This is a genomic window from Zooshikella ganghwensis (assembly GCF_018263875.1).
Lineage (GTDB): Bacteria > Pseudomonadota > Gammaproteobacteria > Pseudomonadales > Zooshikellaceae > Zooshikella > Zooshikella ganghwensis.
The window spans coordinates 288,358-346,028 of record NZ_JAEVHG010000003.1 but is presented as its reverse complement, the minus strand read 5'-3'; the positions used below and the strand labels follow the sequence as shown (position 1 = coordinate 346,028).

At 43.9% G+C, this 57,671-nt stretch carries 57 protein-coding genes (2 of these 57 only partly in view); 46 read left to right on the top strand and 11 right to left on the bottom strand.

All coding sequences use genetic code 11. The annotated features are described in order from the left end of the window. The 10 genes from opgC to KHS79_RS07500 all read left to right on the top strand — a co-directional run. Positions 1 to 740 carry the 3' portion of an OpgC domain-containing protein gene (opgC, locus tag KHS79_RS07545; RefSeq protein WP_212717994.1) on the top strand. Its footprint begins 403 nt before the window's first position, so only the last 740 of its 1,143 coding nucleotides appear in the window; its start codon lies beyond the left edge, outside the window; the stop codon is at positions 738 to 740. A gap of 1,400 nt (positions 741 to 2,140) precedes the next feature. Continuing rightward, positions 2,141 to 2,716 carry a cytochrome b gene (locus KHS79_RS07540; protein ID WP_212717992.1) on the top strand — a complete coding sequence of 192 codons (576 nt, stop codon included), beginning with the start codon at positions 2,141 to 2,143 and terminating at the stop codon, positions 2,714 to 2,716. 53 nt (positions 2,717 to 2,769) lie between these two features. Beyond that, positions 2,770 to 3,243: a hypothetical protein gene (locus KHS79_RS07535; RefSeq protein WP_212717990.1), complete on the top strand. Its 474-nt coding sequence runs from the start codon at positions 2,770 to 2,772 to the stop codon at positions 3,241 to 3,243. Between the two features lie 405 nt (positions 3,244 to 3,648). Further along, complete coding sequence (locus tag KHS79_RS07530) at positions 3,649 to 4,611, top strand: AraC family transcriptional regulator (RefSeq protein WP_212717988.1); 963 nt, start codon at positions 3,649 to 3,651, stop codon at positions 4,609 to 4,611. Positions 4,612 to 4,646: 35 nt separating this feature from the next. Then, positions 4,647 to 5,387, top strand: a complete 741-nt coding sequence (locus KHS79_RS07525; RefSeq protein ID WP_212717984.1) for a glucose 1-dehydrogenase — start codon at positions 4,647 to 4,649, stop codon at positions 5,385 to 5,387. A gap of 1,504 nt (positions 5,388 to 6,891) precedes the next feature. Then, positions 6,892 to 7,578, top strand: coding sequence for a TetR/AcrR family transcriptional regulator (locus tag KHS79_RS07520; RefSeq protein ID WP_094787532.1), 687 nt, complete (start codon positions 6,892 to 6,894; stop codon positions 7,576 to 7,578). Between the two features lie 8 nt (positions 7,579 to 7,586). Beyond that, positions 7,587 to 8,069 carry a L,D-transpeptidase gene (locus tag KHS79_RS07515; protein WP_212717982.1) on the top strand — a complete coding sequence of 161 codons (483 nt, stop codon included), beginning with the start codon at positions 7,587 to 7,589 and terminating at the stop codon, positions 8,067 to 8,069. A 17-nt stretch (positions 8,070 to 8,086) separates the two neighbouring features. After that, positions 8,087 to 9,109 carry a beta-N-acetylhexosaminidase gene (nagZ, locus tag KHS79_RS07510; RefSeq protein ID WP_094787531.1) on the top strand — a complete coding sequence of 341 codons (1,023 nt, stop codon included), beginning with the start codon at positions 8,087 to 8,089 and terminating at the stop codon, positions 9,107 to 9,109. Then, positions 9,102 to 10,262 carry a mechanosensitive ion channel family protein gene (locus tag KHS79_RS07505; protein WP_212717980.1) on the top strand — a complete coding sequence of 387 codons (1,161 nt, stop codon included), beginning with the start codon at positions 9,102 to 9,104 and terminating at the stop codon, positions 10,260 to 10,262. The genes nagZ and KHS79_RS07505 overlap by 8 nt, the downstream gene beginning before the upstream one ends. Before the next feature lie 3 nt (positions 10,263 to 10,265). Next, the gene (locus KHS79_RS07500; protein WP_094787529.1) at positions 10,266 to 11,003 is read left to right on the top strand and encodes an S-methyl-5'-thioinosine phosphorylase; all 738 of its coding nucleotides are present in this window, start codon (positions 10,266 to 10,268) and stop codon (positions 11,001 to 11,003) included. A 41-nt stretch (positions 11,004 to 11,044) separates the two neighbouring features. Here the strand turns inward: KHS79_RS07500 and KHS79_RS07495 are convergent, their stop codons facing one another. Both KHS79_RS07495 and mfd read right to left on the bottom strand, forming a co-directional pair. Further along, positions 11,045 to 11,794 (bottom strand): CsiV family protein, encoded by a 750-nt coding sequence (locus KHS79_RS07495; RefSeq protein WP_212717978.1) that lies wholly within the window; start codon positions 11,792 to 11,794, stop codon positions 11,045 to 11,047. A 177-nt stretch (positions 11,795 to 11,971) separates the two neighbouring features. Continuing rightward, positions 11,972 to 15,424: a transcription-repair coupling factor gene (gene mfd, locus KHS79_RS07490; RefSeq protein WP_212717976.1), complete on the bottom strand. Its 3,453-nt coding sequence runs from the start codon at positions 15,422 to 15,424 to the stop codon at positions 11,972 to 11,974. Positions 15,425 to 15,643: 219 nt separating this feature from the next. On the opposite strand from mfd, the gene KHS79_RS07485 reads away from it, so the two are divergent. Continuing rightward, positions 15,644 to 17,095: a glyceraldehyde-3-phosphate dehydrogenase gene (locus KHS79_RS07485; RefSeq protein WP_212717974.1), complete on the top strand. Its 1,452-nt coding sequence runs from the start codon at positions 15,644 to 15,646 to the stop codon at positions 17,093 to 17,095. Positions 17,096 to 17,103: 8 nt separating this feature from the next. Here KHS79_RS07485 and KHS79_RS07480 read toward each other — a convergent pair whose 3' ends face one another. Beyond that, complete coding sequence (locus KHS79_RS07480; RefSeq protein ID WP_157365420.1) at positions 17,104 to 17,268, bottom strand: hypothetical protein; 165 nt, start codon at positions 17,266 to 17,268, stop codon at positions 17,104 to 17,106. Positions 17,269 to 17,469: 201 nt separating this feature from the next. Between KHS79_RS07480 and KHS79_RS07475 the strand changes: the two genes are divergently transcribed. The 9 genes from KHS79_RS07475 to sthA all read left to right on the top strand — a co-directional run bounded on the left by KHS79_RS07475 (position 17,470) and on the right by sthA (position 26,361). After that, complete coding sequence (locus KHS79_RS07475; protein WP_212717971.1) at positions 17,470 to 18,813, top strand: Na(+)-translocating NADH-quinone reductase subunit A; 1,344 nt, start codon at positions 17,470 to 17,472, stop codon at positions 18,811 to 18,813. A gap of 2 nt (positions 18,814 to 18,815) precedes the next feature. Then, positions 18,816 to 20,024, top strand: coding sequence for an NADH:ubiquinone reductase (Na(+)-transporting) subunit B (locus KHS79_RS07470; RefSeq protein ID WP_212717969.1), 1,209 nt, complete (start codon positions 18,816 to 18,818; stop codon positions 20,022 to 20,024). Beyond that, complete coding sequence (locus KHS79_RS07465) at positions 20,014 to 20,787, top strand: Na(+)-translocating NADH-quinone reductase subunit C (RefSeq protein WP_027708001.1); 774 nt, start codon at positions 20,014 to 20,016, stop codon at positions 20,785 to 20,787. The genes KHS79_RS07470 and KHS79_RS07465 overlap by 11 nt, the downstream gene beginning before the upstream one ends. Position 20,788: 1 nt before the next feature. Beyond that, the gene (locus tag KHS79_RS07460; protein WP_027708002.1) at positions 20,789 to 21,451 is read left to right on the top strand and encodes an NADH:ubiquinone reductase (Na(+)-transporting) subunit D; all 663 of its coding nucleotides are present in this window, start codon (positions 20,789 to 20,791) and stop codon (positions 21,449 to 21,451) included. Between the two features lie 2 nt (positions 21,452 to 21,453). Then, positions 21,454 to 22,065, top strand: coding sequence for an NADH:ubiquinone reductase (Na(+)-transporting) subunit E (gene nqrE / locus KHS79_RS07455; protein ID WP_027708003.1), 612 nt, complete (start codon positions 21,454 to 21,456; stop codon positions 22,063 to 22,065). Between the two features lie 43 nt (positions 22,066 to 22,108). Continuing rightward, complete coding sequence (gene nqrF, locus KHS79_RS07450; protein ID WP_027708004.1) at positions 22,109 to 23,341, top strand: NADH:ubiquinone reductase (Na(+)-transporting) subunit F; 1,233 nt, start codon at positions 22,109 to 22,111, stop codon at positions 23,339 to 23,341. A gap of 90 nt (positions 23,342 to 23,431) precedes the next feature. Beyond that, positions 23,432 to 24,559, top strand: coding sequence for an FAD:protein FMN transferase (locus tag KHS79_RS07445; RefSeq protein ID WP_212717967.1), 1,128 nt, complete (start codon positions 23,432 to 23,434; stop codon positions 24,557 to 24,559). Between the two features lie 3 nt (positions 24,560 to 24,562). After that, a complete protein-coding gene (nqrM, locus tag KHS79_RS07440; protein ID WP_212717965.1) occupies positions 24,563 to 24,808 on the top strand; it encodes a (Na+)-NQR maturation NqrM in 246 nt (81 codons plus the stop codon). Positions 24,809 to 24,966: 158 nt separating this feature from the next. Then, on the top strand, positions 24,967 to 26,361 hold the full coding sequence (gene sthA / locus KHS79_RS07435; protein WP_212718123.1) for a Si-specific NAD(P)(+) transhydrogenase: 1,395 nt from the start codon (positions 24,967 to 24,969) through the stop codon (positions 26,359 to 26,361). 47 nt (positions 26,362 to 26,408) lie between these two features. Here sthA and KHS79_RS07430 read toward each other — a convergent pair whose 3' ends face one another. Genes KHS79_RS07430 through KHS79_RS07420 form a run of 3 tightly spaced genes read right to left on the bottom strand, consistent with a single transcriptional unit; the run spans position 26,409 to position 27,997 of the window. Then, on the bottom strand, positions 26,409 to 27,122 hold the full coding sequence (locus KHS79_RS07430) for a glycerophosphodiester phosphodiesterase (protein ID WP_212717963.1): 714 nt from the start codon (positions 27,120 to 27,122) through the stop codon (positions 26,409 to 26,411). A 12-nt stretch (positions 27,123 to 27,134) separates the two neighbouring features. Continuing rightward, on the bottom strand, positions 27,135 to 27,407 hold the full coding sequence (locus tag KHS79_RS07425; RefSeq protein ID WP_038290906.1) for a hypothetical protein: 273 nt from the start codon (positions 27,405 to 27,407) through the stop codon (positions 27,135 to 27,137). Positions 27,408 to 27,418: 11 nt separating this feature from the next. Beyond that, entirely contained in the window at positions 27,419 to 27,997 is a 579-nt protein-coding gene (locus tag KHS79_RS07420; RefSeq protein ID WP_038290916.1) for a PilZ domain-containing protein, read from the bottom strand. Positions 27,998 to 28,088: 91 nt separating this feature from the next. On the opposite strand from KHS79_RS07420, the gene KHS79_RS07415 reads away from it, so the two are divergent. Together KHS79_RS07415 and lolD are read left to right on the top strand one after the other, a co-directional pair. Next, the gene (locus KHS79_RS07415; protein ID WP_212717961.1) at positions 28,089 to 29,333 is read left to right on the top strand and encodes a lipoprotein-releasing ABC transporter permease subunit; all 1,245 of its coding nucleotides are present in this window, start codon (positions 28,089 to 28,091) and stop codon (positions 29,331 to 29,333) included. Beyond that, positions 29,326 to 30,012, top strand: a complete 687-nt coding sequence (gene lolD / locus KHS79_RS07410; protein ID WP_212717959.1) for a lipoprotein-releasing ABC transporter ATP-binding protein LolD — start codon at positions 29,326 to 29,328, stop codon at positions 30,010 to 30,012. The genes KHS79_RS07415 and lolD overlap by 8 nt, the downstream gene beginning before the upstream one ends. A 75-nt stretch (positions 30,013 to 30,087) precedes the next feature. Here the strand turns inward: lolD and KHS79_RS07405 are convergent, their stop codons facing one another. Then, positions 30,088 to 30,396, bottom strand: coding sequence for a hypothetical protein (locus tag KHS79_RS07405; protein WP_027708013.1), 309 nt, complete (start codon positions 30,394 to 30,396; stop codon positions 30,088 to 30,090). A 36-nt stretch (positions 30,397 to 30,432) separates the two neighbouring features. Further along, complete coding sequence (locus KHS79_RS07400; protein ID WP_212717957.1) at positions 30,433 to 30,963, bottom strand: DUF2062 domain-containing protein; 531 nt, start codon at positions 30,961 to 30,963, stop codon at positions 30,433 to 30,435. A 71-nt stretch (positions 30,964 to 31,034) separates the two neighbouring features. Here KHS79_RS07400 and KHS79_RS07395 point away from each other — a divergent pair, with 71 nt between their 5' ends. From KHS79_RS07395 to murB, 8 genes are all read left to right on the top strand, one after another. Further along, entirely contained in the window at positions 31,035 to 33,344 is a 2,310-nt protein-coding gene (locus tag KHS79_RS07395; RefSeq protein WP_212717955.1) for a DNA internalization-related competence protein ComEC/Rec2, read from the top strand. Positions 33,345 to 33,405: 61 nt separating this feature from the next. Then, complete coding sequence (locus KHS79_RS07390; protein ID WP_094787518.1) at positions 33,406 to 34,044, top strand: MotA/TolQ/ExbB proton channel family protein; 639 nt, start codon at positions 33,406 to 33,408, stop codon at positions 34,042 to 34,044. Beyond that, positions 34,041 to 34,469, top strand: a complete 429-nt coding sequence (locus KHS79_RS07385) for an ExbD/TolR family protein (protein WP_027708017.1) — start codon at positions 34,041 to 34,043, stop codon at positions 34,467 to 34,469. The genes KHS79_RS07390 and KHS79_RS07385 overlap by 4 nt, the downstream gene beginning before the upstream one ends. Before the next feature lie 48 nt (positions 34,470 to 34,517). Then, positions 34,518 to 35,513: a tetraacyldisaccharide 4'-kinase gene (gene lpxK / locus KHS79_RS07380; RefSeq protein WP_212717953.1), complete on the top strand. Its 996-nt coding sequence runs from the start codon at positions 34,518 to 34,520 to the stop codon at positions 35,511 to 35,513. A 109-nt stretch (positions 35,514 to 35,622) separates the two neighbouring features. Continuing rightward, entirely contained in the window at positions 35,623 to 35,811 is a 189-nt protein-coding gene (locus tag KHS79_RS07375) for a Trm112 family protein (protein ID WP_027708019.1), read from the top strand. Positions 35,812 to 35,853: 42 nt separating this feature from the next. After that, on the top strand, positions 35,854 to 36,627 hold the full coding sequence (gene kdsB, locus KHS79_RS07370) for a 3-deoxy-manno-octulosonate cytidylyltransferase (RefSeq protein ID WP_212717951.1): 774 nt from the start codon (positions 35,854 to 35,856) through the stop codon (positions 36,625 to 36,627). 5 nt (positions 36,628 to 36,632) lie between these two features. Continuing rightward, positions 36,633 to 37,103: a low molecular weight protein-tyrosine-phosphatase gene (locus KHS79_RS07365; RefSeq protein WP_325167574.1), complete on the top strand. Its 471-nt coding sequence runs from the start codon at positions 36,633 to 36,635 to the stop codon at positions 37,101 to 37,103. Next, a complete protein-coding gene (gene murB / locus KHS79_RS07360) occupies positions 37,100 to 38,113 on the top strand; it encodes a UDP-N-acetylmuramate dehydrogenase (protein WP_325167570.1) in 1,014 nt (337 codons plus the stop codon). Before KHS79_RS07365 ends, murB begins: the two co-directional genes overlap by 4 nt. Positions 38,114 to 38,224: 111 nt before the next feature. Here murB and rne read toward each other — a convergent pair whose 3' ends face one another. Continuing rightward, positions 38,225 to 41,128 carry a ribonuclease E gene (gene rne / locus KHS79_RS07355; protein WP_212717949.1) on the bottom strand — a complete coding sequence of 968 codons (2,904 nt, stop codon included), beginning with the start codon at positions 41,126 to 41,128 and terminating at the stop codon, positions 38,225 to 38,227. Between the two features lie 592 nt (positions 41,129 to 41,720). Between rne and rluC the strand changes: the two genes are divergently transcribed. The 3 genes from rluC to KHS79_RS07340 are packed head-to-tail and all read left to right on the top strand — an operon-like array spanning position 41,721 to position 44,485. Beyond that, on the top strand, positions 41,721 to 42,695 hold the full coding sequence (gene rluC / locus KHS79_RS07350) for a 23S rRNA pseudouridine(955/2504/2580) synthase RluC (protein WP_212717947.1): 975 nt from the start codon (positions 41,721 to 41,723) through the stop codon (positions 42,693 to 42,695). Continuing rightward, on the top strand, positions 42,692 to 43,354 hold the full coding sequence (locus KHS79_RS07345; protein ID WP_212717945.1) for an HAD family hydrolase: 663 nt from the start codon (positions 42,692 to 42,694) through the stop codon (positions 43,352 to 43,354). Before rluC ends, KHS79_RS07345 begins: the two co-directional genes overlap by 4 nt. A 30-nt stretch (positions 43,355 to 43,384) precedes the next feature. Then, on the top strand, positions 43,385 to 44,485 hold the full coding sequence (locus KHS79_RS07340; RefSeq protein ID WP_212717943.1) for a S49 family peptidase: 1,101 nt from the start codon (positions 43,385 to 43,387) through the stop codon (positions 44,483 to 44,485). Positions 44,486 to 44,570: 85 nt separating this feature from the next. Here KHS79_RS07340 and KHS79_RS07335 read toward each other — a convergent pair whose 3' ends face one another. After that, complete coding sequence (locus KHS79_RS07335) at positions 44,571 to 45,182, bottom strand: Maf family protein (protein WP_212717941.1); 612 nt, start codon at positions 45,180 to 45,182, stop codon at positions 44,571 to 44,573. Between the two features lie 218 nt (positions 45,183 to 45,400). Here KHS79_RS07335 and KHS79_RS07330 point away from each other — a divergent pair, with 218 nt between their 5' ends. From KHS79_RS07330 to KHS79_RS07270, 13 genes are all read left to right on the top strand, one after another. After that, positions 45,401 to 45,937, top strand: a complete 537-nt coding sequence (locus KHS79_RS07330; protein ID WP_027708682.1) for a YceD family protein — start codon at positions 45,401 to 45,403, stop codon at positions 45,935 to 45,937. A 24-nt stretch (positions 45,938 to 45,961) separates the two neighbouring features. Then, positions 45,962 to 46,144, top strand: a complete 183-nt coding sequence (rpmF, locus tag KHS79_RS07325) for a 50S ribosomal protein L32 (RefSeq protein ID WP_027708681.1) — start codon at positions 45,962 to 45,964, stop codon at positions 46,142 to 46,144. Positions 46,145 to 46,147: 3 nt separating this feature from the next. Next, a complete protein-coding gene (gene plsX, locus KHS79_RS07320) occupies positions 46,148 to 47,158 on the top strand; it encodes a phosphate acyltransferase PlsX (RefSeq protein ID WP_094787509.1) in 1,011 nt (336 codons plus the stop codon). A 237-nt stretch (positions 47,159 to 47,395) separates the two neighbouring features. Further along, complete coding sequence (fabD, locus tag KHS79_RS07315) at positions 47,396 to 48,340, top strand: ACP S-malonyltransferase (RefSeq protein WP_212717939.1); 945 nt, start codon at positions 47,396 to 47,398, stop codon at positions 48,338 to 48,340. Positions 48,341 to 48,366: 26 nt separating this feature from the next. After that, positions 48,367 to 49,104: a 3-oxoacyl-ACP reductase FabG gene (fabG, locus tag KHS79_RS07310; RefSeq protein WP_027708678.1), complete on the top strand. Its 738-nt coding sequence runs from the start codon at positions 48,367 to 48,369 to the stop codon at positions 49,102 to 49,104. Positions 49,105 to 49,270: 166 nt separating this feature from the next. Further along, positions 49,271 to 49,504 (top strand): acyl carrier protein, encoded by a 234-nt coding sequence (gene acpP / locus KHS79_RS07305; RefSeq protein ID WP_027708677.1) that lies wholly within the window; start codon positions 49,271 to 49,273, stop codon positions 49,502 to 49,504. 201 nt (positions 49,505 to 49,705) lie between these two features. Continuing rightward, positions 49,706 to 50,947: a beta-ketoacyl-ACP synthase II gene (gene fabF / locus KHS79_RS07300; RefSeq protein ID WP_212717937.1), complete on the top strand. Its 1,242-nt coding sequence runs from the start codon at positions 49,706 to 49,708 to the stop codon at positions 50,945 to 50,947. A gap of 33 nt (positions 50,948 to 50,980) precedes the next feature. Next, on the top strand, positions 50,981 to 51,829 hold the full coding sequence (gene pabC, locus KHS79_RS07295) for an aminodeoxychorismate lyase (RefSeq protein ID WP_212717934.1): 849 nt from the start codon (positions 50,981 to 50,983) through the stop codon (positions 51,827 to 51,829). Further along, entirely contained in the window at positions 51,826 to 52,872 is a 1,047-nt protein-coding gene (gene mltG / locus KHS79_RS07290; RefSeq protein WP_212717932.1) for an endolytic transglycosylase MltG, read from the top strand. Before pabC ends, mltG begins: the two co-directional genes overlap by 4 nt. Before the next feature lie 86 nt (positions 52,873 to 52,958). Beyond that, positions 52,959 to 53,600 (top strand): dTMP kinase, encoded by a 642-nt coding sequence (gene tmk, locus KHS79_RS07285; protein WP_212717930.1) that lies wholly within the window; start codon positions 52,959 to 52,961, stop codon positions 53,598 to 53,600. Beyond that, entirely contained in the window at positions 53,581 to 54,591 is a 1,011-nt protein-coding gene (locus tag KHS79_RS07280) for a DNA polymerase III subunit delta' (protein ID WP_212717928.1), read from the top strand. Before tmk ends, KHS79_RS07280 begins: the two co-directional genes overlap by 20 nt. 16 nt (positions 54,592 to 54,607) lie before the next feature. Next, positions 54,608 to 54,964, top strand: coding sequence for a PilZ domain-containing protein (locus KHS79_RS07275; protein WP_027708671.1), 357 nt, complete (start codon positions 54,608 to 54,610; stop codon positions 54,962 to 54,964). Between the two features lie 99 nt (positions 54,965 to 55,063). Continuing rightward, on the top strand, positions 55,064 to 55,843 hold the full coding sequence (locus tag KHS79_RS07270; RefSeq protein WP_212717926.1) for a TatD family hydrolase: 780 nt from the start codon (positions 55,064 to 55,066) through the stop codon (positions 55,841 to 55,843). A gap of 42 nt (positions 55,844 to 55,885) precedes the next feature. Here the strand turns inward: KHS79_RS07270 and KHS79_RS07265 are convergent, their stop codons facing one another. Continuing rightward, positions 55,886 to 57,671: the 3' portion of an acetoacetate--CoA ligase gene (locus KHS79_RS07265; protein ID WP_212717924.1), read on the bottom strand. Its footprint extends 173 nt past the window's final position; only the last 1,786 of its 1,959 coding nucleotides appear in the window; its start codon lies beyond the right edge, outside the window — the gene reads right to left on this strand; the stop codon is at positions 55,886 to 55,888.

The following is a 57,671-nucleotide window of genomic DNA, read 5'->3' as shown; positions in this document are numbered from 1 at the left end:
CATCCCTACCAAATTTACTTGATATTTTACCAGTGTATGTCTTATTTTTAGTAATCACTCCATTTATATTGAAAGCATTTTTACATGGTAAATTAAAAGCTATTATTAGTGGCTGTTTTGTTTTTTGGCTTATTGCTCAGTTCAGACCACAGGATGTATTATGGACGCAGGTGCACTCCTGGTTTCCTCAATTGCCGTGGAATTTTGGATATTTTGAAATTCTTGCTTGGCAATTGATATTTGTTTTAGGGCTGGGGTTTGGTTATTCCTTAGTAAACGGAACATTAAAGCTTCCTAAATCAAGAAGTTTATTGGTGGTTTCGTTATTATTTACTACTTTCATGCTTTGCCATCGGCACTCGTCTAATCTTCAATTAGTTATGCCTTTACAAGAATATTGGACAAGTATCTCTTCATTTGGTCCACTACGATTATTAAACACTATTACGCTTGCATATATTTTATTTTGGGCTGCTTGTAAGTTTCCTAATTTTTTTAAGCAAAAACCTTTAATATATTTAGGGCAACACTCACTATATGTATTTACTTACCATATAATTTTGCTTTATACACTCACACTGTTTAGAACACCAATTAGTGAGCTGAACGTCTTTTTACAAATCCTTATATTTGGAGCTTGTTTAGTCAGTTTATGGATGCCTGCATATGCACATTCTGTATGGAAAGCAAAACAGAAAGTAGAACTATCTAGAACAAAAGGAACAAAGTTGGCAGTATAGTTCTGATAGTTTCGTTCAGTTGGATAGCACATATGACCAGAGCTGAACAATAACAGGACTGTTTGTAGGCTAGTTTGCGTAGATATCTATAGTGGTAGTGTTTGCCTATAGTTTACCCTATAAGCTGTTTATGCTACTCATGGCCTTTCGTTACCATGGCAAGCACAGGTAGATCAGCGTTGGTAGTGACATCTGTTAAGCTACCAGTGCTGTGACCAGAGTGATGCTTGTGGTTGATCTGTGGTAACCATTATATTTGCACATCAACTGGAAACCATTCGCCTTTATGCAAGTGATTACTGATAAAGCATTGTATTTGTATGACATTTTGGTGGTTTTTTAATAGTTATCTTGTATCAGTAAAGTGCTGAGTTGCACTAACTTTGAAATAAGTTGCTATAGAAATAATGGTGGTATTCTTTAAAAGAGTGCGTGTAAGCCTTGATGCAATAAAGCCATTAGAGCACACCATAATATAGCATAAACCCAAAAAGTCTTACTAGATAAAGTGTCTTTCAATATATTCATAGCTGCTTGCATCCTTGCTATGCAGTAAACTTAATCATGATCGTTACGGAAGAGCATACCTAAATTGTAGTAGTTTTTAGGCATTAAACCAGTTATAAATTACATTATGAAATATTTCAATGAACTTTACACTTGGGTTGAATGAGTATGAATAGTTATGTAATACCATGTATGCAGTTAGTTGAGGGTATATGAGATTGTTGGTGTCGCAAATAGCCTTATGTGTTGTATGTGTAAAGCAATGCTCGTCGATTTTCATCTACTTTAAAAGAACCTCGTAAATGCCTGCCGAGTGTCAAATATACGTTTTATTATACCCTTCGCTTTGGGTATAGTGAGTTATTACTGTTATTTATTTAAGCGAGATTAGGGTATAGCACGATGAGGGTTGGCAATACTTGAATTTGTTTGTGAAGCAGGTGCCAGGAGCGCCGTGAGCAGTAGAGACCAAGTATGGTCTTCTGCTGCGAGAGGAACAAATGAATTCTAGCATTGCATGCAATCTCTGCTCATCACAAACGTTTTTTATATGCGGTTGCTCTGGGTGTCCTGTTCTTTCCTATAAAAAGGCTGTATGACGAAGCCTCAGTAATGACGTCATTGGGATGATGTTTGTCATTATTTGTTAGTGAATAGCGTGTTTAAAATAGATATATTATCAGTTATTAATACCTGTTTATCATTGAGTTGTTGTCTATGATGTACTGTGTCTACTCAAAGTATGACGTTGTGACGTTTCTGTTTTTTGCAAGATGATCCAAGTTAAGTGTTGGCTACAATATCTAAGGTATTTTTAAAACGTCATATTTATTACTTGAAACCAAGCACTTTTTTTTCACTATTTCAGAATTTGTAGTAAGAGGTAGTCTGAAATGCGAGATAAATACGAAAAGCTATCACCAGTGACGATTATTCTCCATTGGTCAGTAGGCATTGGTATAATGGGTCTTGTTGGAATGGGTATTTACATGGCTGAAAACCAGTTATATGAATTGTACCCAATTCATAAATCACTTGGTCTACTTTTGGTAGTTATTGCTTTAACACGTTTAATTTGGCGTTTAATTAATAAGTTTCCTACCCCTGCTGGCCAATACACCAAAATAGAACATGTCTTAGCAAAAGGCGTGCATTGTTTACTACTCATCTGTACGCTAGTTATTCCTCTCTCTGGTATCACTATGTCTATTGCATCAGGCTATGGTGTTTCTTTTTTTCAAATAGAGTTAATCAGTGCCAACCTTTCCACGACTAACCCAACTGAAATTGTTGCAACCAATCCTATATTATCAAGTACTGCAGCAGCAGTGCATAGTATAGCCAGTTATTTTTTGATGACTTTACTAGCCCTACATATCTTAGGTGCACTAAAACATCATATGTTTGACAAAGATAATACCCTAAAACGTATGCTGGGCATTAGCTCAAATAGTGTTAACAGGTCCTAAGTAATAGCTGATGATCAGACAATAACGATTGACAAAAAAGCAAAATATGAATTATGAGTAAATTATTGTTCTTACTATTGATTAGTATTTTTTCACAAACGGTTAATGCTAATAAGGAATCAGTGCTCAATAGCGTGTTGCCATGCGATTATGATTTAAAAAACTGTTTAAAAACGTTTTACACTAATATTTTTGATGACCCTAGTTATATTGATATATATTTCTCCCCTGATTATACTCATCATTCGGATGGTGATATATTAAAATTTAAAGATTTCAAGGCACACATTACCTATATAAAACCAAAAGTGAAACAAATCAGTTTTATTGTTACTAAAGCCGCAAAAACTGGAAACACAATTTCAGACAGGCATGTAGTGACATTAGAACTATTTGATGGTAGTAAGGCCATGATAGAGGTTATTCAAATATCTTACCTCAAAGATAATAAAATTTATGAAATACATGAGTTATCAAGAATACTACATGGTAAAGATGCTTTACAAAAACTAAAATTGATTGATTAAAAAATAAAGCTTCGATAAATCTTAATATTACCTGAAATGCCATGAGCACTTACTTTTTTACGAACACTTTTAGCTGATTGGGTAGCTTGGTACTGAGTAGAATGATGTCAATGGCTTGATTTTACGTATCAACGCTCTTGTGTGACTAATATCTTTGGCTTTTTAGTTTGGTATAGGTTTCACTCATACATTAGTGATGATCAATAGCTGATTTCTTTTGTAATGGCTGTTCAAGTTGACTTTCGAAATGACGTAATAGGAATGAAGTTTGTCATTATTTGTTAGTGAATAGCGTGTTTGGAATCGTTATATTATCAATTATTAATATCTGTTTATTGTTGAGTTGTTGTCCATGATGTACTTTGTCTACTCTAAGAATAACGTTGTGAAAGGTCTGTTCTTAGCATGATAAGCAAAGTAAAGTGTCGGCTGCCTACTATGCTGAGTATTTTATTACAGCAGAAAGGCATTGATTTTAATGAACTTTTAAGGCTAATACATTGTTCGGAGCTTATAAGCTGTTCTAGTACAGGCTTTGAGCTTACGGTTGATGAGTATTTCCTGTTTTGGCGTACGCTGAAAAATATATCAACTAATCCATTACTTGGTTTAGAGTTAGGGGCAGAAATAAAGCCTGAAACATTTGACCCTGTCTTTTTGGCTGCACTAGCCAGTAATACCTATCAGGATGCACTATCAAGACTTGCTCGATTTAAGAAATTATTATATCCCGCGAAAATCCACATTATTGAAAATGATAGTGAGGTGCTCATTTCCCATTGTTGGACTGGCGTTCATGACTCTGAACCCGATATGTTAGTTGATACAGAAATCAGCTTTATTCTTCGTTTGGGTAGTTTAGGCTTACAACAAAAAGTCATTCCAAATCGAGTTGAATTGACGAGAGATGCTATTGCTCCTGGGTATGCTGAAAAAATTGGGTGTTATGTTAAGCCAAATGCTAAAGCAAATATACTGGTATTGGGAAAAGATGTTTATCAAAAGTCGTTTATAACAGCGAATCCTGACTTACTTGAGATATTAGATATACCGTTAAAAAATAAATTAGCACTTTCTCATCATCATCACTCAATTACTTTGCAAGTGAAAAAGGTTTTAGTCAATATAATAACAGGTGAAAAGCCAAGTTTGGAACGTGTTGCTGCAGAGCTTTCAATGAGTCCAAGAACATTGCAAAGGAAGTTAAGCCTGCATAACACTAACTTCAATACATTATTAACAGAAGTTAGAAAGGAAATGGCTTCGTATTATTTGGAGCAAAAAGGCTTAAAAAAAGGAGAAATTGCATTTCTGCTGGGTTTTGATAGTGTGAATTCTTTTTATCGATCCTATAAAAAATGGCGATGATATTTTGTTTTTTTTAAGAATAAATGGAGCATTGTATGAAACGACTTGAAAACAAAGTTGCTGTAGTGACTGGTGGAAGTACAGGGATTGGGTTGGCAACGGCTGCAAAGTTTTTACAAGAAGGGGCAACCGTTGTAATCTTTGCCCGTAATAAAGATGAACTAGAAATAGCTGTTAATCAGTTAGGTGATAGATGCTTTGCTTTTCAAGGGAGTGTAACCAGTCAGGAAGATCTTACTAAACTTTATCGCTATGTGCACAAAGAGTTTGGTAAACTCGATATTATTTTTGCCAATGCCGGACAGGGTGAATTTACTCAATTAGATGTCGTGACAGAAGATCATTTTGATAGAATGTTTAATGTTAATACAAAAGGTGTATTCTTTACGATTCAGCAAGCATTACCCTACTTAGCATCAGGGGCGTCGATAGTCATAAATGCGTCAATTTCTGGTATTAAAGGGTTTCAACAATTAGAGGCATATTCGGCATCAAAAGCAGCTGCGCGCTCTTTAGCAAGGACATTATCTGCAGACTTGGCATGTAAAGGTATTCGTATTAATGCCATTTCTCCAGGTCTTATTGATACGCCTATCCACACTAAAATGGGCGTTGATGGAGAGAATGTGCGTGAGGGAGCGAGACAAGCCATACCTTTAGGCAGAATCGGAAAGCCTGAAGATGTAGCGAATGCTGTAGCATTTTTAGCCTCAGACGAAGCTGCGTATATTGTGGGAATAGACTTAATTGTTGATGGTGGTCTTACACAGGTTTAAAGTGACTGGAAGATTGTAATAATAAGTGTTAGCACTTACTGTAATGTGAGAAAGGCTTTATGAATACAATAAGTTTCGTAAAGCCTTATAGCCATTCAGATTTGACTTATTGAATAGTCCATTTAGGGTACACCTATAGTGCACTAGTTAGTGAACGGCTGATTATTGATCGACAAGATATTTTTTCGGAAGCTCAACATGATAGGAAAATAAGGACATTGATATATTCTTCAACGTTTAATTTACTAATCTTTATCTGTTTTTTTACTACTTTTTTTATGAACTAACTTTGGAAGCAACCAAAACCATTGAATGGTTCCTCCTATGAAATATGGAATCCAAAACAGTAAGGTATCAAAGTAATAATTATTAATATAATTAATTGGTAAAAAAGTCCAGAAGATGTATGAAATAAGAGGGCCAAGTGGAAATGATATTATGGTCATCGCAAGCCCAACTAAAAGCTGGGACTCAAAGTAATGTATTTCTAATTCAGGCGTGGAGCTAAGTACGTAGTATAAAATAAAAAAATTTATAATAAGCCAAATAATCAGTGTATTTTTTTTAAAATAACTCATTTTGTCTTGATATTTATTGATAAATATTTTTTGTAATACAAACCTTGAACTCTTCTACTTTAGTCGAGAAATCATTTTTCAGCCAACAGTCAGCAAGCATTACCTAATTACAAAATCTAACCTCATCCCAGGTCTTGTAGCGCCTGTAATTCAACCATAGCAAAATTTTTAGTTCATCGGTGCATTTAGGGTATACCTTTAGTGTACTGTTTGTAGGGTAGTCCACTAAGTTATTGACCCACTATGTATAATGGACTTTTTAAGAGTACCAATGTAAAACGGACTAATAATATGCGTTGAGGCTTATTAACATTGAACGTAAACCCCTTTTACGATTCTTCCCAAAGATAGATTCCTGTGACAATACGGCCTTGATAACCATAGTATTCAATTAGCTTGCTATTTCAGATTTAACCTTTGGTTTTTTCCTAAGCGCAATTGAGGATATTGTCAATATTTAAAGCTTGACTTACCTGATCAAATACAATGTTCAGTTGTAAGACCTATGGAGTCTAAAGGTTATTAAGTGAGCAGCAGCCTGTCATTCGAAAATACGTTGTATGTAGCATGCTGCCTGACTTGCCAACCTGCTTTCCTGTTGCTTGACTTATACATGATTAATACGTATGTTCAAATCGTTTGAATTTTGACTATTTTTTGTCTAACAAGTCACCTTTAGATGAGTGCTTAATGAGGCCAGTAGGTCATATTAGTGTAATAGTTTGTAGGTATTTCTCAGTTAAGTGAAATACAGGGGGAACGATTTGACTCACTACAGGCCGAAGAGCATGAGGTGTTCGGAACCATTACTGGTTGGTTAATGTCTGTTGTTGAGTAGTTAACCAGGTTATTACTTCCCTGAGTTAAACAGTGAACCCAAAGCACGATTCGTGAAGGGTATTGATGGTATTTAAATCGAATTTATTATGGCGCAATCAGACACGGTAGAGCGAATACTTGATGCAGCAGAAGCCTTATTTGCTGAAAAAGGTTTTGCAGAAACATCATTACGCACCATCACAAGTAGAGCTGGAGTTAACCTGGCAGCGGTTAATTATCATTTTGGCTCTAAAAAAGTGTTGATACAGGCGGTCTTTTCCCGTTTTCTGGACCCATTTAGTAAGCAGTTATCACAAGCGCTTGATAATGTTGAAGCGCAGTGGCATGAAAAAACGCTGAGTTTAGAAGAGTTACTTAAACTGCTTTTCCAGCAGATTTTATCCGTAGAGTCTCGCGGTAAAAATGATTTATCTATCTTTATGCGTTTGCTTGGACTGGCTTTTAGTCAAACCCAAGGGCATTTGCGTAAGTATCTTGAGTCAGTCTATGGTGATACGTTTAGGCGTTACATTGAACTTGTGGTCCGCGCTGCACCTGGGTTACCCAAAGAAGAGCTGTTTTGGCGTATTAACTTTATGCTTGGCTCGGTAGCATTCACCATGTCTGGACTGGATGCGTTACGTGCGATTGCTGAGGCTGAATATGGTGAGCATCCGAATATTCCTGTGATACTTGAAAGAATGGTGCCTTTTCTTGCCAGTGGTATGCGTGCTGATGTACCAACATTAACCTCATCTCATCCTTCGAGTGAACAAACAGCATTTGATACATGATGTCTGTAATGCCACGCCTTGAAGTTTGTGTGAGTACACAGCAACTGCTGCTATTTAATACTGGTAATGATACCCCTGTATGTTATTCCATCTCGACAGCAGAAAAAGGGGTAGGGCAACATCAAGGCAGTGGCCAAACCCCATTGGGCAAACACTATATTAGAGCCAAAATTGGTGGAGAATGCCCTTTAAATGCCGTGTTTGTCGGGCGTCGCTTTACGGGTGAAATCTACACGCCGCAGTTGGCTAAACAATACCCTCATCGTGACTGGATTTTGTCCCGTATTCTTTGGCTATGTGGCTGTGAAGTGGGCATCAATCGGTTGGGGAATGTGGATACCATGCGTCGTTATATCTATATTCATGGCACGCCGGATACTGAGCCGATGGGGGAACCTCACTCCCATGGCTGTATACGGATGCGAAACCAAGATTTAGTCGAACTTTTTAATGCGATCCCTGTGGGGACGCCTGTGCTTATTAAGCGTTAGTTGATCAAGGATTCAGTATGCGTTCTGGACCATTTGTGATTGACATTGCCGGCACCCAGTTGACCGAAGAAGATGTGCAATTACTCCATGACAACAGGGTCGGTGGGCTGATTTTATTTAGTCGTAATTATCAGCATCGACAACAACTTGTGGATTTAATACAGCAGGTGAGGGCTTTGCGTCCTGATTTGCTTATTATGACTGATCAGGAAGGTGGTCGTGTGCAGCGCTTTAAGGCTGAGTTTACACGTATTCCTGCAATGGGGCGCTTAGTTAAAGCGGCACAACACGAAAATATTGAGGTTCCAGCATTATTACGTGATGTTGGGTGGTTGTTAGCCAGTGAGTTATTAGCCTGTGGTATTGACTTAACGTTAGCTCCTGTCGTGGATTTAGATCGAGGCATCAGTACCGTAGTGGGTGATCGAGCTTTTGCTGAAGACCCACAATGTGTAGTTGAGTATGCCGGTGCCTTTATTGAGGGGCTAACTGCAGCAGGCATGTCAGCTTGTATCAAACATTTTCCAGGTCATGGTGGGGTAGCGGAAGATAGCCATCATCATCAGGTTGTTGATGAGCGCACCTTTGAAGACATTATGTCTACTGATGGCTTAACGTTTAAAACATTTATCAGGCAAGGTATTCCTGCGGTAATGGCTTCTCATGTCGTTTTTCCAAAGGTTGCCGCAGAGCCAACAGGCTTCTCTCATTATTGGTTAACGACCATTTTGCGTGAAAAGCTTGGCTTTAAGGGTGTTATTTTGAGCGATGACTTGTCGATGCAAGGGGCAAGTTGGCTAAATGGCAGTGCAGTTGCTCAAGCACAAGCCGCACTTGATGCAGGCTGTGATTTGTTATTGGTGTGTAATCAACGAGCCAAAGTCTTACAGCTGCTTCAGCAGACAGCTTTTGCTCAGCTTGATTGTGGAAACCAAATCCGTACACTGCGTGCGAATAATTATGTTGATTTTGACCAGTTACAAAAAGATGCGCGCTGGGTAGAGACCCGAGCACGCTTGATGCGGTGGAGTTATGACTGAGGACGTTGATAAGGCGGTAACCAACTTTTGGCAATACTTTGACTTTATTAAAAGCCAAGATATTTGGGTTTATCAGGTATTTACGGTGGTGTTTTTAACACTGCTGGCAAATTTTATTGCCCGACGAGTGTTGAATAAGCTAGCAATACAGTTAGAAAAAACCGTCAATGTCTGGGATGATGCGTTAATCGCTGCAGCACGGAAACCTCTTGAAATCCTAATCTGGGTGATAGGTTTAAGCTGGGCAGCCGAAATTACGCGTAAAGTGTCGCATGCTGTGGTGTTTGATATTATTGAGCCGGCACGTCAAGTGATAGTGATTGGACTAATCACGTGGTTTCTTGTGCGCTTAATACATAATATTGAGCAAACACTGATCTCGCCACCTTCTCATCGCCAGCCGATGGATGCAACGACAGTATCGGCTATTGGTAAGCTGCTAAGGGCAGCTGTTATTATTACTGCAGTACTTGTTGTACTTCAGTCGTTAGGGTACAGCATATCGGGTGTACTGGCTTTTGGGGGGATTGGTGGTATTGCTGTAGGTTTTGCAGCAAAAGATTTATTAGCCAATTTTTTTGGTGGGTTGATGATTTATTTAGATCGGCCTTTCAAAGTCGGTGACTGGGTTCGCTCTCCAGATAAAAATATTGAGGGTACCGTTGAGCATATTGGTTGGCGGTTAACTTGTATTCGTACTTTTGATAAACGACCTTTGTATGTACCTAACTCAACATTTACCAATATCTCGGTTGAAAACCCTTCAAGAATGTTGAATCGACGGATCTATGAAACCATTGGTGTCCGTTATGATGATGCCAATAAAGTCCAGCTGATTATTGAGTCGGTGAAAAGTATGCTGGAAAGTCACCCGGATATTGATACCCGGCAAACCTTGATTGTTAATTTTAATGCGTTTGGGCCATCCTCTCTGGATTTCTTTATTTACACGTTTACCAAAACGACAAACTGGGTCGAATACCATAAGATTAAGCAGGATATTCTGCTAAAAATTCTAAAAATCATTGCTGAGCACCAGGCAGAGGTAGCCTTTCCAACACAAACGGTCCATTTACCTGATGCATTACAGGTTAATACAGCAAATGGTTTACATCATCCTGATAATAAAGTTGCATTAGAACACGGAGATTAACACATGCCGTCGATGGCTGTTATTGGGGGCACGGGGCTGACGCAGTGGCCAGAATTGGAGCTAAAGGATACCGTTTCGCACGAAACTGTTTATGGTAATCCATCTGCGCCTATTACTATTGCCAAGTTAGGGAATGTTGAGGTTGCTTTCTTGGCACGCCATGGCTGTCCTCATCAGTTTGCGCCACATCGTATTAATTATCGAGCGAATATCGCTGCGTTAAAGAAGCTTGGCGTGAACCAGATTTTTGCCGTAAATGCGGTGGGGAGTATCTGCTCAGAAATACCACCTGAGAGTATTGTAATACCTGATCAAGTAATTGATTACACCTACGGCCGTGAACATACTTTTTTTCCTGGCGATGATCAGCCAGTGCATCATATTGATTTTACTGAGCCTTTTAGCCCTAATTTGAGGGACCGGTTATTGCAGACCGCTCAGGATATTCAGTTATCGGTTAAAACAAAAGCTGTATATGGCTGTACCCAAGGCCCACGTTTAGAAACGGTTGCTGAAATCAATCGTTTGGAGCGAGATGGTGTTGATATTGTTGGCATGACAGCCATGCCAGAGGCCGCTTTAGCGCGTGAAATGGAAATGGATTACGCGAGTATAGCTTTAGTCGTCAATATGGCCGCTGGACGAAGCTCAGGGATTATAACCATGGATGAAATTGAGCTGGCGTTAGCCAAAGGTATGCAAAACGTGAAACGACTTCTGCTGGCGACCCTAAACCGATAAATTTTGGACTGGCAGGCGGATTGATCTGATGCCTCTCATGGTTATGAGGTCGGTTTTTCCTGGGAAGGTAAAATAGGTGTCAGCTTGATAATTACGCCAATAACAGGGCTATCAATGTAGTGCAGTGTTTTTGGCGTAACCATTTCAGTTTGCTGCAAACTGTAGTTGGCTTTCAGTTCGTAGCGCAGGTCATCTGGACTGGCTGAGGCAAGCCAGCGCTCCTCAGCAGTCATTTCTGCTTCATCTTCAAACTCCACTACATTCCACCGCTGCTGGCGTGCGGCTTGCTGCTTGGTCGGGGCGCTTACTTCAAATGTGCGAAACCACAAGTCGACCTTAAGCTGGTAAACATGCTCAAACGGTTGAATGTGTAAGGTGCCAATAAGTTCGGGCTGGTCTTCATAGTACTGCCCACCCTCTATACGGATAGGTTCTGCTTGCTGGTAGGGTTGCATCCAGCCGGCATAGGTCAGCACATAAAAGGTATGGTTGCGTTGTAGTTTTTGTACAGTTGTCGATAAGGTTTGTTGATCTTTTTGCAGTGCTGGATAAGTCGTACGGGCGGTTAAGTTGCTCTCAATGTTGCTCAGGGATTGATCAGAAAGGTAAGCATAGTGGGCGGGAAGGGGGTGCTTATTGAGGGCGGGCCAGTTTTCCAGTGTATCTTCGTTAAACTCTTGCTGAACGATAATGACTTCGACTTGCAGCCATTCGGGTAAAGGCTCTGTTAAGCCGTTTGCAGCAGGTTTGCTTGGTTGTGCTGTTGCCGCCAGGCAGGCAGCAACAGTCAACAGCGCTCCTGTTAGGATGAGTAATCGTGAGCATCCAATGCTTTGCATTTTCAAGTTGTTAGCTTATTCCATTCAATAATCACACCCTAAGCTTAGCCAGAGGCTAGTCAGTTTACCCATTAAAACAATGGATATGCCAAAAACAGTGAATACGCTCTTTAACAGTGATCACCAGGACTAGCTTGCCAGCAGAGTCATAACCTGCTGGGTAGTTTTTAAACGCTGATCAGGAGAAGGCATGTCTTCAAAATATTTAAAGATGGTCGCGCCTTCCAGTCGGTAGCGATAAGGGTGTGCCTGTACCAGTTGCACAATCTTTAATGGGTCTACTTGAGGCTCACTGCCAAACTCCAGGCGGCCCGTTTCTGCTCCAGTATCGATTTTATGGATACCGAGTTTTTGCGCTAACAGCTTAAGCTCCGTTTGCCTGAACAGGAATTTTGTAGGTTCGGGTAGTAGGCCAAAGCGATCAATCAGTTCCACCTGCAGTTCTTCTAGCGACTCAGTGGTGGTGGCGTTTGCAATACGCTTATACATCATCAGTCGGGTATGAACATCGGCAATGTAATCGTCAGGCAGTAAGGCGGGTACCCGCAAATTAACTTCAGGGCCTTGCTGTAAAGGTTTATCCAAGTCAGGGGTTTCACCTTTTTGAATGGCTGCAACAGCACGCTCTAACATTTCCATATATAAGCTGAAGCCTACCGACTGAATCTGCCCACTTTGCTCATCACCTAACAGTTCACCTGCTCCACGGATTTCTAAGTCATGGGTCGCTAGGGTAAAGCCAGCGCCTAGTTCATCTGCTACCGAGATAGCATCCAGGCGTTTTACGGCATCATCAGTGACTTTTTTCGACTCAGGCGTGAGTAAGTAAGCGTAAGCCTGGTGATGAGAACGGCCAACCCGACCACGTAACTGGTGCAGTTGCGCTAAACCAAATTTATCTGCCCGGTCGATAATGATGGTGTTAGCGCTTGGGATATCGATACCGGTTTCAATGATCGTAGTACACACCAGCAGATTGCTGCGCTTATGGTAAAAGTCAGACATGACTTGCTCTAGCTCGCGTTCTCGCATTTGCCCATGACCAATGGCAATACGAGCTTCGGGTACCAGCTCGGTAAGTTCTTCAGCGACTTTCTCAATGGTTTTGACTTCATTGTGTAAGTAATACACCTGCCCACCACGTAGCAGCTCACGGAGAATGGCTTCTTTAATCAAGTGTGAGTCAGAGGGACGGACAAAGGTTTTTACCGATAACCGGCGTGCTGGTGGTGTAGCGATAATCGATAAGTCTCGCAGGCTGGCCATCGCCATATTTAAAGTACGTGGAATGGGGGTGGCGGTAAGGGTCAGTATATCGACTTCAGCGCGCAGGGCTTTTAACTGCTCTTTTTGGCGTACCCCAAACCGATGCTCTTCATCGATAATGATTAAGCCCAAGTTGCGGAAAGTGACAGACCCTTGTAACAGCTTGTGAGTTCCAATGACGATATCCACTTTGCCTTCTTCTAAGGCTGAAAGGGTTTGATTCACTTTTTTACTGCTACGAAAGCGTGAAAGTACTTGAATGTTAACGGGTAAGTCGGCAAAGCGATCCTTGAAGCTTTCATAATGTTGCTGGGCGAGCAGGGTGGTGGGGACGAGGACGGCAACCTGCTTGCTGCCTTGCACGGCAATAAACGCTGCTCGCATCGCGACCTCGGTTTTACCAAAGCCCACATCACCACAGACCAGGCGGTCCATCGGTTGAGGCGAGGTCATGTCTTGTATGACGGCTTGAATAGCTGACTGTTGATCAGGGGTTTCTTCAAAAGGAAAGCTGCTGGCAAATTGCTCGTAGCTTAGCTCGGGCGCAGGAAAGGGAAAACCTTGTCGGGCTGCACGGCGGGCGTAAATATCTAATAGTTCGGCGGCAACATCACGGGCTTTTTCGGCAGCTTTGCGCCGTGCTTTACTCCACTGTTCACTGCCTAGTTTGTGTAAGGGGGCTAACTCGTCATCGGCGCCTGTGTAGCGGGAAATTAAATGGAGGCTGGAAACAGGCACATAGAGTTTCGCTTCATCACTGTACTCCAGGGTTAAAAACTCAGCTGGGTGATCATCAATGGTGAGTGTTTGCAAGCCGCGATAACGGCCTACACCATGATCAATATGAACAACAGGTGCGCCTATTTTCAGCTCAGTTAAATTCTTAATGATCTGATCACTTTGGTCTTGCTGTTTTCGTCGGCGCCGGCGCTGTGCCACTCGCTGACCAAATAATTCTGACTCAGTAATCAGACACAGGTTTTGATCGGTGAACCATAAACCTTGATCAATAGGCGCCACGGTAATGCCAAAAGCGCTGCTGGTATCATCAGCAAAGGCGTGCCAGTGACTAAAAAATGTAGGGTTGATATTTATTTTTTTAAGATGCTCTAGCAGTGTTTCCCTTCGACCTGCTGACTCAGCGCAAAATAGAATGCGAGGCTTGTGCTCAGCAATAAACGCTTTGAGTAAGTGTAGGGGTTGTTCATGGCGGGCATCCGTTGCCAAAGAGGGTAAGGGGGAACTGGCAAGGTTGGTACGCCCCGACTTTTCTTCAACGGTCTCTTTTTCAAGCTGCAGTCGCGGTAACTGACGACACGCTGAAAAAAACTCATTGCTAGGGACAAACACGCGATGCGGCGGCAGAATGGGTCGCTGAATATCATGACGACGACTTTCGTATCGATTACTGGCTTCTTGCCAAAAACGCTCAATGGCCGGTTCCACATTACCAAATAGGATGGCTTGAACCTGACTGGGTAAGTAGTCAAACAGGGTGGCGCATTCTTCAAAAAATAGCGGCAGATAATACTCTACACCTGCAGGGGCAATGCCATGAGTGACATCTTGATAAACTGGGCACTGCCTAAAGTCCACATCAAATGTTGTACGCCATGCCTGCTTAAAATGATCAATCGCTTTGCGATTGAGTGGAAATTCTTTAGCGGGCAACAGGTGAAGTTCATTAAGCTTTTCTGTTGAGCGTTGTGTTTCAGGATCAAATAAACGCAGGGTTTCAATGGTGTCATCAAATAAATCAATACGCACTGGGGTTTCCAAACCCATTGGAAATATATCCATAATACTGCCCCTTACCGCAAACTCACCGTGCTCATAAACTGTATCAACACAGCGGTAACCAGCACTTTCTAGGCGTTTACGCTCAGTTTCCAGTACAAACTGGTCGCCAACCGTCAACATAAGGCTGTTTGCTTGTAAGTAGTTGCTGGGTGTAATGCGATGCATCAGGGTCGTGACCGGAACAATAAGAATACCTTGACGCACTTGGGGCAAACGGTAAAGGGTCAGTAATCGTTGTGAAATAATATCCTGGTGTGGGGAAAAGCTATCATAGGGGAGTGTTTCCCAGTCAGGAAAAGACAACACAGGAAGTGTGTTGTCGGCTAAAAACAACCCTAGTTCACGTTCAATCTGGTTCGCACTGGCCGTGTCTGGGGTAATGATCAGACTTAATCCATTAAATTGGTGAGCGGCGGTGGCGACAGCCCAGCTGGTTGCTGCACCTTGTAAGTTGCCAAGAAAACGTCGATCACCACGATGCGTGGGTAATTCCAGAGTCGTATGTTGAACGGTCATTGACTTACCAGTTTGTCCTACAAAAATTCAGATAATCTTTCCAACCACGCATCATACGCGAGATATGGGATATAACGCACGCCGAGTATTAAGAATAACCCGTCACTGAGTTGCGTTGCCGGTAGCGAGCCTCGATAATATACGCGCTTATAACCTAGAGTGTGTATCGACAAAAAACAATACCGTAGTGTATTGGCTAACAAATAAAGGTAAAAAAACGTGAATCAAAAAATACAGCATGACTGTTTCCAGGATTGGAAAAAACGTGAAGCGATGGCTGAGGCCATGATCCCGCTAATTGGCAAGCTGTATCGTGAGCACAATGTCGTGACTTCCATTTACAGCCGACAAATCATTAACCGCTCGGTCATTGATATTATTAAAGCTCACCGTTTTGTTCGCCAGATTGAAGCAGAAGAGCTGGCGATTGAGGACAGTTTTCCCATTCTCCAAATACTCACAGAACTCAACTTAGGACCTGCTCACATCGATGTAGGCAAGTTGGCTATTAAATTCAAGAAGCAACAACAAACACAGGACCTGGCGACCTTTGTCCGCCAAGAAATTGCAGATGTGATTGACAAACACCCCGGAGGCGATGGTAAAGGTCAGGATGTTGTTTTATATGGCTTTGGTCGTATTGGTCGTTTGGTGGCCAGAATATTAATTGAGCGTGCAGGGAGTGGTGATGGGCTAAACCTCAGAGCTATTGTGGTGCGTAAAGGCGGGGCTAAAAATGATTTACTTAAACGTGCCAGCCTCCTGCGTAGGGACTCTATCCATGGTTCATTTGGCGGAACCATAACCATTGATGAAACCAATAACGCGATTATTGCCAATGGTACATTTATTCAAGTGATTTATGCCAATTCACCTGCTGAGGTAGACTATGCTCAGTATGGTATAGACAATGCTGTCGTGGTGGATAACACCGGTATTTGGCGTGATGAAGAAAGCTTATCCCAGCACCTTAAGTGTGCTGGTGTGAGTCGCGTGTTATTAACAGCTCCAGGCAAGGGCGAATTGAAAAATATTGTGCAAGGAGTGAATCATCAGTTAATTACCGCAGATGATAAAATTGTGACGGCAGCTTCTTGTACGACCAATGCCATTGTCCCTGTGCTTAAAGCGGTCAATGATCAGTTTGGTATTGAACACGGTCATGTAGAAACCGTTCACTCCTATACCAATGACCAGAATCTTATTGATAACTACCATAAGGCTGACCGCAGAGGCCGAAGTGCGCCGTTGAATATGGTAATTACGGAAACAGGAGCGGCGAAAGCGGTGGCCAAAGCGTTGCCAGAGTTGAAAGGTAAGTTGACCGGCAATGCGATACGCGTACCTACACCGAATGTTTCTTTAGCTATTCTTAATTTAACGTTGAATAAAGACACAACAGCTGATGAGCTTAATAATTACTTACGAGAAATTTCACTTTACTCAGAGTTGCAAAAGCAGATTGATTATGTCAACTCGCCAGAAGTAGTGTCGTCTGATTTTGTTGGTTCTCGCTATGCTGGCATTATTGATGGAGAGGCAACCATAGCAGACAACAACCGTTGTGTACTTTATGTGTGGTACGATAACGAGTACGGCTATAGTTTTCAGGTGAATCGAATACTGCAAACGTTGGCTAATATTCGTTATCCCATGTTTCCAAAACCATAAAATTTGAATCAAAACCCTGTGGCTTTGCCATCGGGTTTTGTTCGCTGTTGCTCCGCAGTACCGCAAAATCTGAATAAATACGGCGTTATAGGTGGCATAATTTCGACTGCATCATTATAATGCTGGCGATTTTTCTGTGGGGTAATAACTCTAATTAGCCTGATGATGCTCATGTGAACCGCATTGTAAGATATCCCTAGAAATGGGTTTTGACCTACAAGGCATTATGATTTTAACGTGAGCCTATGAGCTCATAAGTAAGTCATGCTTCTCAGCGCAACCACTTGACTGAACAATACAACAACAAGTGTCAGTCGTCCGTGATGGGTTAATTAGGGTAACCTTGAACGTTCAACCAGTGATAGGCATTACGTATGATCAACATCAAACGGGGCCTTGATTTACCGATCACAGGATCGCCACAGCAGTCCATTGATGCTGCACGCCGCCCAGTCCGCTCTGTAGCGGTGCTTGGCCGTGACTATGTTGGTATGAAACCAACCATGGCCGTTGCTGAAGGTGATCGGGTAAAGACAGGACAGGTTATCTTTTCTGATAAAAAAACACCGGGCGTACTTTATACTGCTCCTGCAAGTGGAGTAGTGACCGCGGTCAATCGAGGTGAAAAACGGGTATTCCAATCGCTTGTGATAGAAGTTGATGGTGATGATGCTGAAACATTTGCCAGCTATGAGCCAAAAAACTTTGATCAACTGACACCAGCACAAGTACAGGAAAACCTGGTTCAATCTGGCTTATGGACAGCTTTCCGGACTCGTCCTTTCAGCAAGGTGCCAGCGCCAGATACTACGCCACACTCCATTTTTGTCACGGCAATGGATACCCATCCGTTGGCTGCAGACCCTGCTGTCATCATTCAAGAGTATCAAGATGACTTTGTGCAGGGGCTGAAAATTATTGCTAGGCTCACTTCAGGCAAAGTATTTGTTTGTCACGGTGACAATGCTTCAATTAATGTAGGGCAAGCGCCAGCCTCATTACATAGTTTCTCTGGACCGCATCCTGCGGGCTTGCCTGGAACCCATATTCACTTCCTAGATCCTGTAGGCACTAACAAAACCGTCTGGCATATTGGCTATCAGGATGTCATTGCGATTAGCCGTCTGTTTACTACAGGTAAACTATGGGTAGAGCGTGTCGTATCACTGGCAGGCCCTCAAGTGACTAAGCCTCGGTTGGTAAAGACCCAGCTGGGCGCTAACCTCACTGACCTTGTTCAAGGTGAAGTTTCTGATAAGGCCAATCGTATAATTTCAGGCTCTATTTTTGGTGGCTCAACAGCTAAAAATGAACTGGCATTTCTAGGTCGTTACCATAATCAGGTTGTGGTGCTTGAGGAAGGTTACAAGCGCGAATTCATGGGATGGTTGGCTGCTGGACAAGAAAAGCACTCGGTTATGAATGTGTTTTTATCCAAACTTTCAGCGAGCAAACGGTTTTCCTTTACCACTACAACCAATGGTAGTGTCAGAGCCATGGTGCCCGTGGGGAATTACGAAAAAATCATGCCATTGGATATTTTACCTACGCAGTTACTTCGGTCACTGATCGTTGGTGATACGGAAATGGCTCAAAAATTAGGCTGTTTGGAGCTTGATGAAGAAGATTTGGCATTGTGCAGCTATGTATGTGCTGGCAAATATGAGTACGGGCCAATCTTACGTGACAACCTGAACCGTATTGAGCAGGAGGGTTGAAGATGAGCTTGCGACAGTTTCTCGACAAAATAGAACCTAACTTTCATAAAGGGGGCAAGTACGAAAAGTGGTATGCGCTTTATGAAGCTGCAGATACTATTTTTTATACCCCTGGTAAAGTCACTGGTGGCACAGCACATGTCCGTGATGGTATTGACCTAAAGCGGATTATGATTACCGTTTGGTTTTGTGCATTTCCTGCTATGTTTTTTGGCATGTACAACGTGGGCTTGCAAGCACTGCAGGCGATGCCAACAGTAGGTGTTTCAGAAGTAGATGGTTTGCGTGGTGCATTTATCAGCTTGTTCAGCAGCTATGATGTTAATAGCTGGTGGGACTGTTTGATATACGGTGCTGCTTACTTTTTACCAGTTTATATCGTGACCTTCGTTGTCGGTGGTTTTTGGGAAGTATTATTTGCTTCAGTTCGTGGTCATGAGGTAAATGAGGGCTTCTTTGTAACCTCAATCTTATTTGCCTTGATCTTACCGCCAACCATTCCTTTATGGCAGGTTGCGTTGGGTATTTCCTTTGGTGTGGTGATAGGGAAAGAAGTTTTCGGCGGAACCGGTAAAAACTTTCTTAACCCTGCACTCACAGGGCGAGCTTTCTTATTCTTCGCTTATCCTGCGCAATTATCTGGTGATGCGGTTTGGACTGCAGTTGATAATTTCACAGGAGCAACAGCTTTAGGTGTAGCGGCTGCTGATGGTATGGACGCGCTGCAAAATACCTATACCTGGGCACAAGCTTTTGTCGGTACGATCCCTGGCTCAATTGGTGAGACTTCTACCTTAGCCATTATGCTAGGTGGCTTTGTACTACTGGTTACGGGTATAGCTTCTTGGCGGATTGTGTCTGGTGTGATGATTGGGATGATTGCCACATCGCTGCTATTCAACGCTATTTCTTCAGAATCCAATTATATGTTTGCCATGCCTTGGTACTGGCATCTGGTATTGGGTGGCTTTGCCTTTGGTATGTTCTTTATGGCCACAGACCCTGTTTCAGCGTCAATGACGAATACAGGTAAATGGTACTTTGGTGGTTTGATTGGTGTGATGGTGGTGTTGATTCGGGTCATTAACCCCGCTTTCCCTGAAGGAATGATGTTAGCCATTCTATTTGCCAATCTGTTTGCGCCGTTAATTGACCATTTTGTGGTGCAAGCGAATATCAAGCGGCGGGAGGCGAGACTCAATGTCAGCTAATGACTCAATCAAGAAAACGATTACCGTTTCTGTCCTGCTGTGCTTGGTCTGCTCTGTTTTAGTTTCCGGTGCAGCGGTAATGTTGCGGGATACTCAGAAGCAAAACAAACAGCTGGATAAACAGCGTAGTATTCTGGAAATTGCGGGCTTGATGCAGCCAGATAAGTCTATTGCAGAGCAGTTTGCGGCGATTACCCCGAAAATTGTTGATCTGCAATCAGGCCAGTTTACGGATGAGATCAATGCCAGTGGCTATGACCAGCGTAAAGCTGCAAAAGACCCGAAACAATCTGACATCGTGCCAGCTGATCAGGATATTGCCAGCATTAAGCGCAAAGCGCATTACGCGACAGTTTATGTGGTAGAGAAAAACAATAGCATTGATACCATCATTTTACCGGTTCATGGCTATGGGCTCTGGTCAACAATGTATGGCTTTCTGGCCTTGAAAGGGGATACCAAAACGGTTGTGGGCTTTGGCTTCTATGATCAGGGAGAGACTCCTGGCCTGGGTGGTGAAGTGGACAACCCCAAATGGAAAGCACTGTGGACTGGTAAAGAGGTATTTGATGACCAGTTTAAAGTGAAGATTAACTTGGTCAAAGGTGCAGCGAACCCGAGTAATCCCAACTTTGACCACCAGGTTGATGGTTTGGCGGGAGCAACGCTAACCACACGTGGTGTTGAAAACCTGCTGCATTACTGGCTGGGTGAAAATGGCTTTGGACCTTTCTTGGCAAACTTAAGAGCGGGGAAAGCGTAAAATGAGTACGACCAAAGAAACCATCTTATCCCCCATTTTTGATAACAACCCGATTGCGTTACAAATTCTGGGGATTTGTTCTGCACTGGCGGTAACCAGTAATTTGCAGACAACCGTTGTAATGTGTATTGCACTGACGCTGGTAACGGCCTTTTCCAATATGTCAGTGTCGTTAATCCGCCACCACATACCCAGCAGTATTCGTATTATCGTGCAAATGACGATTATTGCTTCATTGGTTATTGTGGTGGATCAGGTGTTGAAGGCCTTTGCATATAGCATCAGCAAACAGCTTTCAGTTTTCGTAGGGCTGATCATTACCAACTGTATCGTCATGGGTCGTGCTGAAGCCTTTGCCATGAAAAACCCACCCATTCCCAGCTTCATCGATGGTGTTGGTAATGGATTAGGGTACAGTATTATTTTGCTGACCTTAGGATTTATTCGAGAGCTGTTTGGGGCCGGCAAACTGTTTGGTGTTGAGATTCTGCCGCTGGTGAGTGAAGGTGGATGGTATCAACCCAATGGCATGCTGCTCTTACCACCTTCAGCGTTCTTTTTAATTGGTTTACTGATTTGGGGCCTCCGAACTTGGAAGAAGAGCCAAGTGGAACAGCCTGACTATAAACTGGCCGCTCACAGCAAGTATAAGGAGGCTATGTAATTATGTTTGAACATTACATTAGCTTATTCATAAAGGCTGTTTTTATTGAAAATATGGCACTGGCATTCTTTCTGGGAATGTGTACGTTTCTTGCCATTTCTAAAAAGGTTCAGGCGGCTATTGGTTTGGGAATAGCGGTCATTGTGGTGTTGGCGGTAACAGTACCAGTCAATAACCTCCTTTATCAGCATGTTTTAAAAGAGGGGGCTTTAGCTTGGGCGGGCTTGCCTGATGTTGATCTGTCTTTTCTTGGTTATTTAAGTTACATCGGTGTGATTGCAGCTATTGTGCAGATACTGGAAATGGTGCTGGATAAGTATGTGCCTGCACTCTACAACGCGCTAGGTGTTTTCTTGCCTTTGATCACCGTTAACTGTGCCATTTTGGGTGCTTCTTTGTTTATGGTCGAGCGAGACTATACCTTTGCAGAAAGTACCGTATACGGTATTGGCGCAGGTGTAGGCTGGGCGCTGGCTATTGTTGCTCTGGCCGGTATCCGAGAAAAACTCAAGTATAGCGATGTCCCAGAAGGGTTACGTGGCTTAGGTGTAACATTTATTACTGTTGGTTTGATGTCATTAGGCTTTATGTCTTTTTCTGGCGTTCAACTCTAAGCAGTTATGTGGACCAACAGTGAATGAATAATAAGGAAACGATATGTCAGGTATCAGTGTAATCCTGCTCGGGGTTGCCATGTTTACAGTCATCGTCCTTGCACTGGTGGCAGTAATCCTGGTAGCCCGCTCCAAGCTGGTGAGTACCGGTGATGTCACCATTAACATTAATGATGATCCCGAGAAATCAGTAACAACGGCGGCTGGAGGTAAACTACTGCAGACGCTAGCTGAGAATAACATTTTCTTGTCATCGGCCTGTGGCGGTGGTGGCTCCTGTGCTCAGTGCAAGTGTAAGGTGCTCGATGGTGGCGGTTCAATTCTGCCGACTGAAGAGTCTCACTTTAACAAGCGGGAAGCGAATGAAGGTTGGCGCTTGGCTTGCCAGGTTCCAGTCAAGCAGAACATGCAAATTGAAGTCCCCGAAGAGTTTTTTGGGGTTAAAAAGTGGGAATGTACGGTTAAGTCAAACCACAATGTGGCGACCTTTATCAAAGAGTTGGTGCTGGAGTTACCAGAGGGTGAGGTTGTCAATTTCCGGGCGGGTGGCTATGTCCAGTTGGAAGCGCCACCTCATGAAGTTCATTATAAGGACTTTGATGTTGAAGAGGAGTACCGCCCGGACTGGGATAAGTTTAACCTGTGGCAGTACGTCTCCAAGGTGGATGAGCCTGTTATCCGTGCCTACTCAATGGCTAATTATCCTGAAGAAAAGGGTGTTCTGAAGTTTAATATTCGGATTGCTTCACCACCGCCTGGCTCAGATGTGCCACCCGGTAAGATGTCTTCCTGGGTGTTCAACCTTAAGCCTGGCGATAAAGTGACGGTGTATGGTCCCTTTGGTGAGTTCTTTGCGAAAGACACAGAAGCGGAAATGGTCTTTATCGGTGGTGGTGCGGGTATGGCACCTATGCGAGCCCATATTTTCGACCAGCTCAAACGCTTGAACTCGAAGCGTAAGATGTCATTCTGGTACGGTGCACGTAGTAAGCGTGAGATGTTTTATATTGAAGACTATGATCATCTTGCCGCTGAAAATGACAACTTTGAGTGGCACGTTGCGCTGTCAGATCCTCAGCCAGAAGATAACTGGACTGGGTACACTGGTTTTATCCATCAGGTATTGCTTGAAAACTACTTGAAAGATCACCCAGCACCAGAGGACTGTGAATACTACATGTGCGGGCCACCCATGATGAATGCGGCTGTAATCAAAATGCTGGAAGACTTAGGTGTTGAGCCTGAAAATATCCTGCTTGATGATTTTGGTGGTTAATACTGAGCTGGTTAAAAGTGAACATACTATGTCAGTTTATACTGTCATAATACAAAGCTTTGGATAACGTCAAAAAAGGGTTCGGTCAGCATGATTGAACCCTTTTTTGCTTATGTGAGGCACTCAAGCAATCATTGTTTAGTATCAGTGAGTACTGTAGTGAACATACTTGAACAATATTTGTATGTAAAAAAAAATGTTTTTGGCTGTGCCATTTTATTGTCTCTGCTTGCGTTATTAACGGGTTGTAATCAGCAGACAATAGAGCAGGTCAGTGGCCCAACGATGGGCACCTCTTATCAGGTAAAGTATATTGCAGGGGATAGCAGTGTAAGTCAGTCAGAAGTAGCACAACGCGTTGATGCTGTGCTGGCTGATATCAATCAGCGTATGTCAACGTATATTCCAACCTCTGAACTTATGCAGTTTAACCAGGCTCCTACTGGTGAGATGTTTAAGCTCTCGAATGATATCGTGACACTTGTGGCCTTAAGTCAAGAAATCTCGGAGATGAGTGGCGGTCGCTATGATGTAACGGTTGGGCCTTTGGTTAATTTATGGGGGTTTGGTCCCGATAAGCGACCGACAACCATCCCTTCAGATGAAGCACTTGCTGAAGCCTTTGATAAGGTTGGTTATCACCATGTGAAGGCGGATAAGCAGGCCTCTACCTTACTTAAAGTAAAACCTGTTTTTGTTGATTTATCTTCTATTGCTAAAGGTTATGCAGTCGATAAAGTGGCTGAAGCCCTCGACACGATGGGTATCAATAGTTATTTGGTTGAAGTCGGCGGGGAGCTAAAAATCAAAGGCGAAAAAGCGGCTGGCGTACCTTGGCGTATTGGTATTGAAGAGCCTGCTTTAGGTCAGCGTAAGGCCAGCGCGGCGATTGAAGCACCCGGTAAGGGAATAGCCACATCAGGAGATTACCGTAACTATTATGAAATAGATGGACAGCGCTTCTCTCACACCATTAATCCGCTGACAGGGCGTCCTATTACTCATAAGTTAGCATCTGTGACAGTGGTGCACCCATCTGTTGCGATGGCCGATGGGTTAGCAACCATGTTAATGGTTGTGGGCTACCCTGAGGGTATGGCGCTGGCAAAAGAGCACGATCTTGCGGCCTATTTTATTGTCAAAGAGGGGGAAGGGTTTGCCAGTTACCCATCGCCTTCCTTTAAACCGTTTCTTGCGCCCAGTACCAGAGAGGAGTAAGCCATGACTGTTGTGCTGTTAGTGTTTTTCATGATGTTACTGATCATTGTAGGGATGGCTGTAGGGGTGATTTTTGCGCGAAAACCGATCAAAGGTTCTTGTGGAGGCTTAAATGCGCTGGGAATGAAAACCGCTTGTGAAGTCTGTGGCGGCAATCAGGATAAATGTAAAAAAAATACGCAGCGTAATGTCAGTTCCGATAGCCAAGTGGATGAATCCACCACTGAATTTTATGATGCGACTAAATAATTTAGCCGTGAACAACACTGCTTCAATAGCATTTAAATGTGGCCAGATATTCTGGAACCCGCTGCCTTAAGAAGCAGCATATTTCTTTATTACAAAATACTTGTGATGAAGCAGTCATTTAGCCTAGCAAGAATACTTAAGACTGATGGAGTGCCATGGTGGGTGTCACAAATTATGATGTGGTTGTATTAGGGTCTGGACCTGCTGGAGAAGGTGCTGCAATCAATGCACGCAAACTGGGAAAGCGGGTTGCTTTAATTGAGCAGCAGCAACAGCTTGGTGGTAACTGTACACACTGGGGGACTATCCCCTCTAAAGCGTTACGTCATGCTGTAAAAGAAATTATTAGTTTTAACACTAAGCCCATGTTTCGCGAGATTGGTGAGCCACGTTGGTTCAGCTTTCATAATGTACTGAAGAATGCAGAAAAAGTGATTGCGAAGCAGGTTAAGTCAAGAACTCAATATTTGGCCCGTAATCGCATTGATATTTTTTTTGGGCGGGCAAGCTTTGTTAATGAAAATACCATTGAGGTATTAGATCGAAATGGTACAGTCCAGCACCTGGAAACCAAGCAAACCATTATTGCTACAGGCTCTCGGCCTTACCGTCCTGCTGATATTGATTTTAGCCATCCACGTATTTATGACAGCGATACTATCCTGAGTTTAAAGCACACACCTCGCCGGATTGTGATTTATGGTGCAGGTGTTATTGGTTGTGAATATGCCTCTATTTTTAGTGGCTTAGGGGTAAAAGTCGACTTAATCAATACCCGCGATAAACTGTTGTCTTTTTTGGATGAAGAAATATCAGATGCGCTGAGCTATCACCTGCGACATATTGGGGTGGTGATTTGGAATAATGAAGAGTACGAAAAGGTTGAAGGGGTGGACGATGGTGTCATTATCCATCTTAGCTCTGGCAAACGCTTTAAAGCCGATGCCTTGCTGTGGGCCAATGGGCGGACAGGCAATACTCAGGGGATGGGCCTGGAAAATATTGGCTTAATGCCTAATAGCCGGGGCCAGCTGGATGTTAATGAGCATTATCAGACGGTGTTAGAACATATTTATGCGGCAGGTGATGTGATTGGCTGGCCCAGCTTGGCAAGTGCGGCATTTGACCAAGGTCGTTCAGCCGCTGGCAATGCGGCAAGCACTGAGCAATGGCGATTTGTAAATGATGTACCTACGGGGATTTATACGATTCCTGAAATTAGCTCTATTGGCATGACGGAGCAAGAGCTGACCTCGGCAAAAATTCCTTACGAAATTGGCCAAGCCTACTTTGAGGCGATGGCTAGAGCACAAATCAGTAATGAAACCGTCGGCATGCTAAAAATTCTGTTTCATCGTGAAACCTTAGAAATTTTGGGCATTCATTGCTTTGGTGATCAAGCATCAGAAATAGTACATATTGGTCAGGCGATTATGAGCCAGAAAGGCGAGGCCAATAGTTTACGTTATTTTGTTAACACCACCTTTAACTACCCAACGATGGCAGAAGCGTATCGAGTGGCCGCACTTGATGGGTTAAACCGTTTATTTTAAATACTGTTTAAATATCGATAGGACTGCACAGAGCTTACTCATTACCATCAGGTCTCCAAATGAAGGTAATGAGTAGGCCAGTCGGTGATAATGCTATCAACTTTGCAGTCAAGCATGCGCTGTATATCCTCAGCCTCATTTACCGTCCACGTTGATACTTCCAACTGATTGGTTTTAGCTTCAGCGACCAGGGTTGGATTACAACGTTTGTGGTAAAGCACCAAGAGTTGACAATTAAATGCCTGGGCTAAGCGAAGGGGATGTGGGTGGTGTTCAATCACCGCACCCAGCCGATATGACCGATCGAGGCCTTGAATATAGTCTAAGCAGTGCCAAACTCCTGAAGTGATGACAACATCACCCCGAGGTTGATGATGCGCGAGCCACTGGTGAGCAGCCTCTGCAACAGCATAAGCCTCTGCCCGGTTGTCTGCTTTTAGCTCCAGTTGCAGATGTTCAATTTCAGGACATGCTTCAACCAGTGAACTTAGGGATGGAATCTGAGCAGATTGAGGCCATCCCTTAAGTCCATAACGGGCATCAAGCATTCTCAACTGATCATAGGTATGGGCAGCGACTCTTCCTTGTCCATTCGTCGTTCGGTTAACGGTGCTATCGTGGATAACCACTAATTGATGATCCTGGCTCAATCTTAAATCAAGCTCAAAGTGGCGAACACCTTGGTCAATAGCATGTCGAAAACCTGTAAGGGTATTTTCAGGTGCCTCATTCCGAGCACCACGATGTCCAATAATCAGCATTACAAATAAAGGTTATGGATTACGATGAACGACGCTATGTAACACCTGCTGACGGTCAAAATACACAGTGAATTTGTCATATTCCCAACGAGTAATAGTCGGCTGGCCAACTGAGTGAGTGGCTTTAGGTTCACCAAACTGGTGACGTACCTGCTGCTCAGTTAAGCCATGATGGGGAAGATCTCCCACCTGAGACTGTTGCTTTTGATCTGCTATGTTAACGGTTTCACCCCAGCAGCTAAGGCTTAAAAAGAGTGTAAGACTGCTAATCACTAATGACTTCATGATGAATACTCCTAGACAGATTGATCAAGCCTTGCCCGGCGTTGCTGGGCCTGGAATTGAATAACATGTTTCGCTAACAGTTGTCTATCACTGTCACTGATGCATTCAAATGTGATGTGGTTTGTGTAGGTTTTATTCGCTTCTTCACAAGATACAATCTGTCCTGATAATAGCATTCCTGCATAAGAAGGAAATAAAACAAGTTTTATGGCAATATACCCTCCCTTTGGTAAAGGTGCTGATGAGCTGAAGGCGATACCGCCTTCACTTAAGTTGACAGACTGGCGTGGCAATGAAGCAATGTCTTCACTGCAAGCGGCAATGATACGGCTGAGTAACTGAATACGGCGGTCAATATTCTTTAAGTAATTCGCCACTTGGCGGTCTTGCTCGTGAATTGAACGTAATATTTGCTGTGATTCAGCTTCAATTGTCTGCATTTCAGTTATTAGTTGAAATTGCTCAGAAGTGTCACTGAAGGGAAAGGCTGCTGCACCAGGCGCAATGAGTTCTGGCATGAGTTGATACTCGATGGCAACAATGTCATCGATACGGAAGTAGTCGCGGTGATCTTGTGCATCGTCAGCCATAGCTAACCAAACCATTATTGTTCGTTTTTGCATTCAAGAATATCTGTTTTAGAGTGTAGCAGCCATTTATTGAGGGCTAAGGCAAAACTGCATGTTTAAACCATTACCACTGTTTATTGGGCTGCGATATACCGCAGCAAAGCGGCGCAATCACTTCATCTCGTTTACCTCGCTGATATCACTGATTGGCTTGGTATTGGGGGTGATGGTCTTGATCATTGTGTTATCTGTAATGAATGGCTTTGACCGTGAGTTGAAGCAGCGAATTCTCGGTATGGTCCCTCATGCAAAAATCACCAAGGTGTATGGCACCATCTCTGACTGGGAAAGCTTAATTCAGCAAATGGAAAACTCACCTCGGGTGATCAGTGCGGCGCCGTTTAATAATACTCAAGGCATGCTGACCAGTAATGGGCGTGTGCAGCCTGTTGCCATTTATGGGGTAGCACCAGACTATGAGCAAAAGGTTTCGATCGTTAATGATCATATGCGAGCGGGTAAACTGGCTGATTTAAAACCGGGTCAGTTTGATATTGTACTAGGTGATATCGTAGCGCGTAGGTTAGGGGCACAAGTAGGAGACAAGGTGACGTTGGTATTGCCTGATGCTTCTGTCAATCCGGCAGGTGTTTTCCCTAGGATGAAGCGCTTTAATGTGGTGGGTATCTTTGAAGTGGGTGCTGAACTAGATAGTTCGCTCGCCATTATTCACTTTCAGGATGCTGCAAAGTTATTACGCATCAAGGAAGGTGTGCAGGGTATTCGCTTGAAAATGGTGGACTTATTTACTGCCCGAGAGGATGTTGGCAAGCTCGCAAACACGTTGCATGATCGTTATTACTATAGTGATTGGACCCGTACCCATGGCAGTCTTTTTCAAGCAATCCAAATGGAAAAAACCATGATTGGCTTGTTACTTACCCTGATTGTAGCGGTAGCCGCGTTTAATATTGTGTCTACGTTAGTTATGGTGGTAACCGATAAACAATCAGATATTGCGATTCTGCGTACGTTTGGTGCTAGCACCAAGACTATTATGGGGATTTTCATTGTCCAAGGTTCAGTTATTGGCGTTTCAGGAACGCTACTGGGTGTTATCCTGGGGGTTCTGGTAGGTGCCAATGTACCAGAAATAGTGGACTGGATTGAAAGGACCTTTGAAATACAGTTTTTAAGTGGTGATGTGTACTTTATCGATTATTTGCCTTCCCAATTACAGTGGAGTGATGTTGGTATTATTACTGTCGCTGCTTTGTCTTTAAGCTTTTTAGCAACTCTTTATCCTGCTTACCGAGCATCCCGTACTCAACCTGCAGAGGCTCTGCGTTATGAATAATCAGCATGTACTAGTGTGTCAACAGTTGGTTAAGCGCTATCAGGAAGGTCCTGCTGAGGTTGAGGTGCTCAAGAGAGTCAACTTACAGCTAAGTGCTGGTGAGCGAATTGCGATTGTAGGAAGCTCAGGTTCAGGTAAAACCACTTTGCTGAACCTTTTAGGAGGACTAGATACACCAACGGAAGGTGAAGTGTTGTTAGATGGCCAGCAGGTTAGTTCTATGGCTGAAAATGAGCGGGGACAACTGCGTAACAGCAAGCTGGGATTTGTCTATCAGTTTCATCACTTACTGCCTGAGTTCACTGCACTGGAAAATGTTGCGATGCCTTTATTAATGAGGCCTCAAGTTAAGATTAAAACTGTGAAAGAGCAGGCAACAGAGCTGCTTACCCGTGTCGGCTTAAGTCACCGATTGGAACATAAGCCCGGAGAGTTATCAGGGGGAGAGCGGCAACGGGTCGCTATTGCCAGAGCACTTGTGACAAAGCCTTGCTGTGTGCTGTTAGATGAACCGACAGGAAATTTAGATCAGCATACAGCACATACTATTCATGAGTTAATGCAGGAACTAAGTCAGACGACAAAAACAGCCTTTTTAGTCGTAACACACGACCTGGCCTTAGCTAATCAAATGGACAGGGTTTTAAAGCTGGTAGAAGGCGAGCTAATTGCTGCTTAGGATTTCAGCATAGAAAAAAAATTTAACACCCGAAGCAGACCTCTTTGAGGCTGCTTCTTACACCGGTTTTATTAGCTAGGCATCGTCAGAGGGAGACTGATACTGGCTGGGGTCAATGGTTTTTCCCAGAGATCGTTTATCAATACGGCGGTTGCCACCAACCACTTCATACCGAAATACCACCATATCACCTACTACTACCTCAAGGGTTTGCTCTGCAGATAAATAGTTGTAGTTTTCCCCATCAACAGTCAGGGTATGAATATAATATTCTGGCATTCCTAACCATTCTTTATGAGGACCGTCAGTGTTAATGGCTTCCAAAATGCCTTTACCCTGACTTTTTTTCTTACCTTTACGGAAACCTTGGTAACCTTTTCTCATAACACTCAACTACATCAAATTGTTGGTTTAAATAAGCTAATCATTTTGTTGTCGCGTTTTACGTAGCTTTCGACTGTTCCAACTACGGGTGACATGCCAACGCCAGTAGAGGCGAATAGTTAAGTAGCTCACAGCACCAGAAAATAGTCCTGTAATAATAGAGCCAAAATAAAGTGGCTGCCAGATACGCCCAAGTTCATGCTCAAACCACTCAACAGTCATGGTGAAATCTATATCACTTACAGGTGTGCCCAATAAATAACAGCCAACTTTATAAGTGAAGTAAAAAATGGCTGGCATGGTGATGGGGTTGGTAATCCAAACCAATACAACAGATATGGGCAGGTTACAGCGAACAAACATTGCTAAAACACCCGCGACCAACATTTGCATTGGTATTGGTAAGAATGCACAGAAAATACCAACGAAGAAAGCACCAGCAACAGATCGTCGATTTAAATGCCATAAGTTCGGGTCATGAATTCGATCTCCAAGGTAGTGAAGAGAGCGGTTGTTTTTAATTTTTTCGGGACTGGGTAAAAATCGACGGATAAGTTTCTTTGGCATGAAAGGGCTCAACTAACCAAATACTGTCAAAAGCTGGGGTATTATGCCTGTAAAGTTAGCGCTATACCAATATGTTACATAAAGTTCTACTGGCCTTTATTGCTGGCTGTATAGGTATTGGCTGTTTACCAGTACTGCCCAGTCTTCTAAGCATAGGCATTTTTACAGTTGCAGTCTGTATCTTGTGTGCATGTGTACGTCGCCGAATAATGCTTTGCCTGATAATACTGGCGGGGCTGCTAGGGTTACTACGTGGCTATAGTTTTGGTTATGGTGGATTAGCACAGCAATTACCGAAAAGTGCTGAGCAGCAAGTACTTCAGCTTGAGGGAGAAGTGGTTGAAGTTCGACAGCGTAATCATCGCGTCCAAAAGCTACTGATAAAAGTTCACGCGTTGACAGCACTCAAGCAGCCGATTAATCCCACACCTGAATATATTTTACTGAGTGATTATCAGGGCAAAGCCAGTTATCAGCCGACGGAAGTGTGGCGCTGGCGTGTAAAATTAAAACGTCCTCATGGTTTTGCCAGTCCTGGAGCATGGGACTATGAGGGGTATTTATTCCAAAAAAGAGTGGGAGCTGTAGGTTATATTCACCAGGCACAGCAACAGTTAACGCCTGCTGGGCATAAAGTTTCCTGGTTTCGCTGGTTTTGGCCTCAGTCTTGGCGTGACCATATGCCTCCTGAGGTTCATGGTGTGCTGACAGCTTTACTGCTTGGTGATAAACAATATTTGCAAGGAAGTACTTGGGAAGTATTTCGCTCAACGGGAACAGCTCATTTGTTAGTTGTGTCTGGGCTGCATATTGGGTTGATGGCCACACTGGGCTGGTTGTTTGTTCATTGTATTGGGCGCCTTGTCAGCTGGCCATGGCAATTTATCTCACGTCCTCGCTGTGCAGCAATCGTTGCTTTGGCTTTTGCCTGTAGTTATGCACTGCTCGCCGGTTTTTCATTACCAACCCAACGTGCGCTTATCATGGTGGCTATTGCACTATCTGGGGTATTACTTGGTGTGAGGTTTAGACCCGTCACGCTGTGGTTGTCTGCCCTGGCAGGTGTGATTGCCTGGGACCCTTTAGCCTGGATAAGTAGTGGCTTTTGGTTTTCGTTTATTGCCACGGGTATTTTACTCTGGCGTTTTGCAAACCGACCAGGTAAACCTTCATGGTCTTTTAGGTATATATGGCCACAATGTGTTGTGATGGTGGCAGTGCTCCCCATACTGTATAGCCAAGGACAAAGTGTGAGCTGGCTAAGTCCTGTTATTAATATGCTTGCTATACCTTATCTTGGCTTAATTCTATTACCAATGGCTTTGTTAAGTGGCTTATTGACTTTTCTTTCGTTGCCCCCTGACTGGGCTGCTATGCCCGTATCTATTGCTACCCAGGGTTTGCTGCTTGGAATTCACTGGAGTGCTTCCTTAATCACACCAAAACTAACAATACAGTTGCATGGGTTACCCCTGGTAATGGCTTGTTTAGGGGCATTGTGGATATTGTTACCTTCAGGACTCCCCGGCCGCTGGCTAGGCTGGTGCTGGTGGCTGCCACTTTTTTGGACACAGCCTGCTGGCGTTGCTCATGGTGGCTTACACTTGGCTGTTTTAGATGTGGGACAAGGCTTGGCTGTTGTGATTAAAACTGAGCATCATCTACTGGTGTATGACACTGGGAAAGCGTTTTCTCCAAGTTTTTCTGCTGCTAAAGCAGTGTTAATCCCATACTTGCAGCAGAAAGGCTGGTTGGCCGTTGATACATTGTTAATTAGTCATGGTGACTTAGATCATAGTGGCGGTATGCAGGATATTATTGAGCAGTTTCCTGTCAGCCGTGTTCTCTCTGGAACACCAGCGCAGCTGCAAACTGATACTTTAGATGTGGAAAAGTGCAAACCTGGACAGCATTGGCAGTGGGATAACATAAGGTTTCAAATACTCGCAGGTGGAAACATGCACAGGCATGATAATAATGCCGCATCATGTGTGTTGAAAGTATCTGCAGAAGGATTGAGCGTATTACTTCCTGGTGATATTGGTCAGGCAGAAGAACACCGTTTAGTTGAGCAGTATGGTAATCAATTAAAGGCTAATGTGTTGATTGCTGCACACCATGGCAGTAAATATTCTTCATCTATGCTATTTCTTAAACATGTACAACCGACTTTTGTCGTATTTTCTGCGGGTTACCTTAATCCATTTAAACATCCTGCACCTGCAGTATTGAAACGAATTAATGTGTTAGCCAGCAAGGAGTTCCAAACCAGTCGGGATGGAACGGTAGAGATAAATTATGATCCTGGACTGGAGTTAATTTCGACTTCACTTTATCGACGTGATGTACGGCATTATTGGTCTGAAAAAGTGAACTGGTAGGTATTCGGTCAAGGGATAGTTTGTGTTAGAGTGTGCGCAACGAAAATGAAGGGGAGAAGTCGTGTTCGAGATCATCAAAGCCGGTGGATGGCTAATGTGGCCAATCCTGATTTGTTCGGTGATGGCGTTGGCAATTTGCATTGAACGTATTTGGACGTTACGTGCGACCAAAATTGCCCCCAAGCATACTCTAGCCTTAGTCTGGAAGTGGATCAAAAATAAGCAGTTAGATTCTAAGAAGCTTAAAGAGTTAAAAAGCAACTCTCCTCTTGGAGAAATTTTGGCGGCAGGTTTAGCCAACTCCAAGCATGGTCGGGAGATCATGAAAGAAAGTATTTCTGAAGCAGCTGCTCGTGTTATCCATGAGTTAGAGCGTTATCTGAATACCCTCGGAACGATTGCTGCCATTGCTCCGCTATTGGGCCTATTAGGTACTGTGTTAGGTATGATCGAAGTATTTAACCAGATTGGTGCTGCCAGTGCGTTAGGCAATGTTGATAGCTTAGCGGGCGGTATTTCCAAAGCACTGATTACTACTGCTGCAGGTTTAACAGTTGCAATTCCTTCGTTAATGTTTCATCGGTTTTTTGTTCGTCGTGTGGATGAACTGGTAGTGACGATGGAACAGGAGGCCACTAAGTTAGTTGAGGTGGTTCATGGCGATCGTGAAGTGGACTATAGCGAGGTAGGAAAGCAGTGAAATTCCAGCGTCAGACCAGGGAAGATGTTTCCGTCAATTTGACGCCTTTGATAGACGTGGTTTTTTTATTGCTGATTTTCTTTATGGTCACGACTACGTTTACTAAAGAGTCTCACCTGGAAATCGATCTACCTGAAGCCTCAGGTAAACAAGTGGCTGAGCAACCCAAGCAGATAGAAATACTGATTAACCGGCAGGGAAATTACGCTGTGAATTCCCAGGCTCTTGTTAATAATTCTATAGCCACCATCAAAAATGCTTTGCAAAAGGTATCTAACGGAGACACTAGCTTACCTTTAGTCATTACTGCTGATGCGAACACCCCTTATCAAGCTGTAGTAACCGCAATGGATGCAGCAGGGCAAATGGGGTTTGTGCATTTGCGTGTAACCACGAAGCAAAAAGCAGAAGAGTCATCTCCATAATTAAAAGGGCTTTTAATAAGCCCTTTTAATTTTGTGCCGAGTTTTTTAATGTCAATAAAACAGTGCATAACTCAAGCCTGGTATCAGGGGAGTAAGTGGCTATATCCACTATACCCATTGAGTTATTTATTTAAATGTATTGCCCGCCAACGTCGAAAACGCTTCTTATCCTTGCCACCTCCAGCATTATCTAAACCCGTTATAGTTGTTGGAAATATTACTGTGGGTGGTACAGGAAAAACCCCTGTAGTGGCCGCTATTGTTCAGCAATTACAAAAGCAGGGTTTGCAGGTCGGTATTATTAGCCGGGGGTATGGTGGCAATGCAACACAGTACCCGTTGGATGTTAATGACCAAATAGACCCCTTACTATGTGGTGATGAACCACTTATGTTAAGGCAAATAACAAAGGTACCTGTAGTGGTTGCTCCTTACCGGTATCAAGCTGCTCAATATCTAATACAACAGTATGCAGTAGATATTATTGTTGCTGATGATGGCTTACAGCACTATCGGCTGCCACGAGATATTGAGGTAGTTGTCATTGATGGACAGCGAGGGATGGGTAATGGTCACTGTTTACCTATGGGGCCACTCAGAGAACCCGTTGACAGGTTACACTCAGTGGATTTTGTGATTTGCAATGGTGCTTATCAGCCAAAAAGCAACTTACCCGTCTCTGTATTTGAAATGCAGCTTAACCCGGTCAAGCTTTATAATTTAAAGACAGGTGAAGCATATGACGTTCATCATTGGCAGGGGAAAACGGTAGAGGCTGTCGCGGGCATTGGTAATCCCCACCGTTTTTTTGAGACACTGGATAATCTTGGCATTAAGCCTAGGAAGCATGTTTTTGCTGATCATCATCAATATAAGGTAGAGGATTTAGCATTTAACAGTGATCATCCTATTATTATGACCACCAAAGATGCCGTAAAATGCAGTGCATTTGCGAGTGAGCGTTGTTGGTGTCTTGTTGTTGAGGCTGAATTACCAGAGGCATTTTGGACATCATTTTTAGCTAAAACGGCTAGCCTTGCATAATCAGTGGTAATGAACTTATTAATAGGTGTGGTTTTTCGAATGTGTGTAACGACTGATGTAACGTTTTTGGCTGGCAAGCAGATAATGAGCTAGTAAACAGGGGAGAGGAATGGATAAAAAACTATTTGAAATATTAGCCTGTCCACTTTGTAAGGGGGCGCTTTATTATGCCCGTGAGCAACAGGAATTAGTTTGTCGACAGGATGGACTCGCATTTCCTATTCGTGATGATATTCCTGTGATGCTTGAGTCGGAAGCTCGAACTTTGACAACTGAAGAGCGGCTTCAAAAAAAATAACAGCAAGATTGGTTTTATTAACTTTACTAGATTTGATGATATATGAACTCAACGGACTACACCGTTATTATTCCCGCACGCTATGCATCAAGCCGATTACCTGCCAAACCATTGGCAGATATTGCAGGAAAGCCAATGGTGCAGCGTGTTTATGAGCAAGCCTGTGCAAGTAATGCAAAACGTGTGGTTATTGCAACAGACCATCCTGATATCGTGGCTGCTGTTCAGAAGTTTGGTGCTGAAGTGTGCTTAACAGATGCTGACCATCCATCTGGCACTGATCGATTGCAGCAAGCGGCCAGTGAGCTAGGGCTGGATGATGATGCTGTTGTGGTTAATGTGCAAGGGGATGAGCCGCTTATTCCTCCAGCGTTAATCGACCAGGTTGCACATAACCTACGTAATGATCGTGATGCTGTGATGGCAACTCTTTGTCAGCCGATTACTGAGCTGGAAATGATGCTAAACCCGAATGTGGTTAAAGTAGTGACAGATGCCAAGCAACATGCACTATATTTTTCAAGAGCAGCTATACCATGGCCTAGAGATGAGTTTGCAGGCCAGCCGCAAAACCTTCCTGCGGGCTTGCCCGTAGCCCACCATATTGGCATCTATGCTTATCGTGTTAGCCTACTCAATGATTTTGTTTCTTGGGGAAGTTGCTTATTAGAGCGAACAGAGGCATTGGAGCAGCTACGTGTATTATGGCATGGTAAGAAAATTCATGTTGCACAAGCGCTGGTAACGCCACCACGAGGTGTGGATACAAAAGATGATTTGCTACGGGTTTGCCAGCTGTTAGGGGAATCGAATTGATTAAGGTGATGTTTGTTTGCCTGGGCAATATCTGTCGTTCACCCACAGCCCATGGTGTTTTTTTGCATATGGTGAAGAGAAAAGGCCTCGCTGACCAAATAGAGGTCATGTCAGCAGGGACCTCTGCCTACCATATCGGTGAGCAACCTGATACACGAAGTCAGCAAGTTGCTGCTGCCAGGGGTTATGATTTATCAATGATTCGGGCACAACAGTTTATTCAGGAAGACTTTTTTTCAGCAAACTTTGTTCTGGCCATGGATAAAAGTAATTTAGCTTGTTTGCGTGAGCTGTGTCCTCAGGGGCACGAGCAGAAGTTACAGTTGTTTTTAAACTATGCAGGTGTGAATCAGCTAGAAGTGCCTGATCCTTATTATGGTGGTCCTGATGGCTTTAGCGATGTACTTGATCTTGTAGAGCAAGGTGCAAACGGGTTGCTTAAGCATATTTGTCAGCAGTACAGGATTCCATTGTGATAGGTCAGTTAACACTTAAACCTGCCTCCCTTAAGCCATGGCATACCCTAGGTTTTGATGTCAAGGCTAAAGGGATTGTTAATGTTTATAGTGAAGCGGATATTTATCACGTTCTCTCTTTTGCTAAGCAGCAGGGCCTATCTGTCCTTCCTTTGGGGGAGGGTAGCAATACTATTTTTGCAAAAGATTTTGCGGGAATAGTAATGCGTGTTTGTATACAAGGACGGCGTATTGAGCAGGGAGTAGACGGCAGGTTAATGGTTTATGGCGCGGCCGGTGAAAACTGGCATAGCTTTGTACGTTGGACATTAGCGCAAGGCGCTTATGGTTTAGAAAATCTATCTTTAATTCCTGGCACTGTGGGTGCCAGCCCTATTCAAAATATTGGGGCGTATGGAGTAGAAGTTAAAGATGTGATTGATTGGGTGCGTTACATTGATATTGCTTCAGGTGAAGTCATACAGTTGAGTGCGAGTGACTGCTTGTTTGGTTATCGAGATAGTATTTTTAAGCAACAGCTCAGAGATCAAATTGTGATTACAGAAGTTGCTTTTCGTTTGTCTTCAGTTTTTACGCCAAACCTGTCTTATGCAGGATTACAAGGCAGCCATGCCGCTGATGCTTTGCAGTTAAGTGATTATATTGTCGGTGTTCGAAAAGCTAAGCTACCAGATCCACAAACGTTAGGTAATGTGGGGAGTTTTTTTAAAAACCCAATTATTCCTGCAGAACATTACCAGGCGCTAAAGGAGAAATTCCCTAACCTAGTCGCTTATCCTGCTGAAGATGGATATTGGAAGCTGGCTGCTGGGTGGTTGATTGATCAGTGTGGCTTTAAAGGCACGCGTAAAGGGAATGTGGGAGTATATAAGCATCAAGCTTTGGTTTTGGTCCACTTTGGGGAGGGCTGTGTGGCAGATTTATTGTCACTTGCCTGGGATATTCAGCAACAGGTATGGCTACGTTTTTCCGTCAGAATGGAAATAGAACCCAGAATCTATCCTCAATAATCCTGTCTTAACGCAGTCAGATAAATAATGCTGCTGTCCCTTGAGTAAAACAAATAAAAGACTAAGAGCAACAGCAGGGCATTTCACCCTGCTGTTGCTTTTGATTATAAACTAAGCATCTCTTGATGCTTCTTCAACGGGCTCTGAAGGTGATACTTCTGATGCCTGTTTGGTTTGTGGTTTGGTGGTTTGGTAATCAACTACGGGTTCTAAGTTCATGACCGCAGAAGCACTTTTAGGAGGCTCTGTTGGTGTATGCAAAACTTCTGCTAAATCAGCAGCTAGATGAGTCGGTTTTGCACTGGGTGGTGTTGAGTCACCTTGTGCTGGTTGAGCAGAAGCACCGGTCTCTTGATTAGCATTTGCAGTATTATCACTAGCTGCCAGTCGTTGCTGTTTACGCTTGAGTCGAGGGTCGTTTAATGCTCTACCTCGGCGGCGTTTTGGCTTGCTACTGGCCTGAGTTTGCGCAGAAGCAGCTACAGATGATTCTGATGGACTCGCTTGTGATGTTGGTGTGGCTTCCTGAGCTGAGTTTACCTTTGGTTCCGCTGCTTTAGTATCAAAGACTGAAATGACAGGCTTATCATCCTCTTTATTGTCTTCTACCTTAGGCGAGCTAGCGACAGGTTTGGCATCTTTTTTGCCTGAGGCTGCTTCAGACTTTGGCTCAATAATAGCGGATGACGCGACAGCTTGAGCTGGTGAGTCTGCTACTTGAGTAGCTGTTTGCTGTATGGTTTCCTGTGGCTGCTCAGCGGTGGCTTGCCTATGAGAAGGCGAGGGTTTTTGTTCCTCACTAGCAGGCATCATGGTAGGCATCGCATCTTGCTTAACTTCATGAGCAGGTGCTTCGTAGGCAGCTGTTGCTGGTTTTGCCTGATTCGCATCATGCTGTGATGTCTCTGAGCTTGGTGCTTGAGTAATAGCTTCTTGCTCTCTTTGGTTATCATCCTTTTGACGCTGAGAGGGGCGATTACTCTTCCTTCTTTGGGGTTGACTACTGTTGTTACCCCTGGGACGACGCTTAGGGTTTGTGTTGTCAGTGTAAGTTTCAGTGGCAACTTCGCGTTGCTCTATCTGAACAGGCGCTTCTGTAGCAACTTGTGTTTCCCGCTCCCGGCGCTTTGGATTACGTTGTTGAGATTTTCCACGAGATCTGTCACCACGAGAGTCTGCTGAAAAATCTTTATTGCTAGTTCTTGGGCGGTCTTGATTATCTTGCTGACGAGAAGGCCGGCGACCACTTGGACGAGAGTCGCTCCGCTTGCCTTGAGGGCTGCGAGCTCTTCTATCTTCTTTTTGATCTAAGCTGGCGGGCTTTTCAGTAGGTGTTGACTCACCCGCAAACAAACCACTGATCGAACTCATGAGTGATTTGAACAGGCCAGGCTTGCTGGGTACGGGGGCTGGTTGAACAGGAGCAATATTTTTTACTACAGCTTCTTGGCGAACAGCTCGCCCAGCACTGAGCTCAATGCTTTCTGTCTCAATTTGGGGTTCTTGCTCGTAATTAAGCTCGTTTTCACTTTGGCCTACTTGATCTTCACGGAGGCGTTGGACTTCAAAGTGGGGGGTTTCAAGGTTAGGGTTCGGTATGATGATAACCTGAATAGCATTACGAGACTCAATATCGGCAATCGCAGCCCGCTTTTCATTCAGCAAGAAGGTAGCAACAACCACTGGCACCTGGGCGCGTATTTCAGCTGTGCGTTCTTTAAGTGCTTCTTCTTCTAAGACCCGAAGGATTGCTAGAGAGAGAGAGCCTACATCACGAATAATGCCTTGACCGTTACAGCGGGGGCAAACCACACCACTGGTTTCGCCAAGAGAGGGCCGAAGTCGCTGACGGGACATTTCCATTAAGCCGAAGCGCGAAATACGACCGACTTGGACACGGGCGCGATCCATTTGCAGAGAATCGCGCATCCGGGATTCAACTTCACGCTGATTGCGCAGTGGTCCCATATCAATGAAATCGATAACAACTAAGCCACCAATATCGCGCAGTCGAAGTTGACGCGCAATTTCATCTGCGGCTTCAAGGTTTGTCTGCAGGGCGGTTTCTTCAATATCCCCACCACGCGTGGCGCGGGCAGAGTTGATATCAATGGAGACAAGCGCCTCAGTAGGGTCTATCACAATAGAGCCACCTGAGGGTAATTTAACCTCGCGCTGGAATGCAGTCTCTATCTGGCTTTCTATCTGGAAGCGGTTGAAAAGTGGGATCGAGTCCTGGTAGAGCTTAATACGATTACGGTATTGAGGGATGACCTGTTCAACAAATCTTAATGCATCACTATAAACAGCTTCATCATCGACTAAGACCTCACCGATATCATGGCGCAGATAGTCACGGATAGCACGAATGATGACATTGCTTTCTTGATAAATCAGGAACGGTGCAGGCTGTTTTTGAGCTGCGTCTTTAATCGAGTTCCACAGATGGAGGAGATAGTCTAAGTCCCACTGTAATTCATCACGGGTACGTCCTAGGCCGGCTGTGCGAACTATAACGCCCATTTCTGATGGAATATTCAGCTGACTCATCGCTTCACGAAGCTCAGCCCGTTCTTCACCTTCAATACGGCGGGAAATACCTCCAGCCCGTGGGTTGTTTGGCATAAGCACGAGGTAGCGACCAGCGAGACTGACTAGTGTGGTGAGTGCTGCACCTTTGTTGCCGCGCTCTTCTTTATCTACCTGGATAATAACTTCTTGGCCTTCAGACACTACATTACGTATGTTAATGCGTCCCTGAATTTCATGCGGTTGCTTGGCAAAGTATTCTCGAGATATTTCTTTTAAAGGCAGGAAACCATGACGCTCAGCGCCAAAGTCTACAAATGCAGCTTCTAAGCTGGGCTCAATACGAGTAATGCGTCCTTTGTAAATATTGGCTTTTTTTTGCTCCCTTGCTCCAGACTCAATATCTAAATCATACAAGCGCTGCCCATCAACCAGCGCAACACGCAACTCTTCACGTTGAGTTGCATTAATTAACATTCTCTTCATATGGTTTGTAGTACCAATTATAGTTGCAACGCCATGAGCATCACATTGGCACCACCTATCATTGTTTTATTGTGAAGGTGCTATTTTAGGCCGCGCTCAGAAAATTAGGCTTTCTTAATGCTGAAGCGAGGTTAGCAAATTTATTTGGTCTAACGTCCCATTTTTGCAGATGCGTTGTGCGGCTTAGTGATATGTTGAAAGCCGCTGCAATTACCTGGCAAAAAGCCAATCTCCCACGTAGGTATGTGATTTATACGATTACATATGTGTTTGCGTCAGGATGATTGGGCGTCGCCACCTTTCACATATAAAGGCTGATATGTGGGCACATGTAAACTCAAGGCCCAGTGTTAAACTTAACGTATCAACAGTTATGTAACGATACGCCATTAATTGTATGTCTTGATGACTAGTTCAAATGGCATGAACAAATAGTGTGTATTGCCATTAATACGGTCAAGACAAAAAAAATTGCTGCTTTGCACCATTAAATGTTTGACTTTTGGCGCATTATTCCGATTATAGCAGGTCGCGAACTATATCAGTAATTCGTAAGTGCTTCAATCTGCTTAAAAACTATTACACTATTATTATGAGTAATGATTCAACTCTCCATGCAGTAACTGCTGCTGACTTTAGTCAAGTCCAGCACCTGGTCGTCACGGAAGAGTATGCCGGTCAGCGTATTGATAATATGTTAAAAGTCCTTTTGAAAGGGGTTCCTTTAACACACATCTATCGACTTCTACGTAAAGGTGAAATTCGTGTAAATAAATCGCGTATCAAGGCGCACTACCGGTTAGCACCAGGGGATCAGCTTCGACTTCCCCCGATTCGTGTTTCTGACTCAAAAGAAAAGCAGCCAAAGGCAAGGCCACTTCAACTGCAGCAAATTGAAGATGCCATTATTTATGAAGATAGTGGGCTGCTTGCGATCAATAAACCCACAGGCTTTGCAGTGCATGGTGGGAGTGGTATTAAGTTGGGTGTCATTGAAATTCTCAGGCAGTTGCGGCCACAGTGTAAGGTGCTTGAGCTCGTGCATCGATTGGATCGTGATACTTCGGGCTGTTTATTGATTGCCAAAAAGAAAAGTGTGTTACGGCATCTTCATCAGCAGCTACGAGATGATCAGGTGCATAAGGTCTATCATGCGCTGGTTGTGGGTCGCTGGCCTGCACGAAAAAAAATGATTAATGTGCCGTTGCAGAAAAACACATTGCAGTCTGGTGAACGCATGGTGAAGGCCGATAGTGCGGGTAAGCCATCCTCAACAGAATTCCGAGTGTTAACACGTTATAAATCGGCGACCCTGATGGAGGCGAAACCTATAACCGGACGAACGCATCAAATACGGGTTCATTCACAATATGCTGGGCATCCAATTATTGGGGATGAAAAGTATGGGGTGGAGGAAGTGAATAGCACTATGCGCGGCATAGGCATTAAGCGTCTTTTCCTTCATGCAGCAGCCATCACCTTTATCTTGCCCGAAACAGGTAAGCCCTTTACCATATCCGCCCCACTACCTGATGACTTGCAGAAAGGTTTGAGTTGTTTGCAATGAAGTCCTCTTATCAAGCTATTATTTTTGACTGGGATGGTACGTTGTTAGATTCAACGTTAGCCATTGCTGAGAGCCTGAAAGCCGCAGCTACCGATTTACAACTGCCCGTGCTTTCCAGAACTGACTACCAGAATATTATTGGGTTAGGGCTAGCAGAGGCCTTGCAGACGTTATACCCCGATTTGTCTGGTGAACAGTGGCAGGTTGATATGCGAGAGCGCTATAGCTATTACTTCCGCCAGTGGGAGCAGCAACAGTTAGCTTGTTTTGAGGGAGTTGTCCATGGGTTGCCAAGCCTTAGGCAAGCCGGTTTTGCTTTGGCTGTCGCTACAGGTAAAAGTCGCCATGGTCTAAATCGAGCATTAGCAGCAAAAAACTGGGATGACTTATTTGCGGTGACACGGTGTGCTGATGAAACTCATTCTAAACCCCACCCTCAAATGCTATGGGAAATTCTAGAGGTTCTTCAGCTTGACCCTCAGCAAGCGTTTATGGTGGGTGATACTGAGTTTGATATGGCAATGGCGTCAGCTATTGGTATGGACTGTGTGGCTGTCAGTTATGGTGCTCATCATCTGGATCGGCTGTTGAAATATCAGCCTGTTCTCTGTGTTGACCATTTTAGTGAGCTTGTTGCGTGGCTACATGAAAGGGCCTAGCGCTTTAATATTGCATTTTAGGGTGTTGAGATGACAGACAGTACAAACAGACCTGACTCCGAAAATAAGCCGTGGCGAGAGGAAGAAAGCTCACCAGGAGCTGATGAGGCATCTGCTGTGGCTAAGCCTGGACATGAAACATCTACTATCAAAGAGACGGATTTGGGGCAAAATAGTCAAAGAGCAGGTAGTGGAAATAAAGAGTGGCAGCTTATTGAAGGTTTAGTGGGTGGCATCTTAGTTGAGAAACGTCGTACTCGACGTTGGGGAATATTTTTTAAATTACTGACATTTATTTATCTTTTTGTCTTGCTTTATTTGTTTACCCTGGGTGGTATTAGCAAAGATGCAATGGTCAAGTCAGGTGATCATACAGCGCTGGTTGAAATTAGTGGTGTCATCGCTGCTGATGAGGCTGCTAATGCAGATAGTATTGTGACGGGGCTGCGTGCTGCGTTTAAAGATAAGCACACTAAAGCTGTAATTTTACGTATTAATAGTCCTGGTGGTTCCCCCGTGCAAGCGGGCTACGTTTATGATGAAATTAAGCGTCTGCGTGGCTTGCATCCAGATATTAAAGTTTATGCAGTGATTATGGATCTGGGCGCATCAGGTGCTTATTACATTGCTGCTGCTGCGGATGAAATATATGCAGATAAAGCCAGTCTGGTAGGTTCAATCGGTGTTGTGGCTTCTGGCTTTGGCTTTGTTGACGCTATGGATAAAGTAGGTGTCAGTCGCCGGGTGTACACGGCAGGAGAGCATAAAGGTTTCTTGGATCCCTTTTTGCCGCAGAACAACTCAGAAACAGAATTCTGGCAGACGGTACTTAATACCACGCACCAGCAATTCATTGACAGTGTTAAAAAAGGGCGGGGTGAGCGACTTAAAGATGACCCTAAACTCTTTAGCGGCTTGGTTTGGTCAGGTGAGCAAGCGCTTTCCCTAGGCTTGATTGATGGCCTTGGTAGTGCCAGTTATGTCGCCAGAGATATTGTTAAGCAGGAAAATATTGTTGACTTCACTCCTCAGGAAAATCCCTTTGAGCGCTTTGTTGAAGGATTAGGGGCAAGTATGGGGAATGCCATCAGTAACAAGCTTGGCTTATCTCAAGAAATGAAGTTGCGCTAGTAGAATACCAAACTGCTTGCAATAGCCTTTAACTGCTGTTTGGTGTTGCAAGCAATTATTGTTTTACTCTGTTGTTAATAATTGCTTATTTTTGCAGTAACAATGGATTAACCCCAAATTCCTTTAGCAGGCTGACCAGTTGAATAAGTGGCAGGCCAATCAGGGTGTTTGGATCTTGGCTGTTGATATACTCAAATAAAGCAATCCCAAGCCCTTCGCACTTAAAGCTTCCCGCGCAGTCTAGAGGCTGCTCCTGTTCTATATAATCCTGTATTTCTTGATCTGTAAGTTCGCGAAACTTTACGACCACAGGCTCCACAACGGTTTTATGTTGCTGTAGCTTGCTATCCAGAACGCATAGACCTGTAAAAAAGGTTACCTGACGCCCTTGACAGTGTTGCAGTTGACTAAATGCGGTGGTCTTGTCTAGCGGCTTGGTAAGAATCTGATCATCAAGCGCTGCAACCTGGTCTGAACCAATAATCAATGCTTCAGGATGCAGAGGTGACAGAGCATAGGCTTTGGCGGTTGCTAATCGATAAGCAAGCTGACTGGCAATTTCACCCTGTTCGGGTTGTTCATCGATATCAGGTGCGCAGGCGGTGAATGAAATATTGAGACGTTGCAGTAACTGCTGTCGATAGCGAGAGGATGAAGCAAGAATGATGGGCTTGGAGGGTGGTGAAGTAGCATTCATAGACTAAAGGGGGCTATTAATAGAAATGTAGTCATGCGCAATTTAGCTAAAAAAATTACACTACGCGCGTGAGTTTTGTTTATGCTGCATAATAACAGTAATTTTAAAGCCATTTTAAGGGAGTGTTGTTTCATTCAGTATATAGCTTAAAGTACATAAGGCTTATTCCATTAAAATCTTTTGACAGATACCATCCATATCCCTATCATTGCGCGCTTATGTTAACTGGGCAATTACCAATAAGTATTAATCCTCGCAAACTGGCACATGCTGAAACCCGCATTGCAGGCAGCATTTTAGTGACTGACCTGCCCAGGTTTGCTGAGGCAATAATAGATCCTGAAGGAGAAGTGGCGCTCGATCTGCAGTTTTTGCAAGATGAAGAGGGCTTCTATGTCGTTCAGGGCTCATTGTCTGTAGAGGTAAAGTTGACGTGTCAACGTTGCTTGCAAGTTATGCACTTACCTTTATCTGTGACTTGTAGTTTAGCTATTGTTTGGCATGAGGAAGCTGCAAAGGCGGTTCCAGCGCACTATGACCCTGTTATTGTTGCAGAAACTAATGTGGCGTTAACAGATTTGGTAGAAGACGAGCTCATATTGGCACTACCAATTGTTGCAAGACATGAGCAAACAGATTGTCACTTTGAAGGCAACGTTGAGGCATCTGATCAAGATGGTGATAACACTGAATCAAGTACATCATCTAAAGAAAACCCTTTTCAGGTGTTGGCATCGTTAAAAACTGATACCTAATTAAATTTAATCAGGAGCTAAAGCATGGCTGTTCAACAGAACCGTAAAACTCGTTCTAAGCGTGGTATGCGTCGTGCGCATGATGGACTCTCTACTGCTGCGTTAAGTCTTGACGCTAATACAGGTGAGACTCATCGCCGTCATCACGTTTCTCCAGATGGTTTCTATCGTGGTCGTAAAGTTGTATCTAGCAACGACGACGAGTAATTCTTGACCACGATTGCCTTTGATGTGATGGGTGGGGATTATGGTCCCCACGTTTCATTGACAGCAGCCCTCCAATGCCTCTCAACTCATCCTCACCTTAAACTCCTGTTAGTGGGTGATGCTGCAGTTATTGGTGAGCTGCTGGGTGATCGTTTTGCTCAGGTGCAACAGAGGCTACAAGTGATTCATGCACCTGAAGTAATTTCTATGGCTGATAAGCCTGTGCAAGCCATGCGCATGAAAAAAAAAGCTTCTATGCGTGTTGCTTTAGAGTTAGTTGCAGAAGGGCAGGCTCAAGCCTGCGTCAGTGCGGGTAATACTGGCGCTCTAATGGCGTTAGGTAAAGTTATAGTACGTACTTTGCCTGGTATTGATCGACCAGCAATTATTACTCGTTTACCCATAGAGCAATGCGTGACGTATTTGCTCGATATTGGTGCCAATGTTGGATGTAGTGCTGATCAGCTTTATCAGTTTGCGGTGATGGGCAGCTGCTTAGTCCGCTTGCTACACGACATACCGGATCCAAAGGTAAGTTTACTCAATGTCGGCGTTGAAGAAACTAAAGGTAATGAGCCTGTTCGTTTAGCTGCTCAGTTACTACAGGGTAATGACGACATTAATTATAGTGGTTTTGTTGAAGGCGATGATATTTACAAAAATAAAGTAAATGTTGTCGTTTGTGATGGTTTTGTTGGCAATGTTGCATTAAAAGTAAGTGAAGGCTTGGCCGCATACATAAAAAATACGGTTATTAATGCCTTTCAAAAGGTCTGGTGGGGGAGGCTGCTAGCTTTGCTTGCCCAGCCAGTACTAAAGACCATACAGCAGCAACTGGACCCCAGGTACTACAATGGTGCAAGCTTGCTGGGCTTGCAGGGGGTTGTGGTTAAAAGCCATGGGGCTGCAGATGCCCTGGCATTACAGCAGGCTATTGGTCTAGCGGTTTATGAAGTTGAAAAGAGTATTCCTGACTTGTTGTCTAAAGAGCTGGAAAAAATATTAGTATCATAAATTTTGTTATTCAGTTTTTTTGATCACAATGTGGATAGTATTAGGTTTTTAGTGCAGAAAGATTGAATTAAAAGGGCTATCAGTTTACATTTTTTTGGTAATTATTCGGTATATTATTCAAGGCTAAATGCTGCAATATAACTTTGTAATTTTCCAGCAACATATTTTTACTATGAGTCTCATTTGCCATCGCCTATAATTGGCGCGCACTTATAAACTGAGAAGAATTTCATTGTTATGAGTAAAATTGCGTTTGTTTTTCCGGGGCAAGGTTCACAACAAGTTGGTATGCTGCAACTGTTGGCTGATCAATACCCTGAGATCAATGAAACCCTGACAGAAGCTTCTGATGCGCTTAGTTTAGATTTGCGCGAGCTGATTTTTACAGGGCCAGCTGATGTATTAAATCAAACTGAAAACACACAACCTGCTTTATTAGCATCAAGTGTTGCAATTTGGCGTGTATGGCAGTCTTTAGGTGGCACTAAACCAGTGTTTATGGCAGGTCATAGCTTGGGTGAGTATTCAGCCCTTGTATGCGCTAAAAGTATCAGTTTAGTAGATGCGGTTCGTCTAGTTAGACGTCGTGGTCAGTTAATGCAAGCTGCTGTTCCTGATGGACAGGGTGCGATGGCTGCCGTTCTGGGCTTAGATGATAATATTGTGCAGCAGGCTTGTGATCAGGCAGCAGAAGCAGGGTTAGTTTCCCCTGTCAATTACAATTCACCTGGTCAGGTTGTTATTGCTGGACAAGCTGCAGCTGTGGATAAAGCCATCAGTGAAGTTGAGGCCTTGGGTGCAAAGAAGGTGGTAAAGCTTTCTGTGAGTGTTCCTTCGCACTGTGAGCTGATGAAGCCTGCAGCAGAACAGCTGGCAGATGTGCTATCAAGTATTGATATCGCTGTACCTGAAATTTCAGTAGTGCAAAATGTTTCAGGGCAAATTGCAGAAACACCAGAAGTTATTAGAACTCAGTTGATTGAGCAGTTATATAGCCCAGTTCAGTGGGTGGCTACAGTCAATACAATGCTTGCAGCTGAGGTTGACACGATTATCGAATGTGGACCTGGCAAAGTATTATCAGGTTTAAATAAGCGAATTCAGCGTAAATTGCAGGTGTCATCTTTAGAAACACCTGAATTGATGAGTAAAATGATCTCATCAACAAGCGTCGCGGTATAAGTGTTTAGAAAAAAGGTGAAAAACACATGCAAGGTAAAGTCGCCCTAGTTACTGGAGCAACGCGCGGTATAGGTAAAGCCATTGCGGAGCAGTTAGGGCTTGCAGGTGCAACTGTTATTGGTACTGGAACATCAAGTGATAGTGCTGATCGAATTTCTGCAGCATTGGCTGAAAAAAATATTGCGGGCCGTGGCTACGCAATGGACGTGACCGATGCAGAACAAGTTGATGCTGTTATTAAGCAAATAACAGAAGAATTTGGCGCACCACTGATTGTTGTCAATAATGCGGGAATTACCCGTGATAATTTAATGCTTCGCTTAAAGCTTGAAGATTGGCAGCAAGTATTGGATACCAACTTAACGTCTGCGTTTCGAATTTCTAAAGCGTGCTTAAAGGCAATGACCAAAGCACGTTGGGGACGGATTATTAATGTGAGTTCTGTAGTCGGCTCAATGGGTAATGCTGGGCAAAGCAACTATGCTGCATCTAAAGCAGGCATTGAAGGTTTTACTCGTGCATTAGCCCGTGAAATTGGAGCAAGAGGAATTACTGTTAATGCTGTCGCCCCAGGTTTCATTGATACCGACATGACGCGAGAATTACCAGAAGCTCACCGAGCAAAACTGCTTGAGCAAATTCCTTTAAATCGCTTAGGTAATCCTGCTGAGATTGCCTCTGTGGTTGCTTTTCTGGCTGGGGATGCTGCAGCTTATGTGACGGGTGAGACCGTGCATGTCAACGGTGGTATGTACATGGGTTAACCCAGTATTGGCTTTATTTGTGAAAGCATAATAAAGCCAATGCATTTAAATTTTTGCGGTTATTTAAAGTTGCTGGTTGATTGTTAAACTTGCAATTTTTACAGTCGGTTTTATAAACTTACACAGCAGCAAGGCTGCATCTGTTTACATAGGAGCAAAACTAGGTATGAGTACCATTGAAGAGCGCGTCAAAAAAATTGTTTGTGAACAGCTTAGTGTTAAAGAAGAAGAAGTAACTAACAATGCTTCATTCGTTGAAGATCTTGGCGCAGACTCACTGGACACTGTTGAGTTGGTAATGGCCCTTGAGGAAGAATTTGAAACTGAAATTCCTGATGAGGAAGCAGAAAAAATTACTACTGTGCAAGAAGCAATTGATTACATTATCGCTAATCAATAATCCCTTCTAGTTTTTCGATTAAATAAAAGCCGCTTCTGCATTTTGTAGAGCGGCTTTTATATTATTTAGTAATGCCTACACGTATAAATAATGAGCGGTTTTATTCTACTGAAGAATACGACATTTGCCATATACATACGATACTGGAAGTATACAGCTGTTCTAAAGGCATTGTTATATTGTGTAGAGAGGAGAGCTTAGGTGTCTCGTAGAAGAGTGGTGGTCACCGGTCTTGGTTTAATCAGTCCACTCGGCAATGATGTCGAAAGTTGCTGGCAAAATATTTTAGCAGGTAAAAGCGGCATTTCCCCAGTTGAACATCTTGATGTTCCATCCCTAAATACCCGCTTTGCTGGCATGGTTAACGATTTTGATATTGAGACCTACATGTCAGCTAAAGAGGCGCGCAAAGTAGACGTATTTATTCAGTATGGTATTGCTGCGGCTTCTCAGGCGATTTATGACGCTAAGTTATCTGTTTCAACTGAAAATGCACACCGTATTGGTGTGGCAATTGGCTCAGGAATTGGTGGTTTATCTACTATTGAGCGAAATGCGCAAGTGATTGTTGAGGCGGGTGCGCGCCGTATATCTCCTTTCTTTGTTCCTGGGTCCGTTATTAATATGGTAAGCGGCCAAGTTTCGATGCGTTTTGGCTTAAAGGGGCCAAATTATGCGTTGGCGACAGCATGTACCACAGGCACTCACTGTTTGGGAATGGCGGCTCGAAATATCATGTATGGGGAAGCTGATGTTATGGTGGCTGGCGGTGCAGAAAAAGCATCCTGTGCATTAGGTATGGCGGCGTTTGGTGCTGCACGTGCACTTTCTACCCGTAATGATAGCCCGCAGCAAGCGAGTCGCCCCTGGGATAAAGATCGTGATGGTTTTGTGCTAAGTGATGGCGCAGGTGTTTTGGTTTTAGAAGAACTTGAACATGCAAAGCGTAGGGGGGCAAAAATCTATGCGGAGCTAACAGGCTTTGGCATGAGCGGTGATGCATTTCATGTGACAGCGCCCCCAGAAGATGGAGAAGGTGCAGCCTTTTCTATGAAAAATGCTTTGCTGGACGCGCAACTCAACCCTGAGGATATTGATTATATTAATGCGCATGGTACTTCAACCCCTGTAGGGGATATAGCGGAAACCCGTGCGGTTAAGAGCGTTTTTGCAGGTCAAGCCTATAAACTTGCTATAAGCTCAACTAAATCAATGACTGGACATTTGTTGGGAGCTGCGGGTGCTGTTGAAGCTCTATTTACAGTATTGTCACTGCATCAACAAATAGCTCCACCAACAATTAACCTGGATAACCCTGATGATGAGTGTGATTTAGATTATGTTCCTCATCACGCAAAGCCCTTACAAATTCGTCATGCAATATCAAACTCTTTTGGGTTTGGTGGCACCAATGGTACGTTGGTTTTTTCTCGATCTGATTAGAATAAGTATGTGGCGCCAGTGTAAGGGGGGATTATGGTAGCGCGGCTGGGGTGTTGGTTAAATGGCGAACCTTGTCAGTATATTGCTGTTGGTGACCGTGGCTTAAGCTATGGCGATGGCATTTTTGAAACGATCAAAGTGGTTAATCAACAGCCTTCGCTCTGGCATTTGCATAAAGCGCGCTTGGTTCAAGGTTTGGCGCGCTTGAAAATCACTTGTGACCTGGCTGAGATTGAACGTTGTGTTTTTGAGGCCTGCCAACAACAGTCTACAGCGCTTGGTGTGGTCAAGCTCACGGTTACCCGAGGAGGAGGTGGGCGTGGCTATAACCCCGTAGGGAGTGGACCAGCATCAATACTTGTTGAACTATACCCTTATCCAGACTACCCCCAAGCTAATTGGTCTACAGGTATACGGCTTTTTCCCTGTACAACATATCTTGCTCACCAGCCACTGCTGGCGGGACTAAAGCACCTAAATCGCTTGGAGCAAGTATTGGCGAGACAGGAATGGCAGTCTGCTGAGTATGGCGAAGGCCTTGTAATGGATTCGACAGGTCATGTGATTGAAGCAACCATGAGTAATATTTTTCTGGTTAGTGATAATCGACTGATAACTCCTGACCTCAGCCTTTGCGGGGTTGAGGGCACCTGTCGGGCGTTTATTATTGAACAGGCTAAAAAGCGGGGGGGAACAGTTGAGGTGTTAAACGTCACATTAGCGATGTTATTCACTGCAACTGAGGTGTTTGTGTGTAATAGTGTGCTGGGGATCTGGCCAGTTAGAGCTTTTCAAGCACCCAGTTGGTCAGAAGAAAAGCACTGGCCTGTTGGGCAAATGACTCAATACTGGCAACAGACCTTAATAGAAGTACTGGGATGAAAAAATTTTTTTTGTGGTCAACTTTATTAGTCACCTTGATAATAATGTGTGTAGCCGTTGGTGGCTATTTGTATTTACAAGGTTATGGACAAAAAAAACTACTTAATAATCAGCAGACTCTTAACGTTAATATTCCTTCAGGTACTTCTGTAAGGCAATTAAGCCAACAATTGGTTAGCCAGGGACTTGTAAAGGAACCTTGGTCTTTTGAGGTATATGTGCGCTATCGTGGTAAAGCATTGCAACTTAAAGCGGGTGAATATGCAGTACCGGCGCAAAGCTCAATTGATGAGCTGATTGCCTTATTAGTGAGCGGTAAAACCCGTCAATACACGATTACCTTCGTCGAAGGATGGACGGTTCGTCAAGCTCTTGAAGTGCTGGCCCAAGCACCAAAAATTGAACACACCATTACCCCTGATCAATGGCAAAAATTACCTGAGTTATTGGGTTTTAAAAGTACATACAGTCATCCAGAGGGGCTAATTTTTCCTGATACTTATGCTTACTCTGCGGGCACTAAAGATACTGCATTACTGAAACGTGCTTATGAAAAGATGGAGCGCACTTTGGCAGAGGAGTGGCCAAAACGTGCTCAAAACTTACCGTATCAAAATGTTTATGAAGCACTGATTATGGCGTCCATTGTAGAAAAAGAAACGGGAGTGCCTGAAGAGCGCCCTGCTATTGCAGGAGTTTTTGTTCGACGATTACAGAAAAATATGCGTTTACAGACTGACCCTACCGTTATTTATGGTATAGGTGAGCGGTATACGGGGAATATAACACGCAAGCATTTGCAGCAAGACACACCTTACAATACCTATCGTATAATGGGATTGCCTCCTACTCCTATTGCTCTTCCTGGCAAATTAGCGATCCAGGCAGCACTGCACCCCGCACCCGGTAATAGCTTATATTTTGTGGCTAAAGGGGATGGTAGTCACCACTTCTCATCATCGTTAAGTGAGCATAATCGTGCTGTTCGAAAGTATCAGCTTCGTCGCCGCCAGGACTACCGCTCCAATCCTCAAGCTAACTAGCAATATCAACACTAAATGATTGCTTGATGGTATTTGTGGTACAAATACCATCAACGTTGAAAGTAATTCAAATTAGAAAAAGAGTTATGACTGAGCAGCACAAGCAGACAGGTTCGTTTATTACCCTTGAAGGTGGTGAGGGTGTCGGCAAATCAACTAACCTGGCTTTTATTATTGATGATTTAAAAAATCGTGGCCTTTCCGTGGTTAAAACCCGTGAGCCTGGAGGCACTCCAATAGCAGAGCAGGTAAGAGACTTATTGCTGCACCATGCAGATGAAGCATTGGACCCTACGGCTGAGTTACTTTTAGTGTTTGCTGCGAGGGCACAACACTTGGCTCAGGTGATTAAGCCGTCTCTATATGCAGGTAAGGTTGTCGTAAGTGACCGCTTTACAGATGCTAGTTTTGCGTATCAAGGTGCGGGAAGAGGTCTGTCAATCACTGTACTCGAAACCCTCGAAAAACTTGTCCAGCAGGCGCTTCAACCTGATCTTACCCTGCTTTTGGATTTGCCGGTCGCTGATGGTATGGCCAGGGTCGCTAAAAGAGGTCAGAGTGATCGTTTTGAGCAGCAGCAGCACGATTTTTTTGAGCGAGTGAGGGCAGGGTATTTGGCTAGAGCAAGGGCTTTTCCTGATCGTTTCCGTATTATTGATGCTGCTCAGCCTTTAGTTGATGTCCAGCAACAAATTAGACAGGTGCTTGATGAGTTTTTCGGTAAATAGCCAGCTACCTTTTCCCTGGCAGGAAAAACTGTGGCAGCACTGGAGCAAGCAGCATCAGCAAGGACGAATGGCTCATGCATATTTGCTGGAAGGCCACAAGGGGCTTGGCAAGTTTCACTTTGCTCAATGCGTAGCCTCGGTACTGCTTTGTACGAGTTTGACGGATGGTTTGGCTTGTAGGGCGTGTAAAAGCTGCCAATTGCTGCAAGCAAAATCTCATCCGGATCTCTTAGTGGTGACACCAGAACAAGAAGGCAAACCTATTCGGGTTGATCAAGTTAGGCAGCTGCTCGGGTTTGCCAGTAAGACAGCACAGCAGGGGGGATATCGGGTTATTATTATTTATCCTGCAGATGCGATGAATATCAATGCCTCGAATGCCTTACTAAAGTGCTTAGAAGAGCCTGGTGATAATACGGTAATATTACTGATTACTGATACCAGTAGTGGATTACTCCCAACGATAAAAAGCCGCTGTCAGCGGTTGCAATTTACTCTTCCTGATCCACAAAGTGGTATTAATTGGCTGATGGCGCAAGAGTCTTCTCTTACTCAAGAATCGGCTACGTTTTTGCTAAACCTTGCTAGCCAAGCACCTTTACTGGCGTGTGATTATTACCAAAAAGATGCTTTGGCTATTCGTCAACAGGTTTTAGAGGGGGTAAAAGCTATTACCAAGCGGCAAGTTTCCCCAGTGAGCTTAGCGAAACAATGGCAATCTATTGAATTATCACTTGTTTTAACTTGGCTGTTGGACTGGTTAAGCGATATGATAAAAATCTCGCAACTCGGGTGTGATAGATGTTGCAAAAATAAAGACGTAACGCCAATGTTGACCTATATTGCTAATAAGGCAGGTATTCAAGCACTCTATCAATATTATGACTGGCTGCTGATCCAGCGCCAGCACCTGTTAAACCAAGGCAATTTAAATCTTCCGTTATTGATAGAAGGGGTTCTCATACGTTGGCGCGGTCTGACTCAACGCTGAAAAGCAAGGCAGTAACATGAATAAACCTCCTCGACTTGGCCCTCGTAACGGTATTTTGTCACTTACCATCAAGGATAAGGCTGTGCTCTACGCAGCTTACATGCCTTTCGTTGCGCATGGTGGACTGTTTATCCCTACCAATAAGCAATATAAGCTGGGTGATGAAGTTTTTATGCTGCTCAACTTGATGGATGAGCCGGAAAAAATCCCGGTAGCAGGCAAAGTAATCTGGATTACACCACGACGTGCTCAAGGTAATCGTGCTGCAGGTATTGGTGTGCAGTTTAATGGTCAGGATGATATGGCGCGCAGTAAAATTGAAACTTATTTGGCTGGTGCGCTGCAATCTGATCGGCCTACGCATACCCTTTAGTACATTCCTACACCTCGTAAGCGGGTCTATTTCCTTTTTTTTTCAGATCATGCTGACTGAGTGATTATTTCACTCAGTCTTGGGAGCGATGTTTTTATAATGTTAGTGGATTCTCATTGTCACCTAGACCGTTTAAAACTGGATGCTTATGACAATAACCTGTCTATGGCACTGCAAGCGGCAGAACAGGAAGGTGTCAGTCATTTTTTAGCGATAGCTGTGAGTATGGAAAACAGCCCACAGGTGGTTTCTATTGCAGAGCGGTATCCCAATGTATTTGCTACTGTAGGGGTACATCCTTTGGAGCAAGATGGCCAAGAGCCTGATGCAGATAAGCTGGTTGCTTTGTCTGATCACCCCAAGGTGGTGGCTATTGGCGAGATGGGGTTGGACTATTACTATGCTAAAGAGACTGTTCGGCAACAACAGCAGCGTTTTGTAACCCAGCTACAGGTTGCGCAACAGGTAAATAAGCCTGTAGTCATTCATACTCGGGAAGCGAAAGCGGATACCTTGGCCTTATTGCGTAGCCACTCGGTTGAATCCTTTGGTGGGGTTTTACATTGCTTTACTGAAGACTGGGATATGGCCCGCCAAGCTTTAGATTTGGGTATGTACATTTCGATCTCAGGGATTGTTACTTTCCGCCAGGCGGATAATGTGCGTGAGGTTGCGCAAAAAATTCCTTTGGATCGTTTATTGGTCGAAACCGATGCGCCTTATTTAGCACCAGTACCATTTCGTGGTAAGACCAATGAGCCAAAATATGTTTCAGCGGTTGCTTCTTTCTTAGCTGAATTAAGAGGAGAATCGTTAGCGACACTGGCTGAGCAAACCAGTGCCAATTTCTTTCGTTTATTTAGCAGTGCAAAAGCCTAACTGGAGCGAATACTCAGGGCAGCTGGCTTAGTCACAGTCAGCTTAATCGCAAAGCAGCTCTTCTCGTTGTTTGAAATATTCTAGTGCTTCAGGGTTGGCAAGTGCATCAGTGTTTTTCACTGGTCGATCATGGATTGTTTCCCGAACTGCTATTTCGACAATCTTGCCACTTCGGGTTCGGGGAATATCATTTACCTGCAAGACTTTCGCGGGAACATGACGGGGTGTTGTATTCTGGCGAATGGTTTGTTTAATGGTATTCACCAGATCATCGCTTAGCGATAGCGCCGGTTTTAGTTTCACAAACAGTACAATACGGCTGTCTCCTTGCCAGTCCTGGCAGACGGCGATGCATTCTAAAACCTCTGGAATGGCCTCAACTTGGCGGTAGATTTCCGCTGTGCCAATGCGTACACCACCTGGATTCAATACTGCGTCCGCTCGGCCGTGAATAACAACCCCTCCATGTTCAGTGATTTCACCAAAATCACCATGACTCCAATGTCCAGGGTGTTGGCTAAAATAAGCAGCATGGTATTTTTGTCGATCAGGATCATCCCAAAAGCCTATCGGCATGGAGGGGAAGTTCTGGCGACAGACTAATTCACCTTTTTCACCCACCTTAGCTTGGTCACCATTTCGCATGAAGACAACATCCATGCCAAGCCCAATACATTGTAATTCGCCACGATAGACCGGCAGGATAGGACAGCCTAAAGCAAAGCAAGAAATGATATCTGTCCCCCCTGAGATTGAGGACAGACAGATATCCTGCTTAATATCACGATACACATAATCAAAGCTGTCATCTGCCAGCGGCGAGCCTGTTGACAGTAGGGTGCGAAGAGCTGAGAGCGTGTGACGCTGGGCCGGTATAACCTCTTGCTTTTGCAGTGCAGACAAGTATTTGGCACTGGTACCAAACACACTGACGTCTTCTGTTTCCATAATATCAAAAAGAATAGCCGGGGTTGGATAAAAGGGAGAACCATCATAAATCACTAGCGTTAAGCCTAAGGCGAGAGCGCTAACTTGCCAGTTCCACATCATCCAGCCACAGGTAGTGAAATAGAAAAAGACATCATCATCTTTTAGGTCGGTATGCAGGCCTAGTTCCTTCAAATGCTGAAGTAGTGTGCCACCTACGCTATGGATAATGCACTTAGGCTTACCTGTAGTACCAGATGAGTAAAGAATGTAAAGCGGTGCATTGAAGGGGACAGGTGTAAAGGTGAGATCGGGGGTGGAAGGTGAGTTGTTTAGCCAATCTTGCCAAACTGAGATGTTAGGCAAACTGGGTGGTTTTGTATCAGGATTGGCAAAGCTGATAATGATAGTTTGCTCAAGGGTGTTTAAGTTTTGAATGAGCTGAAAAACTTTATCCTGAATATCAATGTGTTTGCCATTATAAAAATAGCCATCAACCGTAAATAATGCCTTAGGTTTAATCTGATCGAATCGGTCAAGCGCACCTTGCCAACCAAAATCAGGTGAGCAGCTGGTCCACACTGCTCCTAAGCTGGCTGCTGCGAGCATTGCAATAATCGCTTCGGGGCAGTTTGGCAGGTAGCCTGCTACTCTATCACCTGTGGTGACCCCCAGTTGTTTTAGCTGAGCCGCGACTTGAGCCACTTGTTGGTAGAGTTCAAGATAACTGATTACCCTGCGCTGTCCCTGTTCACCACGGAAAATAATGGCGGGTTTGTGGTCACGTCGTGTAAGTAAATGTTCTGCATAGTTTAAAGTAGCGTCCTTAAACCACTCAGCACCTGGCATGTTTTGGTCATTTTCCAGAATCGATTTAGGTTGGTGATGCCAGCGCAAACCA

Coding starts and splice junctions, on each gene's coding strand:
- rpmF (WP_027708681.1), top strand. CDS start 45,962: ATGGCTGTTCAACAGAACCGTAAAACTCGTTCTAAGCGTGGTATGCGT.
- KHS79_RS07420 (WP_038290916.1), bottom strand. CDS start 27,997: ATGGCTGACGATGCACAAGATCACCGCGACTACTTCCGTATCGATGAC.
- KHS79_RS07430 (WP_212717963.1), bottom strand. CDS start 27,122: ATGCTGATTATTGGACATCGTGGTGCTCGGAATGAGGCACCTGAAAAT.
- acpP (WP_027708677.1), top strand. CDS start 49,271: ATGAGTACCATTGAAGAGCGCGTCAAAAAAATTGTTTGTGAACAGCTT.
- KHS79_RS07525 (WP_212717984.1), top strand. CDS start 4,647: ATGAAACGACTTGAAAACAAAGTTGCTGTAGTGACTGGTGGAAGTACA.
- KHS79_RS07280 (WP_212717928.1), top strand. CDS start 53,581: ATGAGTTTTTCGGTAAATAGCCAGCTACCTTTTCCCTGGCAGGAAAAA.
- KHS79_RS07270 (WP_212717926.1), top strand. CDS start 55,064: ATGTTAGTGGATTCTCATTGTCACCTAGACCGTTTAAAACTGGATGCT.
- mfd (WP_212717976.1), bottom strand. CDS start 15,424: ATGACCGTTCAACATACGACTCTGGAATTACCCACGCATCGTGGTGAT.
- KHS79_RS07535 (WP_212717990.1), top strand. CDS start 2,770: ATGAGTAAATTATTGTTCTTACTATTGATTAGTATTTTTTCACAAACG.
- pabC (WP_212717934.1), top strand. CDS start 50,981: ATGGTAGCGCGGCTGGGGTGTTGGTTAAATGGCGAACCTTGTCAGTAT.
- rne (WP_212717949.1), bottom strand. CDS start 41,128: ATGAAGAGAATGTTAATTAATGCAACTCAACGTGAAGAGTTGCGTGTT.
- KHS79_RS07540 (WP_212717992.1), top strand. CDS start 2,141: ATGCGAGATAAATACGAAAAGCTATCACCAGTGACGATTATTCTCCAT.
- KHS79_RS07340 (WP_212717943.1), top strand. CDS start 43,385: ATGACAGACAGTACAAACAGACCTGACTCCGAAAATAAGCCGTGGCGA.
- nqrE (WP_027708003.1), top strand. CDS start 21,454: ATGTTTGAACATTACATTAGCTTATTCATAAAGGCTGTTTTTATTGAA.
- KHS79_RS07530 (WP_212717988.1), top strand. CDS start 3,649: ATGATAAGCAAAGTAAAGTGTCGGCTGCCTACTATGCTGAGTATTTTA.
- nagZ (WP_094787531.1), top strand. CDS start 8,087: ATGCGTTCTGGACCATTTGTGATTGACATTGCCGGCACCCAGTTGACC.
- nqrF (WP_027708004.1), top strand. CDS start 22,109: ATGTCAGGTATCAGTGTAATCCTGCTCGGGGTTGCCATGTTTACAGTC.
- KHS79_RS07425 (WP_038290906.1), bottom strand. CDS start 27,407: ATGAAGTCATTAGTGATTAGCAGTCTTACACTCTTTTTAAGCCTTAGC.
- fabD (WP_212717939.1), top strand. CDS start 47,396: ATGAGTAAAATTGCGTTTGTTTTTCCGGGGCAAGGTTCACAACAAGTT.
- KHS79_RS07445 (WP_212717967.1), top strand. CDS start 23,432: ATGATTGAACCCTTTTTTGCTTATGTGAGGCACTCAAGCAATCATTGT.
- KHS79_RS07335 (WP_212717941.1), bottom strand. CDS start 45,182: ATGAATGCTACTTCACCACCCTCCAAGCCCATCATTCTTGCTTCATCC.
- mltG (WP_212717932.1), top strand. CDS start 51,826: ATGAAAAAATTTTTTTTGTGGTCAACTTTATTAGTCACCTTGATAATA.
- KHS79_RS07465 (WP_027708001.1), top strand. CDS start 20,014: ATGTCAGCTAATGACTCAATCAAGAAAACGATTACCGTTTCTGTCCTG.
- KHS79_RS07330 (WP_027708682.1), top strand. CDS start 45,401: ATGTTAACTGGGCAATTACCAATAAGTATTAATCCTCGCAAACTGGCA.
- kdsB (WP_212717951.1), top strand. CDS start 35,854: ATGAACTCAACGGACTACACCGTTATTATTCCCGCACGCTATGCATCA.
- KHS79_RS07505 (WP_212717980.1), top strand. CDS start 9,102: ATGACTGAGGACGTTGATAAGGCGGTAACCAACTTTTGGCAATACTTT.
- KHS79_RS07460 (WP_027708002.1), top strand. CDS start 20,789: ATGAGTACGACCAAAGAAACCATCTTATCCCCCATTTTTGATAACAAC.
- KHS79_RS07345 (WP_212717945.1), top strand. CDS start 42,692: ATGAAGTCCTCTTATCAAGCTATTATTTTTGACTGGGATGGTACGTTG.
- tmk (WP_212717930.1), top strand. CDS start 52,959: ATGACTGAGCAGCACAAGCAGACAGGTTCGTTTATTACCCTTGAAGGT.
- KHS79_RS07520 (WP_094787532.1), top strand. CDS start 6,892: ATGGCGCAATCAGACACGGTAGAGCGAATACTTGATGCAGCAGAAGCC.
- KHS79_RS07500 (WP_094787529.1), top strand. CDS start 10,266: ATGCCGTCGATGGCTGTTATTGGGGGCACGGGGCTGACGCAGTGGCCA.
- rluC (WP_212717947.1), top strand. CDS start 41,721: ATGAGTAATGATTCAACTCTCCATGCAGTAACTGCTGCTGACTTTAGT.
- lolD (WP_212717959.1), top strand. CDS start 29,326: ATGAATAATCAGCATGTACTAGTGTGTCAACAGTTGGTTAAGCGCTAT.
- KHS79_RS07415 (WP_212717961.1), top strand. CDS start 28,089: ATGTTTAAACCATTACCACTGTTTATTGGGCTGCGATATACCGCAGCA.
- KHS79_RS07405 (WP_027708013.1), bottom strand. CDS start 30,396: ATGAGAAAAGGTTACCAAGGTTTCCGTAAAGGTAAGAAAAAAAGTCAG.
- nqrM (WP_212717965.1), top strand. CDS start 24,563: ATGACTGTTGTGCTGTTAGTGTTTTTCATGATGTTACTGATCATTGTA.
- KHS79_RS07275 (WP_027708671.1), top strand. CDS start 54,608: ATGAATAAACCTCCTCGACTTGGCCCTCGTAACGGTATTTTGTCACTT.
- KHS79_RS07395 (WP_212717955.1), top strand. CDS start 31,035: ATGTTACATAAAGTTCTACTGGCCTTTATTGCTGGCTGTATAGGTATT.
- fabG (WP_027708678.1), top strand. CDS start 48,367: ATGCAAGGTAAAGTCGCCCTAGTTACTGGAGCAACGCGCGGTATAGGT.
- KHS79_RS07475 (WP_212717971.1), top strand. CDS start 17,470: ATGATCAACATCAAACGGGGCCTTGATTTACCGATCACAGGATCGCCA.
- KHS79_RS07480 (WP_157365420.1), bottom strand. CDS start 17,268: ATGAGCATCATCAGGCTAATTAGAGTTATTACCCCACAGAAAAATCGC.
- lpxK (WP_212717953.1), top strand. CDS start 34,518: ATGTCAATAAAACAGTGCATAACTCAAGCCTGGTATCAGGGGAGTAAG.
- KHS79_RS07470 (WP_212717969.1), top strand. CDS start 18,816: ATGAGCTTGCGACAGTTTCTCGACAAAATAGAACCTAACTTTCATAAA.
- KHS79_RS07400 (WP_212717957.1), bottom strand. CDS start 30,963: ATGCCAAAGAAACTTATCCGTCGATTTTTACCCAGTCCCGAAAAAATT.
- KHS79_RS07515 (WP_212717982.1), top strand. CDS start 7,587: ATGCCACGCCTTGAAGTTTGTGTGAGTACACAGCAACTGCTGCTATTT.
- KHS79_RS07375 (WP_027708019.1), top strand. CDS start 35,623: ATGGATAAAAAACTATTTGAAATATTAGCCTGTCCACTTTGTAAGGGG.